This window comes from Rhodococcus sp. 27YEA6, assembly GCF_044908235.1.
In the GTDB taxonomy this organism is placed as follows: Bacteria; Actinomycetota; Actinomycetes; order Mycobacteriales; family Mycobacteriaceae; genus Rhodococcus_F; species Rhodococcus_F qingshengii.
In genome coordinates this window covers 1-55,428 of record NZ_JBIYCY010000006.1, presented here as the reverse complement: position 1 = coordinate 55,428, position 55,428 = coordinate 1, and the positions used below count along the sequence as shown (strand labels likewise).

At 63.0% G+C, this 55,428-nt stretch carries 59 protein-coding genes (1 of these 59 only partly in view); 40 read left to right on the top strand and 19 right to left on the bottom strand.

From position 1 onward, the window contains the following. The 4 genes from ABH939_RS17500 to ABH939_RS17485 form a co-directional block, all read left to right on the top strand. Positions 1-552 carry the 3' end of a DHA2 family efflux MFS transporter permease subunit gene (locus tag ABH939_RS17500; RefSeq protein ID WP_058227496.1) on the top strand. It extends 981 nt beyond the left edge of the window, so the window shows 552 of its 1,533 coding nt (coding positions 982-1,533); its start codon lies off the left edge, out of view; the stop codon is at positions 550-552. 147 nt (positions 553-699) lie between these two features. Further along, entirely contained in the window at positions 700-1,794 is a 1,095-nt protein-coding gene (locus tag ABH939_RS17495) for an LLM class flavin-dependent oxidoreductase (RefSeq protein ID WP_007728412.1), read from the top strand. Beyond that, positions 1,781-2,254, top strand: a complete 474-nt coding sequence (locus tag ABH939_RS17490) for a MarR family winged helix-turn-helix transcriptional regulator (RefSeq protein ID WP_082931433.1) — start codon at positions 1,781-1,783, stop codon at positions 2,252-2,254. Before ABH939_RS17495 ends, ABH939_RS17490 begins: the two co-directional genes overlap by 14 nt. Before the next feature lie 20 nt (positions 2,255-2,274). Further along, positions 2,275-3,261, top strand: a complete 987-nt coding sequence (locus tag ABH939_RS17485) for a pirin family protein (protein WP_039972959.1) — start codon at positions 2,275-2,277, stop codon at positions 3,259-3,261. 40 nt (positions 3,262-3,301) lie between these two features. Here ABH939_RS17485 and ABH939_RS17480 read toward each other — a convergent pair whose 3' ends face one another. From ABH939_RS17480 to ABH939_RS17470, 3 genes are read right to left on the bottom strand one after another with little or no spacing between them, the layout of a single operon-like run. Next, positions 3,302-3,829: a gamma carbonic anhydrase family protein gene (locus ABH939_RS17480; RefSeq protein ID WP_404649890.1), complete on the bottom strand. Its 528-nt coding sequence runs from the start codon at positions 3,827-3,829 to the stop codon at positions 3,302-3,304. A 44-nt stretch (positions 3,830-3,873) separates the two neighbouring features. Beyond that, positions 3,874-4,734 carry a DMT family transporter gene (locus ABH939_RS17475; protein WP_007728407.1) on the bottom strand — a complete coding sequence of 287 codons (861 nt, stop codon included), beginning with the start codon at positions 4,732-4,734 and terminating at the stop codon, positions 3,874-3,876. Beyond that, positions 4,731-5,531, bottom strand: a complete 801-nt coding sequence (locus ABH939_RS17470) for a crotonase/enoyl-CoA hydratase family protein (RefSeq protein ID WP_047268912.1) — start codon at positions 5,529-5,531, stop codon at positions 4,731-4,733. The genes ABH939_RS17475 and ABH939_RS17470 overlap by 4 nt, the downstream gene beginning before the upstream one ends. 109 nt (positions 5,532-5,640) lie before the next feature. Here ABH939_RS17470 and ABH939_RS17465 point away from each other — a divergent pair, with 109 nt between their 5' ends. The 14 genes from ABH939_RS17465 (at position 5,641) to tuf (ending at position 21,592) form a co-directional block, all read left to right on the top strand. Then, positions 5,641-6,462, top strand: a complete 822-nt coding sequence (locus tag ABH939_RS17465; RefSeq protein WP_404649889.1) for a TIGR03084 family metal-binding protein — start codon at positions 5,641-5,643, stop codon at positions 6,460-6,462. Further along, positions 6,459-8,180 carry an acyclic terpene utilization AtuA family protein gene (locus tag ABH939_RS17460; RefSeq protein ID WP_404649888.1) on the top strand — a complete coding sequence of 574 codons (1,722 nt, stop codon included), beginning with the start codon at positions 6,459-6,461 and terminating at the stop codon, positions 8,178-8,180. The genes ABH939_RS17465 and ABH939_RS17460 overlap by 4 nt, the downstream gene beginning before the upstream one ends. Then, positions 8,177-9,325 carry an acyl-CoA dehydrogenase family protein gene (locus tag ABH939_RS17455; RefSeq protein WP_333824343.1) on the top strand — a complete coding sequence of 383 codons (1,149 nt, stop codon included), beginning with the start codon at positions 8,177-8,179 and terminating at the stop codon, positions 9,323-9,325. The genes ABH939_RS17460 and ABH939_RS17455 overlap by 4 nt, the downstream gene beginning before the upstream one ends. After that, positions 9,322-10,920, top strand: a complete 1,599-nt coding sequence (locus tag ABH939_RS17450; protein WP_003941989.1) for an acyl-CoA carboxylase subunit beta — start codon at positions 9,322-9,324, stop codon at positions 10,918-10,920. The genes ABH939_RS17455 and ABH939_RS17450 overlap by 4 nt, the downstream gene beginning before the upstream one ends. 8 nt (positions 10,921-10,928) lie before the next feature. Next, a complete protein-coding gene (locus ABH939_RS17445; RefSeq protein ID WP_404649887.1) occupies positions 10,929-12,914 on the top strand; it encodes an acetyl/propionyl/methylcrotonyl-CoA carboxylase subunit alpha in 1,986 nt (661 codons plus the stop codon). Next, entirely contained in the window at positions 12,914-14,074 is a 1,161-nt protein-coding gene (locus tag ABH939_RS17440; RefSeq protein WP_003942033.1) for an acyl-CoA dehydrogenase family protein, read from the top strand. Before ABH939_RS17445 ends, ABH939_RS17440 begins: the two co-directional genes overlap by 1 nt. A gap of 13 nt (positions 14,075-14,087) precedes the next feature. Then, complete coding sequence (locus tag ABH939_RS17435) at positions 14,088-14,873, top strand: enoyl-CoA hydratase family protein (protein WP_404649886.1); 786 nt, start codon at positions 14,088-14,090, stop codon at positions 14,871-14,873. A gap of 60 nt (positions 14,874-14,933) precedes the next feature. Further along, the gene (locus ABH939_RS17430; protein WP_003942008.1) at positions 14,934-15,545 is read left to right on the top strand and encodes a TetR/AcrR family transcriptional regulator; all 612 of its coding nucleotides are present in this window, start codon (positions 14,934-14,936) and stop codon (positions 15,543-15,545) included. 83 nt (positions 15,546-15,628) lie between these two features. After that, positions 15,629-16,177, top strand: coding sequence for a DUF3558 domain-containing protein (locus ABH939_RS17425; RefSeq protein WP_003941874.1), 549 nt, complete (start codon positions 15,629-15,631; stop codon positions 16,175-16,177). After that, the gene (locus ABH939_RS17420) at positions 16,174-16,719 is read left to right on the top strand and encodes a DUF3558 domain-containing protein (protein ID WP_003942022.1); all 546 of its coding nucleotides are present in this window, start codon (positions 16,174-16,176) and stop codon (positions 16,717-16,719) included. Before ABH939_RS17425 ends, ABH939_RS17420 begins: the two co-directional genes overlap by 4 nt. Before the next feature lie 409 nt (positions 16,720-17,128). Next, positions 17,129-17,503, top strand: a complete 375-nt coding sequence (rpsL, locus tag ABH939_RS17415; RefSeq protein WP_003941908.1) for a 30S ribosomal protein S12 — start codon at positions 17,129-17,131, stop codon at positions 17,501-17,503. Then, positions 17,503-17,973, top strand: a complete 471-nt coding sequence (gene rpsG / locus ABH939_RS17410) for a 30S ribosomal protein S7 (RefSeq protein WP_003941856.1) — start codon at positions 17,503-17,505, stop codon at positions 17,971-17,973. The genes rpsL and rpsG overlap by 1 nt, the downstream gene beginning before the upstream one ends. A gap of 200 nt (positions 17,974-18,173) precedes the next feature. Next, complete coding sequence (fusA, locus tag ABH939_RS17405) at positions 18,174-20,276, top strand: elongation factor G (protein ID WP_007728394.1); 2,103 nt, start codon at positions 18,174-18,176, stop codon at positions 20,274-20,276. A 125-nt stretch (positions 20,277-20,401) separates the two neighbouring features. Beyond that, positions 20,402-21,592: an elongation factor Tu gene (tuf, locus tag ABH939_RS17400; RefSeq protein WP_003941926.1), complete on the top strand. Its 1,191-nt coding sequence runs from the start codon at positions 20,402-20,404 to the stop codon at positions 21,590-21,592. 137 nt (positions 21,593-21,729) lie between these two features. On the opposite strand, the gene ABH939_RS17395 is transcribed toward tuf, so the two are convergent. Genes ABH939_RS17395 through ABH939_RS17375 form a run of 5 tightly spaced genes read right to left on the bottom strand, consistent with a single transcriptional unit; the run spans position 21,730 to position 24,273 of the window. Continuing rightward, entirely contained in the window at positions 21,730-22,293 is a 564-nt protein-coding gene (locus ABH939_RS17395) for a hypothetical protein (protein WP_003942084.1), read from the bottom strand. Then, a complete protein-coding gene (locus tag ABH939_RS17390) occupies positions 22,290-23,264 on the bottom strand; it encodes a DUF6286 domain-containing Asp23/Gls24 family envelope stress response protein (RefSeq protein ID WP_404649885.1) in 975 nt (324 codons plus the stop codon). The genes ABH939_RS17395 and ABH939_RS17390 overlap by 4 nt, the downstream gene beginning before the upstream one ends. Next, entirely contained in the window at positions 23,251-23,430 is a 180-nt protein-coding gene (locus tag ABH939_RS17385; RefSeq protein ID WP_003942043.1) for a hypothetical protein, read from the bottom strand. The genes ABH939_RS17390 and ABH939_RS17385 overlap by 14 nt, the downstream gene beginning before the upstream one ends. A gap of 1 nt (position 23,431) precedes the next feature. Then, positions 23,432-23,809: a hypothetical protein gene (locus ABH939_RS17380; RefSeq protein WP_042453130.1), complete on the bottom strand. Its 378-nt coding sequence runs from the start codon at positions 23,807-23,809 to the stop codon at positions 23,432-23,434. Beyond that, positions 23,806-24,273, bottom strand: coding sequence for an Asp23/Gls24 family envelope stress response protein (locus tag ABH939_RS17375; RefSeq protein WP_003941912.1), 468 nt, complete (start codon positions 24,271-24,273; stop codon positions 23,806-23,808). The genes ABH939_RS17380 and ABH939_RS17375 overlap by 4 nt, the downstream gene beginning before the upstream one ends. A 184-nt stretch (positions 24,274-24,457) precedes the next feature. On the opposite strand from ABH939_RS17375, the gene ABH939_RS17370 reads away from it, so the two are divergent. Then, the gene (locus tag ABH939_RS17370; RefSeq protein ID WP_228232526.1) at positions 24,458-25,636 is read left to right on the top strand and encodes an NAD(P)/FAD-dependent oxidoreductase; all 1,179 of its coding nucleotides are present in this window, start codon (positions 24,458-24,460) and stop codon (positions 25,634-25,636) included. 42 nt (positions 25,637-25,678) lie between these two features. Next, a complete protein-coding gene (locus ABH939_RS17365; RefSeq protein WP_003941981.1) occupies positions 25,679-26,443 on the top strand; it encodes a glutamate racemase in 765 nt (254 codons plus the stop codon). A 71-nt stretch (positions 26,444-26,514) separates the two neighbouring features. On the opposite strand, the gene ABH939_RS17360 is transcribed toward ABH939_RS17365, so the two are convergent. Continuing rightward, positions 26,515-26,883, bottom strand: coding sequence for an SPW repeat protein (locus ABH939_RS17360; RefSeq protein ID WP_003941901.1), 369 nt, complete (start codon positions 26,881-26,883; stop codon positions 26,515-26,517). A gap of 361 nt (positions 26,884-27,244) precedes the next feature. Here ABH939_RS17360 and ABH939_RS17355 point away from each other — a divergent pair, with 361 nt between their 5' ends. Together ABH939_RS17355 and ABH939_RS17350 are read left to right on the top strand one after the other, a co-directional pair. Further along, positions 27,245-27,982, top strand: coding sequence for a DNA alkylation repair protein (locus ABH939_RS17355; protein ID WP_404649883.1), 738 nt, complete (start codon positions 27,245-27,247; stop codon positions 27,980-27,982). A gap of 38 nt (positions 27,983-28,020) precedes the next feature. Further along, positions 28,021-29,325, top strand: a complete 1,305-nt coding sequence (locus ABH939_RS17350; protein ID WP_064689528.1) for a glycosyltransferase 87 family protein — start codon at positions 28,021-28,023, stop codon at positions 29,323-29,325. Here the strand turns inward: ABH939_RS17350 and ABH939_RS17345 are convergent. Continuing rightward, a complete protein-coding gene (locus ABH939_RS17345; protein ID WP_003941851.1) occupies positions 29,297-30,352 on the bottom strand; it encodes a ferredoxin--NADP reductase in 1,056 nt (351 codons plus the stop codon). The genes ABH939_RS17350 and ABH939_RS17345 overlap by 29 nt on opposite strands. Positions 30,353-30,713: 361 nt before the next feature. On the opposite strand from ABH939_RS17345, the gene mdo reads away from it, so the two are divergent. The 4 genes from mdo (at position 30,714) to ABH939_RS17325 (ending at position 35,080) form a co-directional block, all read left to right on the top strand. Further along, a complete protein-coding gene (gene mdo, locus ABH939_RS17340) occupies positions 30,714-31,988 on the top strand; it encodes an NDMA-dependent methanol dehydrogenase (protein WP_003942095.1) in 1,275 nt (424 codons plus the stop codon). A gap of 85 nt (positions 31,989-32,073) precedes the next feature. Beyond that, a complete protein-coding gene (locus ABH939_RS17335) occupies positions 32,074-33,156 on the top strand; it encodes an AAA family ATPase (protein ID WP_404649882.1) in 1,083 nt (360 codons plus the stop codon). Beyond that, positions 33,153-34,676 carry a MadC family VWA domain-containing protein gene (locus ABH939_RS17330; protein ID WP_042453147.1) on the top strand — a complete coding sequence of 508 codons (1,524 nt, stop codon included), beginning with the start codon at positions 33,153-33,155 and terminating at the stop codon, positions 34,674-34,676. The genes ABH939_RS17335 and ABH939_RS17330 overlap by 4 nt, the downstream gene beginning before the upstream one ends. 56 nt (positions 34,677-34,732) lie before the next feature. Next, positions 34,733-35,080, top strand: coding sequence for a hypothetical protein (locus ABH939_RS17325; protein WP_404649881.1), 348 nt, complete (start codon positions 34,733-34,735; stop codon positions 35,078-35,080). Here the strand turns inward: ABH939_RS17325 and ABH939_RS17320 are convergent. Both ABH939_RS17320 and ABH939_RS17315 read right to left on the bottom strand, forming a co-directional pair. After that, entirely contained in the window at positions 35,069-35,488 is a 420-nt protein-coding gene (locus tag ABH939_RS17320; RefSeq protein ID WP_404649880.1) for an RNHCP domain-containing protein, read from the bottom strand. The two genes, ABH939_RS17325 and ABH939_RS17320, sit on opposite strands and share 12 nt — an antisense overlap. An 11-nt stretch (positions 35,489-35,499) precedes the next feature. Beyond that, complete coding sequence (locus ABH939_RS17315) at positions 35,500-35,862, bottom strand: RNHCP domain-containing protein (RefSeq protein WP_003941922.1); 363 nt, start codon at positions 35,860-35,862, stop codon at positions 35,500-35,502. Positions 35,863-36,297: 435 nt separating this feature from the next. Between ABH939_RS17315 and ABH939_RS17310 the strand changes: the two genes are divergently transcribed. Genes ABH939_RS17310 through ABH939_RS17300 form a run of 3 tightly spaced genes read left to right on the top strand, consistent with a single transcriptional unit; the run spans position 36,298 to position 39,615 of the window. Continuing rightward, the gene (locus ABH939_RS17310) at positions 36,298-37,503 is read left to right on the top strand and encodes an iron-containing alcohol dehydrogenase (protein WP_003942060.1); all 1,206 of its coding nucleotides are present in this window, start codon (positions 36,298-36,300) and stop codon (positions 37,501-37,503) included. Between the two features lie 58 nt (positions 37,504-37,561). Continuing rightward, complete coding sequence (locus ABH939_RS17305; protein WP_003941844.1) at positions 37,562-38,935, top strand: MadS family sensor histidine kinase; 1,374 nt, start codon at positions 37,562-37,564, stop codon at positions 38,933-38,935. Continuing rightward, positions 38,932-39,615, top strand: coding sequence for a MadR family response regulator transcription factor (locus ABH939_RS17300; RefSeq protein ID WP_003942005.1), 684 nt, complete (start codon positions 38,932-38,934; stop codon positions 39,613-39,615). Before ABH939_RS17305 ends, ABH939_RS17300 begins: the two co-directional genes overlap by 4 nt. On the opposite strand, the gene ABH939_RS17295 is transcribed toward ABH939_RS17300, so the two are convergent. Together ABH939_RS17295 and ABH939_RS17290 are read right to left on the bottom strand one after the other, a co-directional pair. Next, positions 39,612-40,151: a hypothetical protein gene (locus ABH939_RS17295; RefSeq protein WP_007728324.1), complete on the bottom strand. Its 540-nt coding sequence runs from the start codon at positions 40,149-40,151 to the stop codon at positions 39,612-39,614. The genes ABH939_RS17300 and ABH939_RS17295 overlap by 4 nt on opposite strands. Before the next feature lie 83 nt (positions 40,152-40,234). Then, complete coding sequence (locus tag ABH939_RS17290; RefSeq protein WP_007728322.1) at positions 40,235-40,729, bottom strand: GbsR/MarR family transcriptional regulator; 495 nt, start codon at positions 40,727-40,729, stop codon at positions 40,235-40,237. Between the two features lie 68 nt (positions 40,730-40,797). On the opposite strand from ABH939_RS17290, the gene ABH939_RS17285 reads away from it, so the two are divergent. Both ABH939_RS17285 and ABH939_RS17280 read left to right on the top strand, forming a co-directional pair. Next, the gene (locus tag ABH939_RS17285) at positions 40,798-41,733 is read left to right on the top strand and encodes an ABC transporter ATP-binding protein (protein ID WP_003942009.1); all 936 of its coding nucleotides are present in this window, start codon (positions 40,798-40,800) and stop codon (positions 41,731-41,733) included. Beyond that, positions 41,730-43,400, top strand: coding sequence for an ABC transporter permease (locus tag ABH939_RS17280; protein ID WP_063314736.1), 1,671 nt, complete (start codon positions 41,730-41,732; stop codon positions 43,398-43,400). The genes ABH939_RS17285 and ABH939_RS17280 overlap by 4 nt, the downstream gene beginning before the upstream one ends. A 12-nt stretch (positions 43,401-43,412) precedes the next feature. On the opposite strand, the gene ABH939_RS17275 is transcribed toward ABH939_RS17280, so the two are convergent. Together ABH939_RS17275 and ABH939_RS17270 are read right to left on the bottom strand one after the other, a co-directional pair. Continuing rightward, a complete protein-coding gene (locus ABH939_RS17275; protein ID WP_404649879.1) occupies positions 43,413-44,201 on the bottom strand; it encodes a thioesterase family protein in 789 nt (262 codons plus the stop codon). A gap of 233 nt (positions 44,202-44,434) precedes the next feature. Then, a complete protein-coding gene (locus ABH939_RS17270; RefSeq protein ID WP_007728315.1) occupies positions 44,435-44,911 on the bottom strand; it encodes a MaoC/PaaZ C-terminal domain-containing protein in 477 nt (158 codons plus the stop codon). Positions 44,912-45,021: 110 nt separating this feature from the next. On the opposite strand from ABH939_RS17270, the gene ABH939_RS17265 reads away from it, so the two are divergent. After that, the gene (locus ABH939_RS17265; protein WP_054781287.1) at positions 45,022-45,447 is read left to right on the top strand and encodes a DUF6314 family protein; all 426 of its coding nucleotides are present in this window, start codon (positions 45,022-45,024) and stop codon (positions 45,445-45,447) included. Positions 45,448-45,463: 16 nt separating this feature from the next. Here the strand turns inward: ABH939_RS17265 and ABH939_RS17260 are convergent, their stop codons facing one another. Beyond that, positions 45,464-45,676 carry a molybdopterin-binding protein gene (locus ABH939_RS17260; RefSeq protein ID WP_003942061.1) on the bottom strand — a complete coding sequence of 71 codons (213 nt, stop codon included), beginning with the start codon at positions 45,674-45,676 and terminating at the stop codon, positions 45,464-45,466. Between the two features lie 141 nt (positions 45,677-45,817). Between ABH939_RS17260 and ABH939_RS17255 the strand changes: the two genes are divergently transcribed. Beyond that, a complete protein-coding gene (locus tag ABH939_RS17255; RefSeq protein ID WP_007728313.1) occupies positions 45,818-46,021 on the top strand; it encodes a DUF4287 domain-containing protein in 204 nt (67 codons plus the stop codon). Positions 46,022-46,027: 6 nt separating this feature from the next. On the opposite strand, the gene mftM is transcribed toward ABH939_RS17255, so the two are convergent. Further along, positions 46,028-46,861 (bottom strand): mycofactocin oligosaccharide methyltransferase MftM, encoded by an 834-nt coding sequence (gene mftM / locus ABH939_RS17250; RefSeq protein WP_058038123.1) that lies wholly within the window; start codon positions 46,859-46,861, stop codon positions 46,028-46,030. A gap of 29 nt (positions 46,862-46,890) precedes the next feature. Next, entirely contained in the window at positions 46,891-47,490 is a 600-nt protein-coding gene (gene mftR, locus ABH939_RS17245; protein ID WP_007728311.1) for a mycofactocin system transcriptional regulator, read from the bottom strand. Positions 47,491-47,640: 150 nt separating this feature from the next. On the opposite strand from mftR, the gene mftA reads away from it, so the two are divergent. The 7 genes from mftA (at position 47,641) to ABH939_RS17210 (ending at position 55,267) form a co-directional block, all read left to right on the top strand. Next, the gene (mftA, locus tag ABH939_RS17240) at positions 47,641-47,736 is read left to right on the top strand and encodes a mycofactocin precursor MftA (RefSeq protein ID WP_063836238.1); all 96 of its coding nucleotides are present in this window, start codon (positions 47,641-47,643) and stop codon (positions 47,734-47,736) included. After that, positions 47,721-48,008 (top strand): mycofactocin biosynthesis chaperone MftB, encoded by a 288-nt coding sequence (gene mftB, locus ABH939_RS17235; protein ID WP_007728309.1) that lies wholly within the window; start codon positions 47,721-47,723, stop codon positions 48,006-48,008. The genes mftA and mftB overlap by 16 nt, the downstream gene beginning before the upstream one ends. Positions 48,009-48,084: 76 nt before the next feature. Next, the gene (mftC, locus tag ABH939_RS17230; protein ID WP_003942089.1) at positions 48,085-49,302 is read left to right on the top strand and encodes a mycofactocin radical SAM maturase; all 1,218 of its coding nucleotides are present in this window, start codon (positions 48,085-48,087) and stop codon (positions 49,300-49,302) included. 55 nt (positions 49,303-49,357) lie between these two features. After that, positions 49,358-50,536, top strand: coding sequence for a pre-mycofactocin synthase MftD (mftD, locus tag ABH939_RS17225; RefSeq protein WP_003942047.1), 1,179 nt, complete (start codon positions 49,358-49,360; stop codon positions 50,534-50,536). A 26-nt stretch (positions 50,537-50,562) separates the two neighbouring features. Further along, positions 50,563-52,494 (top strand): mycofactocin system FadH/OYE family oxidoreductase 1, encoded by a 1,932-nt coding sequence (locus tag ABH939_RS17220; RefSeq protein ID WP_404649877.1) that lies wholly within the window; start codon positions 50,563-50,565, stop codon positions 52,492-52,494. After that, positions 52,491-53,318 carry a mycofactocin-coupled SDR family oxidoreductase gene (locus ABH939_RS17215; protein WP_003941966.1) on the top strand — a complete coding sequence of 276 codons (828 nt, stop codon included), beginning with the start codon at positions 52,491-52,493 and terminating at the stop codon, positions 53,316-53,318. Before ABH939_RS17220 ends, ABH939_RS17215 begins: the two co-directional genes overlap by 4 nt. After that, positions 53,318-55,267 carry a mycofactocin system FadH/OYE family oxidoreductase 2 gene (locus tag ABH939_RS17210; RefSeq protein ID WP_404649876.1) on the top strand — a complete coding sequence of 650 codons (1,950 nt, stop codon included), beginning with the start codon at positions 53,318-53,320 and terminating at the stop codon, positions 55,265-55,267. Before ABH939_RS17215 ends, ABH939_RS17210 begins: the two co-directional genes overlap by 1 nt. Positions 55,268-55,428 lie beyond the last annotated feature (161 nt).

Here is a 55,428-nt window from a genome sequence, read left to right as displayed (position 1 = left end):
ATCGCTGGTCGACTGGTCGACAAGATCGGCCCGGGCAAGATCGTCCTGACCGGTTTGCCGCTGATTCTCATCGGTTTGGGTGTGTTCACACAGGTTGCCTCGGATTCCCCGACGTGGCTGCTGATGGGCGCCTTGTTCGTCATGGGCCTCGGTATGGGTTGCACCATGATGCCGCTGATGACCGCAGCTATCGTGACGCTCTCCAACGAGCAGATCGCTCGCGGCTCCACTCTGATGAACATCGTTCAGCAGACCGCAGGTTCGATCGGTACCGCCGTGATGTCGGTGGTCTTGACCAACCAGCTTCTCGATCGTGGCCTCGACACGACGATGGTCGGTGCGGCCTCGCACATTCCGACCGAACCGGGAAGTCCGGAGGAGTCTGCTGCGAATTCGATTCTCAGTGCGGCGTCGGATGCCTTCGGTAACACCTTCCTCGTTGCCACTGTGCTGATCGTCCTGACCCTCATCCCGGCGTTCTTCCTGCCGCGGAGCAAGACCACCAGGCCGGTGGCCGAGGGCGAGACGGCAACGCCGATCGTTATGCACTGACCGCTTTTCGGTAGATCGTTCGTCCAGGTGAGGGCGGCACACATCTTGTGTGCCGCCCTCACCTTTTTGCCGTGGAATACAGCTGGATGGTTGAATGTTTGATCAGTTACATGCAAACGCATGGATCTAGTTCGCGGAGGAGCAACCATGCAGTTCGGAATCTTCACGGTCGGTGACGTCACCACTGATCCCACGACGGGGGCGACCCCGACAGAGCACGAGCGCATCAAGGCCATGACGACCATCGCCAAGCACGCCGAGGAAGTCGGTCTCGACGTCTTCGCGACCGGCGAGCATCACAACAAGCCGTTCGTGCCGTCATCTCCGACCACGATGCTCGGATACATCGCGGCCCAGACCGAGAAGATCACGCTCTCCACGTCCACGACGCTGATCACCACCAATGACCCGGTGAAGATCGCCGAGGATTACGCGATGCTTCAACACCTCGCCGAGGGGCGCGTCGATCTGATGATGGGTCGCGGAAACACCGCGCCTGTGTACCCGTGGTTCGGCAAGGACATTCGCGCCGGTATCCCGTTGGCGCTCGAGAACTATCAACTTCTTCGCCGGCTCTGGGACGAGGAGGTCGTGAACTGGCAAGGGGAGTACCGCACTCCACTCCAGGGATTCACGTCCACACCGCGCCCGCTGGACGGCGTCGCGCCGTTCGTGTGGCACGGCTCGATCCGCAGCCCCGAGATCGCGGAGATCGCGGCGTATCACGGCGACGGATTCTTCGCGAACAACATCTTCTGGCCGAAAGAGCACTACATCGAGCTGATCAATCTTTACCGCCGGCGTTACGAACATTACGGCCACGGGTCCGCGGATCAGGCGATCGTCGGTCTCGGTGGTCAGGTCTTCATGCGCAAGAACAGTCAGGACGCGGTCAAGGAATTCCGTCCGTATTTCGACAATGCTCCGGTGTACGGCCACGGGCCCTCACTCGAAGAGTTCACCGAGCAGACGCCGCTGACCGTCGGTTCCCCTGAACAGGTCATCGAGAAGACGTTGGCGTTTGCCGATTTCTTCGGTGACTACCAGCGCCAGCTGTTCCTGATGGATCACGCCGGACTGCCGCTGAAGACGGTGCTCGAGCAGCTCGATCTGCTCGGTGAGGAAGTTGTTCCGGTTCTGCGCCGTGAGTTCGCGGCCAGGCGGCCAGCACATGTGCCGGACAACCCGCCCACTCACGCGTCGATGAAGGCGGCTCGTGAGGCAAGCAGTGTCACTGCCTGACGAGCAACTGCCTGAGGTTCCGGTCAGCACCACCGAACTCGCCACCGACGCCTGGGAAGCCTTGTTTCGCGCCCAGGTGTCGGTGCTGCGGCGGCTCTCTGCCGATGACGTCTGGGATCAGGTGTCGATGCGCGAGTACGACGTGCTGTTCACGCTGAGTCTTGCGCCGAGTAGTTCCCTTCGCCTGCATGACCTGAATCGGGAGATATTGCTGAGCCAGCCTTCGCTCAGTCGCCTGGTGGAACGGTTGGAGGGCGAAGGTCTGGTAACGAGAAGTGTTGATCCACAGGATCGCCGCGGGACGATCGTGCAACTCACCGAAACGGGTGCAGCGCTGCAGAAATCAGTGGGTCGCCGTCATGCCGCGAGCATCCGCCGCCACGTCGGACCGGCCCTGGACGCTGATGAACTTCGACTGTTGGCCGAATTGTGCACGCGTCTGCGTCTCGCGCAGTCATGACTGGAGGCAGGATGGACGATATGAGCAACCTCGAAGCGCAGCCCGTCGAGCAGGAATGCGAAGGCCATCCGGCGGAGAGCGAGATTCAGATCCTCACCCCGCGCGACGTACCGCTCGGTGGCCCGCGGGCCATGCGAGTGCGACGCACCCTCCCGCAACGCGAGCGTTCGCTGATCGGGGGATGGTGTTTTGCAGATCATTACGGTCCGGATGACGTCGGCTCAGGACCGGGCATGCATGTGCCGCCGCATCCGCATACCGGTTTGCAGACGGTGAGTTGGCTGTTCACCGGAGAGATCGAGCACCGTGACAGCATCGGTTCCCATGCGATGGTACGGCCGGGTGAACTGAATCTGATGACGGCCGGGAGTGGCATCGCGCACTCCGAGGTGTCGACGCCGAATACGAAGGTTCTGCACGGGATGCAGTTGTGGGTGGCGCTGCCGGATGCGGCGCGCGATACCGCACCCGCGTTCGTTCACTATCGACCGGAGCCGGTGACCACCGATGGTGTCACGCTCAGTGTGTTCCTCGGTTCGCTCGCCGGTGAAACGTCTCCGGTGTCTACCTTCACCGAATTACTCGGTGCCGAGGTGATTCTCGATCCTGGGGCCGAGATCGCCCTCGATGTCGATCGTTCACATGAGCACGGCGTGATCGTCGATCAAGGATCGGTTGTTCTGCGTGGTACCACTGTCGGCTGGGCCGAGTTGGGTTATCAAGCACCGGGTTTCGGAAAACTGACTTTGCGCAATCCGGGATCCGAACCGGCTCGACTGCTACTTCTCGGCGGGAAACCATTGGGCGAGCAGGTCATCATGTGGTGGAACTTCATGGGCCGTACACACGAAGAGATCGTCGAGTATCGACGCAAGTGGCAGGCCGAGCTTGCCTCCGGATTCGACGGCAGCGTCCCGGACCGGCGTTTCGGCGTCGTGCCGGGATACGACGGTCCGGCGCTCCCGGCACCCGAGTTGCCGAACAGTACGTTGCGGCCCCGAGGCTAGTCGTTGCTCTTGCTGCTACCGGCCGCGAGCGTCGTTTCGATCAGGCTTGTTCGATGTCCTGGTGAGCCTTCGCGAGCATGATGTAGCCGGCGCCGTTGGCGGTGATACCGGCCTTTTCGCCTTCGGAGAGTTCACGTTTGACTTTGGCGGGCACGCCGGCGACCAGTGATCCAGGCGGGATTTGCATCCCCTGAGACACGACGGCACCGGCTGCAATCAGTGACCCCGAGCCGATGTGTGCGCCGTTGAGCACCACGGCACCCATGCCGACGAGAACGTCGTCTTCGACGGTGCACCCGTGCAGCACTGCGTTGTGGCCGACCGAGATTCGTTCGCCCAGCACTGCGGGGAACGTCGGGTCGGCGTGCACGGTGCAGTTGTCCTGAATGTTGGTGTCAGCGCCGATGGAGATCGATTCTGCGTCGCCGCGGATAACCGCGCCGTACCAGATGCTGGCTCCCGCAGCGATGGTCACCGCGCCGATAACGGTGGCGTTGGGTGCGATGAACGCACTTTCGTCGATCTGCGGGGTGTTACCGATAACGGTGGCGATGATCGGGTTGGTCATGGTTCTCCTGTGCGTTGGAATGACGTGCTCTGACGGTACCTGGACTACTTCGCTGTGGGTTTTCGATTCATGACGACTGTGCCGACGCCCGCGGCCACCACCAGTGCGATGGCCACGAGTGTGAACGCGTCGAGCGTTTGCCCGATCACGAGGACTCCGGCCAGTGCGGCCGCTGCGGGTTCGAGGGCGATGAGGACGGCAAAGACTTTCTTGGCTAGAGAGCGCAGCGCCCACATTTCCAAGCTGTACGGGATGACGGACGAGAGGACGGCGACGGCTGCGCCTGCGGCGAGCATCGTCGGATCCAGCAGTTCACTTCCGCCCGAGACGACGCCGAAGGGCAGCGTCAATACGGCCGCGACGATGCTTGCGCCTGCCAACCCGTCGGCGCTCGGGAGCGTCGCGGCCAGGTGGGAACCGGCCACGATGTATCCGGCCCACGCAGTAGCGGCGATCAACGCGAACATCACCCCGATCGGGTCCAAACCGGATTCGCCGTGATCGCCCAACCCGAGCAGCAACACTCCGCCGAAGGCGAGCAGCACCCATGCTCCGTCGGCCCACCGACGAGACAGAACTGCGGCCAGGGTGAGCGGTCCGAGGAACTCGATGGTGACGGCCGTTCCGATGGGCACCGTGTCGAGGGCGAGGTAGAAGGCGCCGTTCATCACGGCGAGGGCGATGCCCAGCGCGAAGATGCCTTTGCGCTGCCGGTTCGACCATCTGCTCCATCGCGGGCGGACGATGACGCCGAGGATGATCGCGGCGATCGTCAGCCGCAGCGTCGTGGCTCCGGCCGGCCCGATCTGCGAGAACAGTGTCGTCGCGAATGCCGCTCCGAACTGGAGCGACAGTATCGACGTGAGGACTGCTCCGACCGGCAGTAGCTGACTGCCGGCCTTCATTCTCCGGTGAACTCGGGACTTCGACGCTCGAGCATCGCGGCGACGGCTTCGTGGTGATCTCGGGTGTGGTGGGCGATCGACTGCATGGCGGCCGAGAGTTCGAGCAAGCTCTCGAGGCTCTGGTGCTGGCCCTCGCGGAGGAGCTTTTTGGTCATGCGGAGTACCTGCGGGGGATTGGCGGCTACTCGAGCTGCCAAAGCGTGCGCAGCGGAAAGCAATTCCTCGGGCTCGGTCACCTGCGAGACCAGACCCCAGTCGAGTGCCTTCGCAGCATCGATCGGTTCACCGGTGAACGCCATCTCGGCCGCGCGGGCGTTGCCGATCGCGCGGGGGAGCAGCCACGCTCCGCCGTCGCCGGGAATGAGTCCTACCTTGACGAAACTCTCGGCGAAGACTGCGGCGGTCGAGGCGATGCGGAGGTCGCACATGAGTGAGAGGTCGCAGCCCGCTCCGATGGCCGGGCCGTTGACCGCCGCGATGGTCGGCACCTCACACGTGTACAGCGCGAGCGGGATGCGTTGGATGCCGTGCCGGTAGCCCTGGCGGATCTCGCCGGGTGCGCCACCGAACATGCCCTCCTTGTCTCGCATGTGCTTGACGTTGCCGCCGGAGGAGAAGGCCGATCCGGCCCCCGTCAGAATGACCGTGCGCACACTCTGATCTCGGTTGACCGCGGTGACTGCGTCTTCGAGGGCCTCGATCATGTCGATCTCGGAGATCGCATTGCGGGTGTCCGGGCGATTGAGGGTCCACGTGACCACATCGCCGGTTCGCGAGATCAGTACGGCGTCGCTCATGGGTGCTCCTGGTTGTCGATGGCAGTTGAGCTCAGTCTCTCACCACAGGATTTCGCAATAACAATCATTCGTGCTTGATTTTTATGGATGTGAGTGTGATGCTGGTCGCATGGCCGAACTTCAGACGTTCATCGATGACTTGCGGGCCGAAGGCGAGAGCCTCGACGCCCTGGTTGCGGATCTGCCCGAGGAGAAGTGGGCGACAATGACGCCTGCGGAAGGGTGGACCATCGCACATCAGATCGGGCACCTGCACTGGACGGACAGTGCAGTGATCCTGGCGATCACCGACCCGGACGGGTTCGCGGAGCAGTTGAAGGCGGCGTTCGTGAACCCGGCAGGGTTTGTCGACGACGGTGCTGCCGAACAGGCGGCCCGCCAGCCGGCGGAGTTGCTCGCCGATTGGCGAGCGGGGCGCACCGCTCTCGTCGAGGCGCTCACCGCCGCCCCGGCCGGAACCAAGTTCCCCTGGTACGGCCCGCCCATGGGCGGTGTCTCCATGGCTACCGCGCGACTGATGGAGACGTGGGCGCACGGGCAGGACGTTGCCGACGCACTCGGCGTCGAACGCGCTCCGACGGCGCGCATCAAGAACATCGCTCACCTGGGTGTGCGGACGCGAAACTTCGCGTACTCGGTCAACGAGAAAACGCCGCCCGCCGACGATTTCCGGGTTGAGTTGACCGCGCCGGACGGGTCGCTCTGGACCTGGGGGCCGGAAGATGCACCGCAGAAGGTCACCGGGCCGGCGTTGGACTTCTGCCTGCTGGTTACCCAGCGCGCCAATCGCGCCGATCTCGATCTGGTCGCCGTGGGTGCCGACGCGGACGAGTGGCTCGGGTTCGCGCAGGCCTTTGCCGGACCCAGCGGTGAGGGACGAGCCGCCGTCGGATCCAGCGGCGAGGGACGAGCATCGAAGGTGGGCAAATGAGTTCGGTACGGATCGGTAACTGCTCCGGGTTCTACGGCGACCGCGTCTCGGCGATGCGCGAGATGCTCGAGGGCGGCGAACTCGACTACCTGACCGGCGACTACCTGGCCGAACTGACGATGTTGATCCTCGGGCGGGATCGGATGAAGGACCCGTCGCTCGGCTACGCGAAGACGTTCCTGCGGCAGGTGGAGGACACGCTCGGCCTTGCGCTCGACAAGGGGGTGAAGATCGTCGCGAATGCAGGCGGTCTCAATCCCGCCGGACTGGCCGACGCGTTGCGCGAGGTCAACACCACGCTGGGGTTGAACGCAAAGATCGCCCACGTCGAGGGCGACGATTTGATCTCTCGGGCAGACGAACTCGGACTCGGCTCCCCACTGACGGCCAACGCGTACCTCGGCGCCTGGGGCATCGTCGAAGCATTGTCGGCCGACGCCGATGTCGTGGTCACCGGACGGGTCACCGATGCGTCGGTGATCGTCGGTCCGGCCGCTCACCATTTCGGTTGGAAGCGAGATGATTTCGATCAGCTTGCCGGTGCTGTCGCGGCGGGCCACGTCATCGAGTGCGGAACCCAGGCCACCGGCGGCAACTACGCGTTCTTCACAGAGATTCCCAATCTGGGCCGGCCTGGCTTCCCGATCGCCGAGATCAACGCGGACGGAACCTCGGTCATCACCAAGCACGCCGGAACGGACGGCGAGGTGAGCGTCGGCACGGTGACGGCGCAGCTGCTGTACGAGATCACCGGTGGACGCTATGCAGGCCCGGACGTGACGACCCGCATCGACAACGCAGTGCTCACCCAGGAAGGCCCGGATCGGGTGCTGATCAGCGGCGTCACGGGCGAGGCTCCGCCGCCGCAGTACAAGGTCTCGCTGAACACGCTGGCCGGGTTCCGCAACGAGGCCACTTTCATTCTCACCGGTCTCGACATCGAGGCCAAGGCCGATCTGGCGAAGACTCAGCTCGAATCCTGGCTGACGAAGAAGCCCGCCGAACTGGTCTGGACTCTCGCTCGCACGGATCATCCGGATTCCGACACCGAGGAAACCGCGAGTGCGTTGCTGCGCTGCGTGGTTCGCGATTCCGACCCCAAGGTGATCGGTCGTCCTTTCTCCGCGGTTGCGGTGGAAATGGCACTTGCCAGCTACCCCGGCTTCTCGCTGACGGCTCCGCCGAGCAACGGCCAACCGTACGGAGTGTTCACCCCCGGCTACGTCGACGCGGGATCGGTGCCGCACGTGGCCGTACTGCCGGACGGCACGCGCGTGGACATCGCTCCGTCCACGTTGACGCAGGACCTCGAACCCGTCGGCGAACCGGAGCGTCCGGAGCCGTTGCCGCCACAGACGTCGCTTTCAGTACCACTCGGCACGATCGCCGGTGCCCGTAGCGGCGACAAGGGCGGAAATGCCAACGTCGGCGTCTGGGTTCGCACGGACGATCAGTGGAAGTGGTTGGCGCACACACTGACCGTCGAGATGCTCAAGGAACTGCTACCGGAAGCAGCAGACCTGAACGTCACTCGCTACCAGCTTCCGCACCTTCGTGCCGTCAACTTCGTGATCGAGGGAATTCTCGGTCAGGGTGTCGCCTCGCAGGCGCGGTTCGATCCGCAGGCCAAGGGAATTGGTGAATGGCTGCGTTCGCGCCACATCGACATCCCGATTTCGCTACTCCCCGTAACTGACGAGAAAGAGGATTCACGGTGACCGTGTGGACCACACCGGAAAGGCTTGCGCTTCGCGAGACCGTACGCGGATTCGTGAACCAGGAGATTCTGCCGCATCTGACGCAGTGGGAGCGAGATGGCGAGATTCCGCGCGAATTGCACCGCAAGGCAGGCGCTCTCGGACTCCTCGGGGCCAGCGCACCCGAATCGGCCGGTGGTGAGGGCGGCGACGCCGTCGACTCCATCGTGATCTGTGAGGAGATGCATCACGCAGGTGCGTCGGGCGGGCTGTTCGCATCGCTCTTCACCTGCGGCATCGCGGTGCCGCACCTGATCGCGGCCGGCGACGAGGCGCAGATCGAGAAGTGGGTCAAGCCGACCCTGCGCGGCGACAAGATCGGCTCGCTCGCCATCACCGAGCCCGGCGGAGGCAGCGACGTCGGGCACCTGACAACTACAGCCAAGCGCGACGGCGATCATTACGTCGTGAACGGCGCCAAGACGTTCATCACCTCCGGCGTTCGAGCGGACTTCGTCGTTACAGCGGTGCGCACCGGTGGTCCCGGCGCGGGTGGTGTATCACTGCTCGTGATCGAGAAGGGCACACCGGGATTCACCGTCTCGCGCAAACTCGAGAAGATGGGCTGGCGCGCATCCGATACCGCGGAACTCTCCTTTGTCGACGCCCGGGTTCCGGTGGAGAATCTGGTCGGTGCAGAGAACAGCGGCTTCGCGCAGATCGCCCAGGCATTTGTCTCCGAGCGGGTAGCGCTCGCCGCGCAGGCGTATGCCAGTGCAGAACGTTGCCTGGAGCTGACGCTCGAATGGTGCCGCGCCCGTGAGACTTTCGGTCGCCCCCTGATCAGTCGGCAGGCCGTCCAGAACACCGTCACCGAGATGGCCCGCAAGATCGACGTCGCCAAGGTGTACACGCACTCGGTGATCGAGCGGTACATGGCCGGTGACGGCGATCTGATCGCCGAGGTGTGCTTTGCGAAGAACACGGCAGTCGAGACGGGCGAATGGGTTGCGAACCAAGCTGTTCAGCTGTTCGGCGGCCTCGGATACATGCAGGAAAGCGAAGTGGAGAGGCAGTACCGGGACATGCGAATTCTGGGAATCGGTGGCGGAACCACCGAAATCCTCACCGGCCTCGCGGCCAAGCGATTGGGGTATCAGTCATGAGTGTCATCCGGTCAACACTGGACACCAATTCCGAGGTGTACAAGACCGCAACTTCGACCATGAACACCAAGCTCGCCGAGATCGAGGTCGAGCACGCCAAGGCGTTGGCGGGTGGCGGCGAGAAGTACACCGAGCGGCACCACAAGCGGGGAAAGCTCCTGGCACGCGAGCGGATCGAACTCCTGCTCGATCAGGATTCACCGTTCCTCGAACTGTGTCCCCTCGCTGCGTGGGGGAGTGACTTCCCGGTCGGCGCCAGCACCGTGGTCGGTATCGGCGTCGTCGAAGGTGTCGAATGCCTGATCGTCGCCAACGATCCCACCGTGCGCGGCGGCACCAGCAACCCGTGGACGCTGCGTAAGGGTTTCCGCGCCAACGACATCGCCATGCAGAACCGACTCCCGGTGATCTCCCTCGTAGAGTCCGGCGGCGCAGACTTGCCGACGCAGAAAGAGGTGTTCATCCCGGGCGGGCGTATGTTCCGTGACCTCACTCAGCTGTCCGCGGCCGGAATCCCCACCATTGCACTGGTCTTCGGTAACTCGACGGCCGGCGGTGCGTACATCCCGGGCATGTCCGACCACGTCGTGATGATCAAGGAACGCTCCAAGGTGTTCCTCGCAGGCCCGCCGCTGGTCAAGATGGCCACCGGTGAGGAATCCGACGACGAGGCACTCGGCGGCGCCGAAATGCACGCTCGCAAGTCCGGGTTGGCCGACTACTTCGCCGCCGACGAGCAGGACGCGATCCGCATCGGGCGCTCGATCGTCAAGCGGCTCAACTGGACCAAGAAGGGGCCGGCGCCGCGCGCGGAGATCATCGAACCGCTCGAGGATCCGGAAGAGTTGCTCGGCATCGTTCCGGCCGACCTGAAGATCCCGTTCGATCCGCGTGAGGTCATCGCCCGTATCGTCGACGGTTCCGACTTCGACGAGTTCAAGCCGCTCTACGGTTCCTCCCTCGTGACCGGGTGGGCAGAGCTCAACGGCTACCCGATCGGCATCCTGGCGAACGCACGTGGAGTGCTCTTCAGTGAGGAATCACAGAAGGCCACGCAGTTCATCCAGCTCGCCAATCGTTCCAACACGCCGTTGCTGTTCCTGCACAACACCACCGGCTACATGGTGGGTAAGGAATACGAGGAGGGCGGCATGATCAAGCACGGATCGATGATGATCAATGCGGTTGCCAACTCCAAAGTTCCGCACATCTCGATCCTGCTCGGAGCGTCGTACGGCGCCGGTCACTACGGTATGTGCGGACGCGCGTTCGATCCGCGGTTCCTCTTTGCCTGGCCCAGTTCCAAGTCCGCCGTCATGGGCGGTGCGCAGCTCGCCGGCGTCATCTCCATCGTGGGACGCGCTGCTGCCGAGGCCCGCGGCCAGGTCTTCGACGAGCAGGCCGACGCCGGCATGCGCGCGATGATCGAGAACCAGATCGAGGCCGAGTCACTCCCGATGTTCCTGTCGGGTCGTCTGTACGACGACGGCGTCATCGATCCCCGAGACACCCGCACCGTGGTGGGAATGTGCCTGTCGGCCATCGCCACCGCCCCGATCGAAGGCACCGAGAACTTCGGCGTCTTCCGTATGTGAGGCACGCCGTGACAATCACTTCAGTACTGGTCGCCAATCGTGGCGAAATCGCCCGCCGTGTCTTTGCAACCTGCCGCAAGAACGGAATCGGCACGGTCGCGGTATTTTCCGACGCAGATGCCGACAGCCCGCACGTCGCCGAAGCCGATGCTTCGGTTCGCCTGCCGGGTAACACGCCTGCCGAGACCTACTTGCGGGGTGAGCTCGTCATCGCCGCCGCCAAGGCTTCGGGCGCCGACGCGATTCACCCTGGATACGGATTCCTCTCCGAGAACGCGGAGTTCGCGCGCAGCGTCATCGACGCGGGACTGACGTGGATCGGCCCGCCCGTCGAATCCATCGAGCTCATGGGGTCGAAGGTCGAGTCCAAGAAGATCATGGACGCCGCCGGAGTGCCGGTGCTCTCCGAACTCGATCCCGCCGCGGTGACCGAGGCTCATCTGCCGGTGCTGATCAAGGCGTCGGCGGGCGGCGGCGGACGCGGAATGCGTGTCGTTCGTGAATTGTCGGCGCTGGACGGCGAACTGGAAGCGGCGCGGCGTGAGGCGCAGTCCGCTTTCGGCGACCCGACAGTCTTCTGTGAGCGTTACCTCGAGACCGGTCGGCACATCGAGGTTCAGGTCATGGCCGACCGCCACGGTGCGGTGTGGGCGGTGGGGGAGCGCGAGTGCTCGATCCAGCGTCGGCATCAGAAGGTGGTCGAAGAGGCCCCGTCGCCGCTCGTGCAACGCATCCCCGCCATGCGCGACAAGCTGTTCGACGCCTCGCGGCTCGCCGCCAACGCCATCGGTTACGAGGGGGCAGGAACCGTTGAATTCCTGGCTGACGAAAAAGGCGACTTCTTCTTCCTCGAAATGAACACGCGTTTGCAGGTGGAGCATCCGGTCACCGAGTGCACCACTGGACTCGATCTGGTGGAACTGCAATTGCAGGTCGCTTCAGGTGAAGCACTTCCGGACGATCAGCCGGAGATCCGTGGGCATTCGATCGAAGTGCGCCTGTACGCCGAGGACCCCGCCAAGAACTGGCAGCCGCAGAGCGGAACCGTCCACCACATCGAGTTGCCCGGTGACCCGCAAGAATTCAGTGTTCTGCGTGAGCAGGGCGTTCGCCTCGACTCCGGCGTCGTCGACGGCAGTGTTGTCGGCGTCCACTACGACCCGATGTTGGCCAAGGTCATCTCGTACGCGCCGACGCGGACCGCAGCTGCCCGGCTGCTCGCATCGACGCTGGCGCGCACCAGGATTCACGGGCTGCGCACCAACCGCGACCTGCTCGTCAACGTCCTGGCCCACCCCGCCTTCATTGCCGGAGACACCGACACTGCCTTCTTCGAGACTCACGACCTCGAGAAGCTGTCTACGCCCTTGGCCGATACCGCCGCCGAAAGACTCTCGGCGCTGGCGGCGGCACTTGCCGATGCCGCGCACAACCGGGCGTCGGCCCGCGTCATCGGCCGCTTGCCCAGCGGGTGGCGCAACCTCCCGTCGCAGCCGCAGAGCAAGAGCTACTCCACTGCGTCGGGCGAGTACGACGTCCGCTACTCCCTGAGCCGAAGCGGCGTGCTGAGTGCAGAAGGCTTCGACGACGTGCGCCTGGTATCGGCAACTGCGACCCGGGTAGTGCTCGAGCAGAGCGGAGTACAGCGCTCGTTCGACGTTGCGGCCTACGGGAGTGAGATTTTTGTCGACTCCTCGCTCGGACCCGTCGCGTTGACGGCAGCACCGCGCTTCGTGGATCCGTCGGCAGAAGTCGCCGCCGGTTCGTTGCTCGCTCCGATGCCGGGATCGGTCATCCGCCTCGGTGCCGCACTCGGTGACACCGTCACCGCCGGCCAGCCGATTCTGTGGCTGGAGGCCATGAAGATGGAACACACCGTCACCGCGCCGACTGCCGGTGTCCTGGTGGAACTTCCGGTCGCCGTCGGCCAGCAGGTCGAGGTCGGATCGGTACTCGCACGTGTGGAAGAACCCGATACAGAAGAGGAAGCATGATGAGTTTCATCGAAACCGAAGAGCAGAAGGAACTGCGGGCATCCGTTTCCAAACTGGGTGAGCGCTTCAACTACGTCGACTACGTGCTGCCCAAGGCGCGAAAGGGGGAGCCGCTCACCGAATTGTGGAACGAGGCGGGCAAACTCGGATTCCTGGGCGTCAACCTGCCGGAGGAATACGGCGGCGGCGGTGCAGGCATCTACGAACTCGCGCTGGTGCAGGAGGAATTGGCGGCGCAGGGTGCCGGTCTGCTCCTGGTTGTCGTATCCCCGGCCATCTGCGGCACCATCATCGGCAAGTACGGCACGGCGGAGCAGAAGCAGCAGTGGCTACCCAGCCTCGCCGACGGCTCCAAGATCATGGCGTTCGGAATCACCGAGGCCGACGCTGGTTCCAACTCTCATCAGATCACCACGACGGCACGCAGGGATGGCGACGACTGGATCCTGAGCGGCAACAAGATCTACATCTCGGGTGTCGATCAGGCTGACGCGGTCCTCGTCGTTGCGCGGACCGAGGACTCCAAGACGGGCAAGCTCAAGCCCGCTCTGTTCATCGTCCCCACGGATTCTCCCGGATTCGTGAAGACGCAGATGGAGATGGACATCATCGAACCGGACCACCAGTTCATCCTCTTCCTCGACGACGTCCGTCTGCCGGCCGACGCTCTGGTCGGCGAAGCCGATGCCGCCTTGATGCAGTTGTTCGCCGGCCTCAACCCCGAGCGTATCCTGGGTGCGTCGATGGCCATCGGCATGGGCCGTTACGCCCTGAACGCCGCAGTGAAGTTCGCCAACGAGCGCACGGTGTGGAAGACGCCGATCGGTGCGCACCAAGGTATTTCGCATCCACTCGCGCAGGTGAAGATCGAACTCGAGCTCGCCAAGCTGATGATGCAGAAGGCCGCGGTGCTCTACGACAGCGGTGACGATTTCGGTGCTGCCGAAGCCGCGAACATGGCAAAGTACGCCGCCGCCGAAGCCAGCATCAAGGCGCTCGATCAGGCGATCCAGACGCATGGCGGCGCAGGACTGACGAAGGAATACGGACTGGCCGCCATGCTCGGTGCGGCTCGTATCGCCCGCGTCGCGCCGGTGAGCCGCGAGATGATCCTCAACTTCGTCTCACAACATTCCCTCGGTCTGCCACGGTCCTACTAGGAAGAGGCGACTCATGACGGATCAGGACAAGCCATACGTACGGTACGAAGTATCGGGCGGTGCTGCCACGATCACTCTCGACTCACCCCACAACCGCAACGCGATTTCGACGCGGTTGGTCACGGAGTTGCAGGCTGGGTTGACGGCGGCTGCCGCCGATCCGGCAGTTCGAGCGGTGGTACTCACCCACACCGGTGGAACATTCTGTGCGGGAGCCGATCTCAGTGAGGCCTCCGGTTCGTCCGCATCACCGGAGGGCGCCGTCAAGGAGCGAGGACGGGGGATGCTGACACTCTTGCGCAGCATTCTCGAGCTTCCCAAGCCGGTGATCGGGCGGATCGACGGTCACGTCCGGGCCGGAGGCATGGGTCTTGTCGGGGCGTGCGACATCGTCGTCGCCGGACCGGCGAGCACCTTCGCGGTGACGGAATCACGGTTGGGTTTGGCAGCGTCCATCATCTCGCTCACGGTCCTGCCGAGGCTCGACCAGCGATCTGCGAGCCGCTATCTGCTCACCGGAGAGAAGTTCGGCCAGCACGAGGCCGAATCCATCGGACTCGTCACCGCCGCGTCGCAGGACACGGAGGAGTCGATCACCGAACTGCTCGGCACCCTGCGCCAATGTTCACCGCAGGGACTTGCCGAATCGAAGTGGATCACGACGCGTTCGGTCCTGGCCGGATTCGACCGGGACGGCGAGGAGATGATCGCGCAGTCGGCTCGGCTGTTTTCCTCTGACGAGGCTCGTGAGGGCATGATGTCTTTCTTGCAGAAGCGTCCAGCAGCCTGGGCGCAGTAGAAACTGCGCAGCTGGGACACAGAAGCGCTGGAACACAGAAGTAGAAGGGATGGCGGCGCGATGACTCGAGAGCCCAAGCAGGACCGAAGTCGAGTCACGCGCTCCCACCTGCTCGAAGTGACTGTGGAGTGTCTCGCCGAACTCGGGTGGAGCGCAACGACGATGAGCGTCGTCGCGCAGCGTGCCGGGGTGTCCAGAGGCGCCATGCAGCATCACTTCCCGACCCGCGAGGACCTCATCACCGCGGCGCTCGAGGTGATGTTCGACGCCCGGATGGATCAGGCACGAAAGGAATCGACCGACCTTCCGGTGGGTGCCGGACGAACCGAGGCGATCATTTCGCGGTTGGTGGAGTACTACACCGGGACTCTGTTCAAAGCAGCACTGCAGGTGTGGACGGCCGCTGCCTCCGACCCCGACCTGCGTGCCCGCGTACTGCCCCTCGAGGAACGATTCGGGCGCATCGCGCACCGCATGGCCGTCGAGAGTCTGGGTGTCGACGACTCCGACCCGGTGACGCACCGCTTGGTACAGGCGACCCTGGACCTGGCCCGCGGGCTGGGGCTGGCTGATGTCTTGACAGACGACTCGCGCCGACGCACCGAGGTGGTCAAACAGTGGGCGGCGCAATTGGATTCCACACTTGTTCGGGTACCGGTGGCAACTCCCTGAATCGGTAGCGGCGGGGCCGCCACCGATGCGCGCGACGCGCACGTGGCGTGTGTCGGGGGCCACCGAGAAGTACAGTCGGCTCCATGGCCGCACGCACTCTCACTTCGATCGGGACTTCGGTATTGGTCTCGGCTGCCGTGCTCTCGGCCGTGGTCGGCTGCAGCTCCGGCGACGGGTCCGTCGATCAGCCGGGCGACGGTGCGGGTTCGCAGGCACTCGCACCTACGGATCCCGGCCCGATGTTCGCCGAATGCGGCTCGGTGACCGACGAGGAAGTTGTCAACGCCTTCAATCTCGGCGCTTTTGCGACGACGACGCGCAACGGCGTCGGGTGCCAGTGGGAAGTCGCCGGTTCGAACGGTCCGAGCGTCAGTTTCTCCTGGTACCGCGGTAGCCCGATCGGCCGCGAACGGGCCGGGTCCGACCTGCTCGGACGTCCTGCCGACGACATCACGATCGGTGGACACCAGGGCTTCATCGCGTCCACCGCAGGTTCGTTGTGCGAGTTGGGTATCGCGTTCGGCGGAGACTTCGTGCACTGGTCGATCACCTACGGTTTGCTGCCACCGACCGCGGATCCATGCACGGTGGCGCGGGATCTGATGGAAAAAACAGTTTCGAGGGCACAGTGAAGTTCGAGGGCGCCGTGAAGCGCATAAGGATCGGACTCGCCTTGGCGGGGTCGCTGGTTCTGCTGACAGGCTGCGGCTCGGTGGTCACCGGGACTCCTCGTGCGGAGGGCAGCTACGGCGGTAGTGACAGCCAGGAATTCGCGAACGTCCTCCAAGAATGCGAAGCCGTCACCGACGAGCAGATCGCCGGCGCAGTGGGTGCCGACGCCGTCGGGCGTGGGTTCTTCGGCGCTATCTGCCGTTGGGACGGCATCGGAGCCGCGGGTCCGATCAAGATCACCTTCAACTGGTTCGAGACGGGCACCCTCGATCACGAGCGCGCTGCATTCGAGCACCTGGGATACGTGGTGGCGAAAATCGACATCAACGGCAGTGGCGGGTACCAGGTTCGCCAGCCGGCCGATCCGCAGAGCTGCGGGGTGAGCGCGAGCGCACCGGCCGGGGGAGTGTTCGGTTGGTGGGTCACCGAGCCGCAAGGCGGCGCGGATCCGTGCGAGGCTGCGGCAAAGCTCGGCGCGTTGACGTTGAACCGCAGCATCTGATCGCGACCGGTCCGGCTGCGTGGTCTGAGTGTGCAGCCAGAGTGTCTGGTCAGAGCGTGAGGTCACTATCACCGTGGCCTCGCTTTGACCTCGTGGCGCGCCGACAGGTATCGTTATGGGTCGTGTCCGGCATGCCCGGGCCGATCTGTGTGCCTAGCTAGGTATTGCCGTGCGCGCGTTCGAGCAGAAACTGCTGATGAACGAGCATCCGGCTGCCTGTGTGGGGGTATGCGACACGCCCGACCTCGGGGGCAGTGCGCGGCATGAAAGTGCTGAGTACAGACTCTGAGGTGGGTGAGGAGCAGCAGCTCTCTTGCTCCAACTGCTAGATCCCTAATTTCAGAACAGCCACGTTTTCGAACGGCCCGAGTTCGCTCGAGCAGTCTGTTCGTCACAAGAAAGCCGGTAAATGCCAACCATCAACCAGCTGGTCCGCAAGGGTCGCCGCGACAAGACCGCCAAGGTCAAGACGGCAGCCCTCAAGGGCAGCCCGCAGCGTCGTGGCGTGTGCACTCGCGTGTACACCACCACCCCCAAGAAGCCGAACTCCGCGCTCCGTAAGGTCGCACGTGTTCGCCTCACGACTTCGGTCGAGGTCACCGCGTACATCCCCGGTGAAGGTCACAACCTTCAGGAGCACTCCATGGTGCTCGTCCGTGGCGGTCGTGTGAAGGACCTCCCGGGTGTCCGTTACAAGATCATCCGCGGCTCCCTCGACACCCAGGGTGTCAAGGGTCGCAAGCAGGCACGCAGCCGCTACGGCGCCAAGAAGGAGAAGAGCTAATGCCACGTAAGGGCCCCGCTCCGAAGCGCCCGCTCATCAACGACCCGGTTTACGGTTCCCCGTTGGTGACGCAGCTCGTCAACAAGATCCTGCTGGACGGCAAGAAGTCCACCGCAGAGCGAATCGTGTACCAGGCTCTCGAGCAGGCACGCGAGAAGACCGGCACCGATCCGGTCGTCACCCTCAAGCGCGCCCTGGACAACGTCAAGCCTGCACTCGAGGTTCGTAGCCGCCGCGTCGGTGGCGCTACCTACCAGGTGCCGGTCGAGGTTCGCCCCGGTCGTTCCACCACGCTGGCACTGCGCTGGCTGGTCACCTTCTCGCGTGCACGTCGTGAGAAGACCATGGTCGAGCGTCTCGCCAACGAGCTCCTCGATGCCAGCAATGGCCTCGGTGCAGCTGTGAAGCGTCGCGAAGACACTCACAAGATGGCCGAAGCCAACAAGGCATTCGCCCACTACCGCTGGTGATGTAAAGCGTCGGAGCAACTGCCATCGGGTGGGGCTCCGACGCTTGTCGCCGTTGGCGGCCTGATCATCGCGACGGATTCCGGACGCAGGTGGCCAGGTTCGCCTCGGCAGAGACATAATTGAAAGACCATGGCCCTGACGGTGGAACACACCGATAAGGCCGACACCCGAAAACCAAGCAACGAGCGGGGAAGAAACCTGTGGCACAGGAAGTGCTGACTGACCTGAACAAGGTCCGCAACATCGGCATCATGGCGCACATCGATGCCGGCAAGACCACCACCACCGAGCGCATCCTGTTCTACACCGGTGTCAATTACAAGATCGGTGAGACGCACGACGGTGCGTCGACGACGGACTGGATGGAGCAGGAGAAGGAACGCGGCATCACGATCACGTCTGCCGCCGTGACTTGCTTCTGGAACAACAACCAGATCAACATCATCGACACCCCCGGCCACGTCGACTTCACGGTCGAGGTGGAGCGGTCGCTGCGCGTGCTCGACGGCGCAGTTGCTGTCTTCGACGGTAAAGAGGGTGTCGAGCCGCAGTCCGAGCAGGTTTGGCGTCAGGCTGCCAAGTACGACGTTCCGCGCATCTGCTTCGTCAACAAGATGGACAAGATGGGCGCGGACTTCTACTTCACAGTCCAGACCATCATCGACCGCTTGGGCGCGAAGCCGCTCGTTCTCCAGCTGCCCATCGGCGCTGAGGACGACTTCGACGGCGTCGTCGACCTGGTCGAGATGAAGGCCATCACCTGGCGCGGCGTGGTCCCGACGGGAACCGCTCCGACCATCGAGGAGATCCCCGCGGATCTCGTCGAGAAGGCTGCCGAGTACCGCGAGAAGCTGCTCGAGACGGTTGCAGAGTCCGACGAAGCTCTCATGGAGAAGTACTTCGGCGGCGAAGAGCTCACCATCGAGGAGATCAAGGGCGCCATCCGCAAGATGACGGTCGCCTCCGAGCTGTACCCGGTTCTCTGTGGCTCTGCGTTCAAGAACAAGGGCGTTCAGCCCATGCTCGACGCGGTCATCGACTACCTTCCGAACCCGCTGGACATCGGCGAGGTCATCGGCCATAAGCTCGGTGACGAAGAAGTAGAGATCACTCGCAAGCCGAGCAAGGACGAGCCGTTCTCGGCTCTCGCCTTCAAGATCGCTGCTCACCCGTTCTTCGGCAAGCTGACCTTCGTCCGCGTGTACTCGGGTCGTATCGATCCGGGTGCTCAGGTGCTCAACGCAACCAAGGGCAAGAAGGAGCGCATCGGAAAGCTCTTCCAGATGCACGCCAACAAGGAGAACCCGGTAGACGAGGCCGTAGCCGGCCACATCTACGCAATGATCGGCCTCAAGGACACCACCACCGGTGACACCTTGTGCGATCAGGCGAGCCCCATCGTCCTCGAGTCGATGTCGTTCCCCGCGCCGGTCATCCAGGTCTCAATCGAGCCCAAGACCAAGTCCGACCAGGAAAAGCTGGGCGTCGCGATCCAGAAGCTCGCCGAAGAGGACCCGACCTTCTCGGTCGAGCTCGACGAAGAGACCGGTCAGACCGTCATCGGCGGTATGGGCGAGCTCCACCTCGACATCCTCGTCGACCGCATGCGTCGCGAGTTCAAGGTCGAGGCGAACGTCGGTAAGCCGCAGGTTGCGTACCGCGAGACCATCACCAAGAAGGTCGAGAAGCACGACTACACCCACAAGAAGCAGACGGGTGGCTCGGGCCAGTTCGCAAAGGTCATCATCGCTCTGGAGCCTTTCGTGGGCGAAGACGGTGCTACCTACGAGTTCGAGAACAAGGTCTCCGGCGGACGTATCCCGCGCGAGTACATCCCCTCCGTGGATGCCGGTGCGCAGGACGCGATGCAGTACGGTGTTCTCGCCGGCTACCCGCTCGTGAACCTGAAGCTGTCGCTGCTCGATGGTGCTTACCACGACGTCGACTCCTCGGAAATGGCGTTCAAGGTTGCCGGTTCGCAGGCACTGAAGGAAGCCGCCCGCAAGGCCGGCCCCGTCATTCTCGAGCCGCTCATGGCTGTCGAGGTCACAACGCCCGAGGAGTACATGGGCGACGTGATCGGCGACCTCAACTCCCGCCGTGGCCAGATCCAGGCCATGGAGGAACGCAGTGGTGCCCGTGTCGTGAAGGCGCTGGTTCCGCTCTCGGAGATGTTCGGTTACATCGGTGACCTGCGGTCGAAGACCCAGGGCCGAGCGAACTTCTCCATGGTGTTCGATTCCTACGCAGAGGTTCCCGCGAACGTCTCGAAGGAAATCATCGCCAAGGCGACGGGCGAGTAAGCACAGCGAGCTCCCCAGCCCGCGCCGGCAAGTAACCTCGGTTTCTTCCGGCACGAAGCACGACCTAGTAACAACCAACCGCACTGCTGCATACGGCAAGCAACAACAGTCCAGGAGGACACAAAGTGGCGAAGGCGAAGTTCGAGCGGACGAAGCCGCACGTGAACATCGGCACCATTGGTCACGTCGACCACGGCAAGACCACGACGACGGCGGCCATCACCAAGGTTCTCGCGGATGCATTCCCCGACCTGAACGAGGCTTCGGCCTTCGATCAGATCGACAAGGCTCCCGAGGAAAAGGCTCGTGGCATCACGATCAACATCTCGCATGTTGAGTACCAGACGGAAAAGCGCCACTACGCGCACGTCGATGCACCGGGTCACGCCGACTACATCAAGAACATGATCACCGGCGCAGCTCAGATGGACGGCGCTATTCTCGTCGTCGCAGCTACCGACGGCCCGATGCCCCAGACGCGCGAGCATGTCCTGCTCGCTCGCCAGGTTGGCGTTCCTTACATCCTCGTCGCCCTGAACAAGGCCGACATGGTTGACGACGACGAGATCCTCGAGCTCGTCGAGATGGAGGTCCGCGAACTGCTGGCCGCTCAGGAATTCGACGAGGAAGCCCCCGTCATTCCGATCTCGGCACTCAAGGCACTCGAGGGTGACCCGAAGTGGACGCAGTCCATTCTCGACCTGATGGCTGCTGTCGACGAGTCCATCCCGGACCCGATTCGTGAGACCGAGAAGCCCTTCCTCATGCCCGTCGAGGACGTCTTCACGATCACCGGCCGTGGCACCGTTGTCACCGGTCGTATCGAGCGTGGCGTTGTCAACGTCAACGAAGAGGTCGAGATCGTCGGCATCAAGGAAACCTCGACCAAGACCACGGTCACGGGTATCGAGATGTTCCGCAAGCTGCTCGACTCGGGCCAGGCCGGCGACAACGTCGGACTGCTCGTTCGTGGCATCAAGCGCGAAGATGTCGAGCGTGGACAGGTTGTCGTCAAGCCGGGCACCACGACTCCCCACACGGAGTTCGAGGGCCAGGCATACATCCTGTCGAAGGACGAGGGCGGCCGCCACACCCCGTTCTTCAACAACTACCGCCCGCAGTTCTACTTCCGTACCACGGACGTTACGGGCGTCGTGACGCTGCCTGAGGGCACCGAGATGGTCATGCCCGGTGACAACACCGAGATGTCCGTCAAGCTGATCCAGCCTGTCGCCATGGACGAGGGCCTGCGCTTCGCAATTCGCGAAGGCGGCCGTACGGTCGGCGCCGGCAAGGTTGCCAAGATCATCAAGTGAGACTCTTGTCTCGCTAGCTGATTCACAGCACTGAAAAAGGCGCTCATTCCCTTCGGGGAGTGAGCGCCTTTTCTGTGTCTTCCATCGGTTGGCCTGTGATCGAGTGTTCGGTGATCGGGTGCCTGCGTGGTTCTTGCTTACTTGTTGGCTTCCACCCGGTCGAGGTGCAGCAGAACCTGTACTGCGACGGTTGAGCCGTCCAGGCTGCGCCTGGTTGCGCCGGCGATACGTTCGGCCGAAGCGGTGAATCCGGCGACGTCGATCGACGGATCTGCAGTGACGACAATCGACAGCGTCGGCAGTCCGCGATCGACCGTCGCTTTGCTCTTGGTGCTCCGCACGCCGGTCAGCTGAGCGAGTTCGGCCGCTACGCCGTCTGCGACGGGTCCGAGATCCACGCTGACGTCGGTACCGGATTCGTTGTGCCGCAATGTGACTGCGCTTGTACGGCGCCGGCGAAGGTTCAGGTACAACAGCCCGAAACCGGCGAAGACACAGAGGACGAAGGTGCCCGACAGTACCCAGTGCCACCACGGCTCCTCCGGAAGGCCGAAGAGGACCTCCCGATCGAGGCGTGACACCCAGGTTCGAATCAGCGACGCGCCCGCGTCCCACGCGATGGCGTATGCGCCCGCCGCGAGGAGTGCGATTCCGACGATGAGGACGATGATCCGATCGACCGCGGAGATCCAACGGTTCACGAGGCGTCCTTTCGTCGTACTACAGTTTCTCGCACGACAACCGAAAGTTGCAGTGGCCGCTGCAGTATCGCGAGGTGGGGCCGAACCGCCGCGTCGACGGCTGCGGCAAGTTCAACTCGATCGCCTCCGGTCGATTCGATGTGGACCTTGACGTGTTTACGGTCGACGCTGGTGTGAGCCGAGCCGACGCCGGGAACGACCGCTGCGCGGCTACTGCACAGACGTGCAATGTCAGTCGGCCGCATCCACACCGTCGATGCGCTCGGGTTCCCGAGTGGGACATGGGTTTTCGCACGGCGTTTGATCGCCGACATTATCAGGACAACACCCGCGACAACGGCAGCGATCGCCACCGGAAGCAGCCACGGTTGCCAGTGCAGACGAGACGTCCACTCCACGGAGTTTCGGATCCAGGGTGCCGATTCGAAAGTTCCACGGTTGATGAACCATTCGCGCGAGACGACGAAGGCGAGTGCGAGTAGACCACACGCGATGACGACGGCCGAAACCGCGGCCGCCGGGTTCGCAGAGGGGACCCGCGGCGGAATCGGATCCGAGAGTGCCTGCTGTGCCGGGCCCTCCGCGATCTCGACGCCGGAAACACAGGAGTCGTCAGAACCCTCGGTTGCCGCGATCATCACGTTCATGTCGTGGAGTGGAAGCCCGGTCAGCGATTCGACGCTGCGACCGACTTCCGTTCGCACCCGGCCGGTCAACTCGGTGACCGAACACGGCCAGGACACGGCGAGGAAGAGATTGATCGCGACGGCGTCGCTACCCATCGAGATGTCGGCTCGCGGAAGATCGCGTCCGGTCAGGCGGGTCAAGCCACCGGACTGGCGGACCACCCCCGGGACGTTCACCGCTGCGGCCGTGGCGATCTTGGCCATCGCACGGTCCTTGATGACCAAGGAGCCGCGTAGGCCAGGATCGTCCGCTGCGCTGGGATCGGACGGCTCAGCCACGGCCACGGCTTCGGAGGATCGCGCCGAGGTCGAGATGTCCGTCGCGGTGTGCTCCGATCGCCATACCGGCGGCGCCGAGCAGGACTGCGAAGACGAAACCGCTGAACCCACCCATGATTCCGGCGAGTGCGAGGAGCAGACCGACCAGCAGTCCGACGGTGGTGCTGTTCATGTCAGTTCCCTTCTCGAATGTTCGGTGCAATGTCTGTGACGGTGGCAGGCTCGGTGACTGCATTTTCGGCATCAACGGGTAGATATCCCGCTGTCGACAGGTCGCCGACGGTCACGTTCACCGGTACGTCGACCAATCTCGCCACCACCGCTCGTACGCGTTCGGCGACGCTGCGAACGTCTGCCGGATAGTGAACGGAAATGTGTACAGCACAGGAGTTTTCGTCGACGACGACGCCGGTGATGCGGCGTCCGGGGAGGTAGGTTCCCACTTCGCCGAACTGTCCTCCGTGCAGATCTGCCACTTCCGGGATGGCAAGAACCGCGTCGGCGACTACCTCGGCCGCGTCGATCTCGCGGCCGGCGTCGGCGGTACTCACTGAACCCTCGGCTTGGCTTCCGGATCGGTACTGCCGCCGCTCTCTGCATCCTCGAAGAGCATGACGTCGAAGACGGTGATGTTGACCTCGGTGACCTCGAGACCCGTCATGCTTTCCACTGCGGCAATGACGTTGCGGCGGATACCTACCGCCAGTTCGTGGAGTGCGACGCCGTACTCGGCGACAATGCCGATGTCGATGGCGGCTTGTTTCTCGCCTACCTCCACCGCCACGCCCTGGGCATGGTTGACGCGGGCGCCCGGTATGCGGTCGCGAAGTGCCCCCACCGCACGCGCTGTGCCCCCGCCGACGTCGTACACGCCGTTGATCTCGCGGGTCGCGATACCGGCGATCTTGGCGACCACGGCGTCGGCGATGATCGTCTTACCCTGGGTGCTGACTAGTTCCGCGCCACCGTCGGCGCCGAATCGGACGCTGTTCTTTTCACTGGAATCGCTGGTCATGGGGGCTCCCTGCTCATGTGTCAGTGCGTGCGTCTGAAGTACCTCCAACTGTAGTGACTGGTAGGTGACCATGCGGGATGCACCACACCTACTCCGGCATTTGGTATGGCAGAGTCGGAGGCAAATAGTGACGGCGTTCATAGTGAGCGCTGCAAGTGACGTGGGTCGGACAGGGTGGTACGTGGTGGCACGGATAGTGATCGTGGGTGCGGGTTTGTCGGGACTGCGGACCGTCGAGGAACTGCGACGAGCGGGTTTCGAAGGTGAATTGACGCTCGCGGGTGGGGAAACGCATCTGCCCTACGACAGGCCTCCGTTGTCGAAGGAAGTGATCCGCGGCGACAAGGACGAGACGACCTTGCGTCCGGCCGAGTTCTACGTCGAGAACAAGGTCGATCTCAAGCTCGGTTCGCCGGCAACCTCGGTGGACACGGTCGCCAAGTCGGTGGCGTTCGCCGACGGATCCACCCTGGACTACGACGAGTTGGTCATCGCGACCGGACTGACTCCGCGTCGCATCGCCGGCCTTCCGGAGTTGTCCGGAGTGCACGTTCTGCGCTCCATCGAGGAAGCGTTGGCCCTCCGCGCCGACCTTGCTCCCGGTAAGCGTGCGCTGATCGTCGGGGCCGGCTTCATCGGCTGCGAACTGGCCGCGAGCATGAAGTCTCACGGCGTCGACGTCGTGTTGCTCGAACCCCAGCCGACGCCGCTGGCGTCGGTGCTCGGCCCCACCGTCGGCGCCCTCGTCGAACGTCTGCATCGGAACGAGGGCATCGACGTCCGAGTCGGTACGGGCTTGACCTCGTTGTCCGGCGACGGAGCGGTTGCCGCTGCGACCTTGAGCGACGGTTCGGAAATCCCGGTCGACGTGGTCGCGATCGGAGTCGGTTCGGTGCCGGTCACGGAATGGCTCGACGGTTCGGGGATCGAACTCGACAACGGAGTGCTCTGCGACGGTGTCGGCCGCACCAGCACCGAACACGTCTGGGCGGTCGGCGACGTCGCGTCCTGGCAGATCGGAGATCGACGCAAGCGTGTCGAACACTGGACCAATGCTGGGGACCAGGCCAAGATCCTGGCGGGAGCGATCACCGGAACGGGTGATCCGGATGCGCCGGCGCAGGTTCCGTACTTCTGGAGCGATCAGTACGACGTCAAGATCCAGGCATTGGGGACCGTCGCACCCACGGACACCGTTCACATCGTGAAGGACGACGGCCGAAAGTTCGTCGCATACTACGAGCGCGACGGTGTGCTGGCAGCTGTCGTCGGCGGCGGTAGCGCGGGAGCTGTGATGAAGATGCGCGCGAAGATCGCAGCCGGCACGCCCATCTCGGACGTGTTGGAGTCCACACCGGCCTGAACGGATGAGGCAGGACCGGTTCCGAGGCGATAGATTTGTGCGGTGATCGTTGCACTCATCGACTCGGGACTGGGCCTGCTCCCTACCTCTGCGTGGCTCAGACGCCTGCGCCCGGATCTCGATCTTGTGCTGTCCCTCGATCCGGACGGCGCCCCCTGGGGGCCCAAGCCCGAGCCGTGGGTCGTCGACCGGGTACTCGGTGCGGTGCGGCGGAGCCTCGATCGTGGGGCTCAGGTCATCGTTCTTCCATGCAATACCGCGAGCGTCACCGCTCTCCCACACGTCCGCGAACTGGTCGGACCGGGTGTGCCGGTCATCGGAACGGTGCCCGCGATCAAGCCCGCGGCCGCCGCGTGCGATTCAGTGGCGATCTGGGCTACCGCCGCGACGACTGCCAGCCGGTACCAAGCCGATCTGATCGAACAGTTCGGCAACGGCGCCAAGGTCGTCGGGGTGCCGTGCCACGGCCTGGCCGATTCGATAGACCTCGGTGATCGTGCAGCCGCACTTGCAGCCATCGAATCCGCAGTGGCCCGGACGCCGGACGACGTCAACGGCGTTGTCCTCGGCTGCACGCACTACCCACTGCTCGCGGACGAAATCGCAGCGCGGCTACCCGCCGGCGTCACACTCTTCGACAGTGCCGAAGCCGTTGCACGACAGACCCTGCGGCGGATCGACGGGCTCGGTGACGCGGGTGAAGGATCGGGAACCGTCGAGGTTTTCGTGAGTGGACGTCCGGGCGCGCTACCGCCCAGCGCCGAAGCCTTCGACGCCGGGCGGTTGTTGGGCGCGATCAAAGCCTGATCCAGCCTGCAGCCAGCCATTCATCAATGGGCAGCTTCTCCGCTCCGTCAATGGGCGGCTACTCCGCTCCGTCAATGGGCGGCTACTCCGCCGTGACCCCCGTGATGCATCCGCGCACTCATCACCGGCATCGCACTCACCGCGACCACAACGGTCAGGACCCCGACCACCCAGGCCGTCCACGACGCACCGCGTAGAGCGTCGAAGCTCATGACCCAGGGTGAAATGAACATCAAGACGCCGAAAACGCCCATCGCGTAATCCGCCATGGCCATGTCCGGACGTGCCATGTGCGCCAGACCCGACAGTGCAACCAGGACACCCAGGACGACGAGTGACCACATTGCCCGATCGGTGGTGTCGAGCCACATCGGCGAGAGAGCCGCAAAGACGCCGAGAACCACCGCGACGGCATCTTGCATTCGATTCCACGACTTCATGACGAGACCTCCAAAGACGAGAGTGTGTCCACCTGTAGTACACGCCCGCGGCAGATCGAGATCAACTCTCCGCCAATTGCATTCGCGTTGCAGTTAGAGGCGATGTGGAGGCTCGAATATCAAGATTTGTGACTATTCGTCCGGATTGCCACGAGCCCGCGCGGAGCGCTGGCCGCGATATGTCCCGAGAGTGCCATGAGGGTGAGAGTGGTGAATGCGATAGCGGCGGTGATCATGGGTGGTCCTTTCACTGACTGTCCTCGAGTGTCGTCTGCCGACCTGTGGCCGAGCAGGGCACACGGTGTGAGGACGCTGAGAGAATCGAAGAGTCCGCACAGACGACCCGTGAGAAGGTTCTGGGGTGACGCAATCGAGTGCCCAGGACGTGATCGAACAGTTGGCCGACCTCGCGGATCCCGCGGATGCCGCCCAGCTACAGAAGTTCTTCAAGACAGCGCCGGGGGAGTACGGCGAGGGTGACGTCTTCATCGGCGTGCGAGTACCGAAGACGCGTTCGGTGGTGAAGAAGCATGTCGGTCTCGAGTTGTCTCAGGTACGCCTCCTTCTCGACAGCGACGTCCACGAGCATCGCTTGGCCGGTCTGTTGATCCTTGTTGCTCGATTCGAAAAGGTCAGTCGCCCAAAATTTTTCGACGACGAGAGTCGCTCCCGCATCGCCGACTTCTATCTCAGCGCTGTCGAGGACGGGCGGGTGAACAATTGGGATCTCGTGGATTCGTCCGCCGGACAGATCCTCGGCGGCTGGCTGTACGACCGAGATCGCCGGCTGATCTTCGAGCTTTCCGATTCGGGTGACCTGTGGCGACGACGGGTGGCGCTGCTGACGACTTACGGATTCATCACTCGCGGCGACGGGTCGACCACGCTCGAGCTTGCCGCGCAGGTGCTGGGTGATCGACGAGACCTGACCCAGAAAGCGATGGGCTGGATGCTCCGCGAGGTGGGCAAGCGGGTGGACCGGGATTTGTTGACCGGTTTCCTCGCGAAGAATGCAGCAGACATGGGACGCACGGCACTGAGCTACGCGTGCGAACACCTGACCGCAGACGAGCGAGCGCACTTCCGGGCGGCCCGCTAGCGAAGTACCGCTCGGTAGGTTGTGGGACGATTCTCGGTATGCCCGCCACCCGTGTCGAGGCGTCTCGAATTGTGACGATCGGTTCACTGATCGCTGCCGGCGTCGCAGCTCTGTGTTATCTCGTGTACTCCGTTCGAGCCGTCGAACCCGTTGATTTTCTCGTCTACCGCTACGCTGCCCAGGCGTTCGCAGCGGGATCGAACATCTACGAGGGCAATCTGTCCGGCCCGTTGATCGTCGAAGAGGGTATGCCGTTCACCTACACCCCATTCGCGGTGATCTTCCTCTGGCCGACTGTCCTCTTCGGCTGGTGGACTGCCTATCTGCTGTGGTCGGGATTGTGCATCGCGGCGTTGGTGTGGACGGTTGCGAGGTTCACTCCCGCTCGCGTCCCCAAGCGGCCGCTTGTCATGGCGGCATTGGTCCTGGCCGTGTCGGTGACTCCCATCGTCAGTGCGCACATCTCATTCGGCCAGGTGAACTTGGTGCTGATGGCGCTCGTACTGCTCGACGTGACTCGCCGAGAGGATTCGAGATTCGGCCGGTGGTTTCCGCGAGGACTGCTGATCGGCGTCGCGGCCGCGATCAAGCTGACTCCGGCTCTCTTCATCGTCTACTTCGTCGTCACGAAGCAGTGGCGACTCGCGATCTGGAGTTCGATCGGATTTGCCGCGGCGACCGCCGTCGCAGCAGTGGTGGACCCGGCCGTCAGCTGGACCTTCTGGTCGGACGTCGTCTGGAACCTCAGCGACCGGGTGGATTTGAGCGGGCAGGCGATCGCGAGTGCCGGCAACAGTTCGCTGCAGGGCGGACTTGCCGCGCTGGGCCCATGGACAGCGTCTCTGGCGATGCCGTCGACCGTGCTGTGCGCGGGGGTAGCGCTATGGATCGCCCGAGATGTCTATCGCGTCGGGCGAGCGGTCGATGCGGCGTTGGTGATCGGATTGAGCGCGCCGATTCTTTCGCCGATCAGCTGGATTCACCACTGGGTGTATCTCGTGCCTGCTGCCGTCACGGTTCTCTTTCGGCTTCGATCGCCGCTGCAGTTCGGTGCGGCCGCTCTGGGGTTGGCCATCGTCTACTGCGGGCCGAGTATGGGACAGCAGTTCATCGAGACGTCACCGCTCCTGCTGCCGTTCGGGTTGGTCCTTCGTGAGGGTTTCCTGATCGTGACCCTCGTACTGATTCTTGCGCTGTGGCGGTTGCCCACAACGGCGCCTGCGTGGGTTTCGCGGCGGGACTCGGGAGACTCCGAACATGACGAAGCCCCCGATTCCGCAGGGAATCAGGGGCCGTCATGCATCGAAGCAGGGTTCAGAACTCGATCTTCAGGTGATCGGTGATCGGCTTCGCCTGGCAACCGAGGATGTAGCCGTTCGCCACGTCCTCGGCGTCGAGGATTTCGGAGTTGTCCATCTGAACTTCGCCTTCGGTGACGGTGCAGGCACACGACCCGCACTCGCCTTCCTGGCAGGAGTACGGCACGTCGAGGCCCTTGGCGAGCATGATGTCGACGAGCGTCTGCTTGCGCGGCCAGACGAGGGTGTGGGTTTCACCGTCCAGTTCGACCTCGACGGTTGCGGCGTCGGCTGCTTCCTCGTCGGAGACCTCGGCTACCTCGACGTCACGGAACGGGTCGCCCGCGAGTGAATTGAAGACCTCGGCGTGAACCTGCGTGCGGGGCATGCCGGCCTCTGCCAGTGCCTTGTGGACGGCGTCCATGAAGGGTCCTGGACCGCACATGAAGGCCTCGTACGCGACAAATGGCTTGGCCAGTGTCGCCAACTGTGAGACGGCGGGGAGTCCCTGCACGGTTTCGATCCAGTGGACAACGGTGAGGCGGCCGGGGTGTTGCGCTGCCAATTCGCGAAGTTCGGCGCCGAAGATGACGGACTTCTCGTCGCGATTCGCGTAGATCAGCACGACGTTGCCGCTGCCCTGCGTGAGGGCGGACTTGAGGATCGAGATCACCGGAGTGATGCCGCTGCCTGCACCGAAGAGCAGGAAGTCGTGATCGAGCGACTTGGGCGTGAAGACACCTGACGGCGGCAGCACTTCGATGGTGTCGCCGACCTGGAGTTTGTCGCACAACCAGTTGGAGCCGTAGCCGTCGACGGTTCGCTTGACGGTCACCTTGGGGGCGTCGTCGGTGAAGGGTGAACTGGCCAGCGAGTAGCAGCGTGCGACCGAGCCGGTCTGATCACTCGGGATGCGCAGGGTCAGGAATTGACCTGGCTTGTAGTCGAACTTGTCCTTCAGTTCTGCGGGAATCTCGAACACCAGCGACCGGGCGTCGGAAGTCTCTTCGATGACTCCGGACACGGTGAGTACCGCCGATCGCGAGCTGTGCGGTACCTCGACTGTCGTCATCGCGAAGCTAGTCCTCTCGTGAAGCTGGGTAAAGCGCAGGTCAGTGAAGTGCAACATCTAGAACGTGTTCTAGTTCAATGTTAGCAGTGATGAAAAGCTACTGGGGATCGTAGTCGCCGAGCAACACGTTCCCGATCAGCGGGAACCACGGCGGTCTGATCCAGCCGTCCTGGCAGTCCGGGGTGGCGTCGACCTGCCCGAACGGGCGGTTCGTGAGCGGCGTCCGGGCGGTTGAGCTGCCGAAGTCTGTGCACGGGCTGTTTGTCGGTACACAGTGGGAACCAGGTGAGACGCCGGTCACAAAGAATCGGCTCGAATCCCTCCCGCAGTCACATTCGTGCACATCCCTGAGGAGATACCGATGGCTATCGAGCTCAACCAGATCTGGGACTTTCCCATCAAGGAGTTCCACCCCTTCCCTCGCGCCCTGATGGGTGTGGGCGCTCACGACATCATCGGGGTGGAGGCCAAGAACCTCGGCTTCAAGCGCACCCTTCTGATGACGACCGGTCTGCGCGGTTCGGGCATCATCGAGGAACTCGTCGGCAAGATCGAGTACCAGGGTGTCGAGGTCGTGCTCTACGACAAGGTCGAGTCGAATCCCAAGGACTACAACGTCATGGAGGCCGCGGCTCTCTACCAGAAGGAGAAGTGCGACTCGATCATCTCGATCGGCGGTGGTTCGAGCCACGACGCCGCCAAGGGTGCTCGCGTCGTGATCGCACACGACGGTCGCAACATCAACGAGTTCGAGGGCTTCGCCAAGTCCACCAACAAGGAGAACCCGCCCCATATCGCCGTATCCACCACGGCCGGAACGGGTTCCGAGACGTCGTGGGCGTACGTCATCACCGACACGTCGGACATGAACAACCCGCACAAGTGGGTGGGCTTCGACGAGGCGACCATCGTCACCCTGGCGATCGACGATCCGCTGCTCTACTACACCTGCCCTCAGCATTTCACCGCGTACTGCGGCTTCGACGTACTCGCGCACGGCAGTGAGCCTTTCGTGTCTCGTCTCGATTTCGCGCCTTCGCTCGGTAACGCGATCTACTCGGTCGAGTTGGTCGCGAAGAACCTGCGCGAGGCCGTCTTCGAGCCGCGCAACCTCAAGGCCCGCGAGGGAATGATGAACGCGCAGTACATTGCCGGGCAGGCCTTCAACTCCGGTGGCCTCGGCATCGTTCACTCGATCTCGCACGCGGTCAGTGCCTTCTTCGACAGCCACCACGGTCTGAACAACGCCATCGCGTTGCCGCGTGTGTGGGAGTACAACCTGCCTTCGCGCTACGAGCGCTACGCCCAGTTGGCCGGCGCACTCGGTGTCGACACTCGCAACCTCACCACGGTTCAGGCCGCAGATGCTGCCGTCGAGGCTGCCATCCGTCTGGCCAAGGACGTCGGTATCCCCGACAACTTCGGTCAGGTTCGCACCGACTCGTACGCGAAGAACCAGATGAACACCAAGAAGTACGAGGGCCGTGGTGATGTCATCAAGGGTGACGAGAAGACTGTGCGCGCCATCTCCGAGCACATTCAGGACGACTGGTGCACCCCGGGCAATCCCCGTGAGGTCACCGTGGAGTCGATGATCCCGGTTGTCGATCACGCGATCAACAAGTCGTACTTCTAGCAGGGCCTTCGGCCCCGTGCGCCTTTTTGGTAGCCCGCACTACCAAAAAGGCGCACAGGGGCTTGCCCCCCATGAAAGGTATTCCATGTCCGGTCGCAGTTTCTCCAGCGGAATCGAAGTGAAAGATGCTCTGCGAGAGCAGGACTACATTGCCGATGACGAGTTCGCGGTAGTCGTTCATCTGGCGACGGCGTTGGGGCGTCCGCTCCTGCTCGAAGGTCCGGCCGGTGTCGGCAAGACGGAACTGGCGAAGTCTCTGGCTGCGATCGGGGGCCGCAAACTGGTGCGATTGCAGTGCTACGAAGGGCTGGACGACAATCGCGCCCTGTACGAATGGGACTACGCGAAGCAACTCCTGCACGTGCAGATGCTCCGCGACCGGATCAGCGATCAGGTTTCCGAATTCGACAGCGTCGCCGAAGCGTCCAAGTTTCTGGCCGATCAGGATTTCGGTTTGTACTCCGAGAACTTCCTGTCCGTACGACCGCTGCTCGAAGCAATCCTCTCACCCGATCCGGTAGTGCTTCTGGTCGACGAGGTAGACCGCACCGAGGAATCGATGGAAGCACTGCTCCTCGAAATTCTCGCCGAACAGCAGATCACCATTCCCGAGGTCGGTACGTTCGTTGCCCGCTCGCAGCCCTGGGTCATCCTGACGTCCAACGACACCCGCGAGCTCTCACCCGCACTCAAGCGTCGTTGTCTGCATTACCATCTCGGCTATCCGACATCGGAGCGTGAACGCGAGATCGTCACGGCCCGAGCGCCTGAGGTGGATGCGGCCACGGCCACCGAGGTTGTCGAATTGGCTCGCATCCTGCGTGACCTCCCGCTGCGCAAGAGTCCGTCCATCTCGGAGGTCATCGACGCGGCCAGGGCGGCAACAGTGCTCGCGGCCGGCGGATTCGACACCGCTTCCGACGCCAAGGTGCGCGACATCCTGCTCACGGCGTTGCTCAAGTACTCGTCCGATGTGACGCTGGCCAAGGAACGATTCGACGGAAAGCGTCTCGAATCACCGTCGCGTGACGGTGGCGAGCCGATCGAGCGGGCCACGGTGGCAAGCAAACCCGCCAACACGACGACGGCCGTGTTCCGGGGCACGGGTGGACGTGACCCTCATCAACAGGGAATCCGCGGCGGCAGCGGAATCCGTTCGACGCGATGACGACGCTCGGTGGCCTTGCCGTGTGGCAACCGTCGTTTGTTCTCGACGTGGTGTCCGCGAGTTTCGGCCGATTGCTGAGGGCGGCCGGAGTTTCCGCGTCACCGGCCGAGGTCATCGAGGTTCGGCGTGTTCTCGCGATGGTCGGCGCTTCGGATCGTGAGACGTTGCGAGCATGTCTTCGGGCAGTGTGCGCCAAGTACTCTCACGAGCAGGCCGGTTTCGATCGGGCGTTCGACGCGCTGTTTCGGCCGGCCGCAGGCAAAGCGCACGGCGAGCGGATGGGTTCGCGCGCCGAGGTGGCGGACGGTCTGCCTACCGCGCTGGGGATCGACGAGGATCAAGAAGTAGGCCGGTATGCCGAGTACAACGAGCGTGCAGCCGAGGTCGGCGACTACTTCGATACTCCGGAAGCGGAGAAGGGGTTCAACCCGCACAAGGACGACGACGATGTGTCGATGACGTCCAGCGATGCGGAACTGTCGGTGGATACCGGTTCGGAGACCGGTCGACGGGGAGTCAGCTACACGGTCGACGTGGACCGTGCCGCATCGGCAGTGGTCGGCGACTTGAGCACCAGTGTTGCTGCAGCAGTGGTCGGTTCGTTGTCCTGGGACGATCCGACGTCGATCCTCGCCTGGCTGGATGCATACGACCCGAGCAAAGCGTATGCGGACGTCTCCGACGACGGGCCGCTGACGCAGGCGCAACTGAACCGGCTCGTCGAGGCGGTCGAAGCGTTCGTGCAAGCACTCTCGGCCGCTGCACTCGCCGAAAGCGCTCCCGATGCGCCCGACAGCGAATCTGCTGCGGGCGCAACGCACAACGACATCGAACTCGCGTGCCACGAAGTGCTTCGGCGGATGAGAGGACCGTCCAGACCGCGGCCCCGAGAGCGCTCTCGTGGGCATCTCGACATGCGGCGCACGGTGCGTTCGAGCCTGCGCACCGACGGGATACCCTTCCATCTCGTCGTGAAAGCTCCTCGCCCCGATCGTGTTCGACTACTTCTCATCGCCGACGTGTCGCTGTCCGTGCGCCCCATCACCGCGTTCACTCTGCGCTTGGCTCAGGCAATGCATCGCCGAGCAGATCGTTGTGAAGTCCTCGCCTTCGTCGATCGTCCGGTCGACGTGACCGACACCCTTCTCGCCAGTAGTGGTGACGGCGCACTGGCCGCGGTACTCGCGCACCCGGGTCTGGATCTGGAAGCCAGCAGCGATTACGGGCGGGTGCTCACAGAATTGTTGGACGAGCACGGAAACACCTTGAACTCACGGACGTCTGTCATCATCGTGGGCGACGGTCGGTGCAACGGGTTGCCCCCGCAGGCGGACAAGCTCGAGGAACTCCGCCGAAAGGTCCACCGTCTGGCCTGGATTACGCCTGAACCACAGCGTTACTGGAACCAGGCATCGTGCGCGATGCCGGAGTATTCGGAGATCTGCGACGAGGTTGTTGTTGCCCGAGATGCCGCGCAACTGATGGCAAAGGCCGCCGAGCTGGGGCACGCACTTCGCTGATGTCAGTGCACTTCACCGATGTCACTGCGCGATCTGTCGTGAACTAGTTTGATCTCATGTCCGAAATCAGGGGATCGATCTGGCGACCGATCGCGGCGCTGACAGTGCTCGGCGCCGTGTGTGGGGTTGTGGCGCTCGGCGTGTTTCAGTGGTGGTGGAAGTCGTTGGCGTCACCGCACATTCTCACCGGAGGATCCTATCGGGAGCCGTTTTCCGAACCGACATACACCGGACCCGGATTCATGGACCTCTTTCCGGCAGAACCTGCCCCGTGGCTGTACTCGGGACTGGTCCTCGGACCGACGGAGGTGGGCTTGCTCGCCGGGATCGTGTTCGTGGTGTTCGTCCGGTGTAATCGTGCGCAGAACCGCACGATTGCACCGGACGAATCATCAGAGCGCTAGCAACGCGCGCGAGCGCAGGCGAGGGTCTGCCAACGGACGTAGCGCCAAGCGCAGCAGGACCAAGACGTTGTCGTCGCCGGCAATCCTGTTGACTTTCAACGTATTGCACTCGACACACTGGTGAACGAGCATCCATTCACCGTCTTGCCGGACCGACAGGCAGAGCGCCGCCATGGCACCTCGGCACTGTTGTGCTCGGTCGCCCGGAACGCGACCGTCCACGTGGCGGCTGGCCAGACAGTTCGGGCAGTGGTTCCGATGAGCGGTACCCGGCGCCGCAGTGGAGATGTCCAAACGGCATGTGAGACAACGGAAGCTCGATCCCTGTTCTCCGCCGATTCCGTGCAGTACGTGCTTGGCCCGTTGCGGTGCCCGCCGCGCGTGGGTGCTGGGATTCCTACGTGGCATCTGATTCCCTCTCACAAGTCGCCGAAGGCTTCGAGCGGGAAGGGCGGTTGCGCGAGCGGCCGCACTGCCATTCTCATCAACAACAACTGGTTGTCGTCTCGGCTGACGGGGTTGGAGGTGAGCTCGAGGCACTGTGCGCAGCGGTGGATGATCATCCAATCGCCACTGCGCAGTACTGCGATCGAAATGGGAGCCATCCGCATTCCGCAGTCCGACGGTCCACCTTCCACCTGGTCGAACAGGTGTCGGGAATGCAGGCAACTGGGGCAGTGGTTTCGGCGATCACCATCGGGGCCGTACGTCATGACTGTGAGTCCGCACTGAATGCACGAGAAGGTGTCGGTTTTCGAGATGGAATTGTGTGATTGAGGCACTGGAGAACTCCTAGCTGAGTGAACAAAGCAGTAGGAGCAGGCCGAGGGGGCCTCGCGGCTGTCAGTCCGACGTTTCGAGGATCAGCATGTGACCCTCGAGGTTGCCGGCAGTGCAGGGGCGAGAGGCGCGCTCGGCGCGGGCTGGGTCATAAACACCTTCTGAATCGGTTCTACGGGCCACTCTGGCCGCAACCGAAAGTACAGCGGGACCTTCCCGCCGCGCCATTCATTTTCCCGAGACGCCTTACCTGCCCGAACGGGTAGGTAAGCGCCTCTCCTTCGGTGGGTGTGCCCCGACTGCTCTCCGCGTAGGCTCGGGGCCAGCGATTGTAAGGTGGATCACACCAGTTTGTGCACGTGGGAGTTGATGCGCTGAGAGCGACGGATGCGAAATCCCGACCGGAGATCTCAGAGCAGCGAGAGGAGAGTGGGGTCGTGTCCGTGGCATACCCGGATGCTGTGAACCACGGTGTTCATCGCCGCGGCACTGCTGCTCGACTGGTCAAATTTCACGCCCCCGAGATCGTCTTCGGTATCGGTTCCCTGGTCGAGGCAGCACACGCGACTCTGAGGTTCGGCGGGTTCCGACCATTCCTGGTCACCGATCCCGGTCTGATCGACGCGGGATGGGTCAGCGAACTCGAAGACCATCTCACGGAGCAGGGATTGACGGCGACGGTGTGGTCAGGGCTGACGCCCAATCCCAAGGACTTCGAGATCGCGGCCGGTTTCGAGGTGTACCAGGAAGGCGAGTGTGACGTCATCATCGCGCTCGGCGGCGGTTCGGTCATCGATGCGGCTAAAGGTGTAGCCGTCCTCGCTGCCAACGGTGGCAACATACTCGACTACGAGGGGGTAGATCAGGCGACCAAACCGATCCCACCGTTGGTGATGGTTCCCACCACGTCCGGCACGGGCGCGGACGTGTCGCAGTTCTGCATCGTCACGGACACGACCCGCGGCACCAAGATCACCATCATCGGCCGGGCGCTGGTTCCAGATGTGACGGTCATCGATCCGCGGTTGCTCACGACGATGCCCGAGTGGCTCAATGCGGCAACAGGATTGGACGCACTGACGCACGGAATCGAAGCCTTCGTCTCACTGGCGCACAATCCGTTGACCGATCATCACGCGCTCCGCGCTGTCGGCCTCGTGACCGAGAATCTGGTGCACACGATCCAGGACCCGATGGAGATGGAAGCTCGATCGGTGATGGCGCAGGCGAGCCTCGAGGCCGGGTTGGCGTTCACCAACGCGATACTCGGAGCCGCGCACGCCATGAGCCATCAGGTGGGCGGCATGCTCGACCTTCCGCACGGCGTCATCAACGGAATTCTCTTGCCCCACGTCATCCGGTTCAATTCCACCACGGACGCCGCCCCCTTTGTCGCCATCGCTGCGGCACTGAGTCTTCCCGAGCAGCGCGGCACCCCGGAGGAAGCAGCGCTGGCAGTGGCCGACCGTGTCGAACGTCTCGCACGGGAGGTCGGTGTGCCGAAGGGGCTGGGGGAGTTGGGTGTTCGCGAGGAAGACCTGAGTAGGCTCGCCAGCTTCGCGTTGCTCGACGCCTGCATGTCCACCAATCCCAGGGAAGCGACGCAGGAACAGATGGTGGCGTTGTTCCGAGGTGCCTTGTGAAGATGGACGCTGTGAAGATGGACGCTGTGAAGATGGACGCTGTGAATTGGTGCAGGCGATGACCGCGGACCTGTCCCGGCTCACCGGATTACGATCGGGTAAGAGTTCGTTCTACCCGCAGTATCGCGGTGCGGCCGAGCGCCTCGAACGCGTCGTGCATGCCTTGGAGTTGATCTCGCGGGCTTTGGTGCGCACCGTCGAGGGGCCGGAAACCCTCGTCTGCGCGGTCGCGGAAGCTGCCCGTGCGCATCTGAGTGCCAACTGGATAGTCTTCGCCTTGGCTGACGGAACTTTGCCCGACGCCGGACCACGGCGACTGGTTCTCGGCCCGGACGCCACCCCTTTTCTGGTCGACAACGTCGAGGGGCCGCCACTTCCGGAGGATGTCGTCGAATGCCTCGACGACATCCGGTACGGAAGAATCGAATCCAACTCGGTGATCGACGCGCACTACGCGTTTGTGCCGATCGTGCTCGGTGGCGGCGTGGTAGGTGCCTTTGCAGCCTGGACGCCGGCCAACCGAACCCTCGACACGACGGACGGAGCCGTGCTCAGCATTCTGGCCAGCCAGACTGCTGTGGCTCTGCAGAATTCGGCGCTCTATCAGCGCGGACAACTACTGCTCGAGCGTGCCGAAGATGCGTATGCGGAGGCCAATCGTACTGCAGCCGACCTTGCGGTGCGCAACAGCGAATTGGAGTCCACTCAGCGTCAACTCGGAGTGGCGCACCGGCACCAAGTGGTCGACGACGAACGTCACCGGATCGCCCGCGAACTGCACGACAGTGTGACACAGGCGGTGTTGTCGGCGGGCATGCAGATCGAGGTCTGCCGGAGCGACATCCCGGAGGCTGAACGCAGTGAAAGGCTGGACTTGGCAAAGGATTTGACCAGGAGGGCGGTCGAGCAGCTTCGTTCGGCGATCTACGCGCTCAATCATTCGTCGGACGCGGACCGGACGTCGTTGCCCGAGATGCTCGAGCAGCTCGGCGTGGTTCACATGCCGGACGAGTTGGCGGTGAGCGTTCGCGTCGGCGGTACCCCGACCGAACTTCCGGGCGATGCCGAACACGCTCTTCTCCGGATCGCTGGGGAAGCTCTTTTCAATGCAGCGGTCCATGCTCATGCGAATCGGGCGGTGCTACGTCTGACCTATCGGGCGGACTCCGTGTTGCTGTCGGTCTCCGACGACGGTGACGGCGACCCTGCGCGAATGCGTCTGATCCTCAAACTCGCAGCCACCAACGACGTCGACGGCCGCCATCGCGGTCTCGCGAACATGCAGGCGCGAACACTCGAGTTGGGTGGTGCGCTCGAAGTACGGCGCGCGCGGATCGGTGGGATTCAGATTCTCGTGCGACTACCACTGCCGTTCGACTCGGGCATGGAAAACCTTTGCTCCACAACTGAAATCGAGAGCGAGGAATCATGACCACTGCGCGTCCCGTCATCACCCGCGGAGCATCGCCGGTTCAGGGATTGGTTCGAATCGTCCTGGTCGACGACCATGCAATTCTGCGGCAAGGGCTCCGCTCGGTTCTCGAGCGCGAAAGCGATCTCGAGATCGTGGGGGAGGCGTCGTCCCTCGCCGAGGCACTCGCCGTGGTCGACAAGGTCGGCCCGGACATCGTCCTGATGGATCTCAAACTCTCCGCCAGTTCCGACTACGAGGGACTGACCCTGTGTGGCCAGCTGTCCTCGGCGCATCCCGGCCTCGGACTGTTGGTTCTCACCACGTTTCTCGACGATCAACTGGTGGTGCGAGCGGTGCACGCGGGTGCTCGCGGCTATGTCGTCAAAGACGTCGACACCACCGAATTGGTGCGTGCGATCAGGGCGGTCTCGCGGGGTGAGAGTGCGTTCGATTCGCGCAGCGCGTCAGCTGTCGTGCGATCGCTCAACGGGCAGTCGTCGTCGAAAGAACGATTGACCGATCGCGAACTCGAAGTGCTCAGACTCCTCGCAAACGGCTTGTCCAACATCAAGATCGGTGAGAGATTGTTCATCTCACCGACCACCGTCAAGTTTCACGTCAGCAACATCATGCGCAAACTCGAGGTGAGCCGTCGAGCAGAGGCCGTCTACGCCGCGAGTAAGCAAGGTCTGATCTAGCTCTGCTCGGAGACCGTCCAGGCGCGCAGCGCTTGATGCTGTAGGAGGAGCACGCTCGAACGAGTTGTGCGCAGAGTCGACGCGGTCATCTCGGCAGTCAGACCCACTGCGATTCGTAGTACCAGAACCTCACGTTGGTCGTCGGTCAGGCGACGCGGGCGTTTGAATTGTCCGTCGATGTTGCGTGACTGGGGAATTGACGCAATTCGTCGAGAGGCCAACTCGTACGCGAAGGTCTCGATGCGTGTGTCGGCCGAGATCGTGTCGGACATTCGTGTGACGACGTCCAGGGTGCATTGGTGGGCGAGATCGTCGGCGAATGTCGCGACGGGCGTCCCGAGGAGTCTGGCGCGATAGTAGAGAACGACGCGAGGGTGCAACCGGGCCAGTAGTTTCGACAGTGCATGGTGATCACCGGCGAATGCCTCGGCGGCGGTGCGATTCAGGGAAATCGATCGTTCACAGGTTTCGGGTGAAGCGGTACGCGCGAAGGGTGGAGTCGGTGAAGTGTTCGCGCCCCTGATCGACAGCTTCATCAGCAACTCCTCGATTACACCGCACCTGACCATGCTGGAACGAGAATTGAGGTACCCCGCCGAAATTGCGGGTAAACCTGAAGTTACCTGCCAGGTGTCCGGTCTTTTCGCCGGGAGCGCCAGTCCGCGAGCATTCGCGGCATTTCCGCGGCCATGAAGTCGAAGAAGTCGCGCAGATCTGCCATTCGATCGCCGGCTGTTGTTCCTTCACCGAGGACTCGTATGCCCTCGTCCGCAACTGCCGAGACCTGGTAGAGCGAGGACTGTTTCGTGACAAACGCGTCGGCCCACATGTCGACGCTGACGCAGTAGTGCTGACGCCGCGATCCGGGGACGGCCACACGCTCGATCAATCCGACTTGCTGGAGGTATCTGACGGCTCCGGAAATGGCGGCGGGGCTCACTCCCAACCGAGATCCGAGATCTCCTGGCGTGGACGAGGGTGTCTCGCTGGTCATCAACGCGGCCCAGACGCGGGCGGGCATCGGCGGAAAACCCATGTCGCTCAGTACGAGTGAGAGTCGCTCGACATAGTGTCGGCTCTCGTCCGGTGCAACGGTGTGGCTGGTGTCGGTCATCGGAACCCTTCGATCTTTCCGTCTTTTCTATCTTCACACATTTGTGAAATCGGCGTACGGTCAAATTCATGGGTGCGGCAATTTCAGTGAAAAGCCTCGTCAAGACCTTCGGTACCACCCGCGCGCTGGACGGCCTCGACCTCGACGTCTCGACGGGTGAAGTGCACGGATTCCTGGGGCCGAACGGTTCCGGAAAGTCCACCACTATTCGGGTGCTCCTCGGCCTGCTCCGCTCGGACTCCGGAGACGCAACCGTTCTCGGCGGCGATCCGTGGCGAGACGCTGTCACTTTGCATCGACGTCTCGCCTATGTGCCTGGCGACGTGAATCTGTGGCCCAACCTCACCGGCGGTGAGGCTATCGATCTGTTGGCGGGCCTGCGCGGTGGCCTGGACCGAAAACGCCGCAGCGAGTTGCTCGATCGCTTCGAATTGGACCCGACCAAGAAGGCGCGCACGTACTCGAAAGGTAACCGGCAGAAGGTTGCACTCGTGGCCGCGTTCTCGTCCGACGTCGACCTTTACGTCCTCGACGAACCCACATCGGGGCTCGACCCGTTGATGGAGGCGGTATTCCAGGACTGCGTCGAGGAGGTGGCTCACGCCGGAAAGACGGTACTGCTGTCGAGCCATATCCTCGCCGAGGTCGAAGCGCTGTGCGATCGCGTGAGCATCATCCGCGACGGGCGAACGGTGGAAGAGGGAACACTGTCCGAACTCAGGCATCTCACGCGCACGTCCGTCGCGGCGGAGACGCAGCGTCCGATCGGTGGACTCGACGGACTCGGCGGTGTCCACGACGCGGTGATCGACGGTAACCACGTCACCTGCGAAGTCGACAGCGCGCAACTCGGACCACTCATGACGTACTTGGTCGGATTCGGAATCGTGGCGCTCACTTCCACTCCGCCGACTCTCGAAGAACTTTTCTTGCGGCATTACGGTGACGAACGGGCCAGGGAGACTTCGGTACACCTGCGAGCCGAGACCGGAGTACGGCCGTGACCGTTGTTGTCGAGGCCGCTCCACCGGTACCGGCCTCGGCAAGTCAATTCACCGGCACACGCCGACTGGTTCGGCTGGCTTTGCGGCGGGACCGAATTCAGCTCTCCGTGTGGGTTATCTCCATCGTCTTGTTCATGCTGCTGGTTGTCGCCAGTGTGACCGGGCTGTACTCGACACCCGAGGAATTACGAAACATCGCAGTCAGTTCCGCGGTATCGCCGGTCGCGCTGGCGACCAACGGGATCGTGTCCGGTGATTCGCAGGGCGCGATAGTCGCCAGTCAGTCGGTGCTCGTGTTCGCGTTGGTGGCCGCATTGATGAGCACCCTTGCGGTGGTTCGCCATACGCGACAGAACGAGGAGACCGGCCGAGCCGAGATGATCGGTGCAGCGGTGGTAGGTCGACGAGCGCTCCTGACCTCCGCATTGATCGTAACGGTCGGTGCGAACGTCGTTCTTGCACTGGGAATTGCACTGGGATCGATCGCCGTCGGTTTGCCTGTCGTCGGTTCGTTCGCGTTGGGCGCCTCGATAGGTGGGACCGGAATCGCGTTTGCCGGAGTGGCAGCCGTGACGGCGCAGATCACCGACGGTGCTCGTACGGCCAACGGCCTGGCGGGTGCCGCGATCGGCGTTGCGTTCATGCTGCGCGCGATCGGCGACGTGAACAGTACGGTCGTCGACGACGGAACTCGCGTGGTCAGTGGCTGGTTGTCGTGGCTCTCGCCGATCGGATGGGCACAACAGATCAGACCTTTCGACGACGACGCCTGGTGGATCCTGTTGTTGCTGATCGGATTCGCGGCTGTGCACGTGGTGGTGGCTTTTGTTCTCATCGGCCATCGCGATCAGGGAGCGGGACTCGTTCAGCCCCGACCCGGCCCGCCAGTCGCGGCATCGTGGCTACCGTCGGCCTGGGGCCTGGCGTGGCGCATGCAGCGAATGACGATGTTCTGGTGGATCTTTGCCGTTGTCATACTCGGGTTCGCGTACGGCGCTGTGGGCAACGAGATCGACGCGATGGTGGGATCGTCGCAGCAGACCGCGGAGATGTTCGAGAAACTTGGCGGCGGCGGATCGGATCTGGTGGATTCCTACTTGGCCACTGCTCTGGGGCTCACGTCGATAGTCATCGCGGCGTATTCGGTCCAGAGTCTTCTCCGGATGCGGGGCGAGGAAACATCGGGACGGCTCGAACCGTTGCTGGCAACGTCTTTGTCGCGGTGGAGGTGGATGCTTTCCCACCTGGGTGTGGTTGTGGGCGGCGTGATCCTCGCGCACGTCTTGATGGGTGCCTTCACCGGTTTTGCCTTCGGGCTCGTCACGGACGACATCGGCGGCAACACACTTCGTATGACTGGCGCCGCGTTGGCCTATCTGCCTGCGGTGCTCGTAGTCGTGGGGTTGGTGTCGTTGGCTTTCGGACTGTTTCCGACGTACGCGTCGGCGCTCTCCTGGGGAATCTTGGCGGCATGCATCGTGCTCGGGCAACTCGGCACGTTGCTGAAGCTTCCGCAGGTAGTGCTGGATCTGTCGCCCTACACTCACGTGCCGGGTGCCCCTGCCGAGCCAGTGACAGTTCTGCCACTGCTGGCAATGATCGTTGTGGCAGTGGTGCTTTCGACAGCATCGCTTGTTGCGTTCCGTCGTCGCGACCTCCAGGTGTAGGAGAGCTGAAACTCAACTCAGAATTCGACGAAGCTGGCGAGCCCGAGCAGCAAGTCGTCCGGTCGAGTCGAATAGTTCGGATTCGTCAACACAGAGAGTGTCCGTCGCCCAGGCAGTCCCGTGGCGTAGGCGATACCACGGTGACAGCGTTCGGGGATCTGCCGTGAGGTGCTCCGGGGTGAAATGCGCGGTGAACTCGATGGTCGGTATGGCCACGGGCATCGTCAGTGTCGCGAACAGTCCGGGCGGAAGCGCGTCGAGAAGGACCGCGGCGCGCTCTTGGGCCGTGAAATCGAGGTCTGTGAGCAGGCGGATCCAGACGTCGAATTCAGGGGAGTCGCCACCGGCGAACGGCCTCGCGGAATTGATCGGCCGGATGTCGAGGTGCTGGGCGAACGGCACAAAATCCACCGGGATCTCCAGCGGCGGCAGGGTTGACGGGTCGGCCGGAGCCGGTTCGGCGACAGGGGCGGACATTGTTGTAGCTCCTATGTCGCGGGCCAACCGAACGAGAGCGGATCCCGAACCGGTCAGCGTGACGTGGCAACTGACGGTCCGCCCGCCCCGCATCTCGCCGACAGTCAACTCGGCCGGCCCAGGAGGAACGGGGCGGTCCAGATGCGCCGTGACTGTCAGCGGTTCGGCTCCGGACGCGTCGGCCGCCACCCGCAGCATCCGTGCAATTGCGAGTCCGCCCTGGATGCCGTCGAAACTCCGCCAACTGGAGTCGAATTCGGTGTGATGACGCGCTGCGTCGGTCGACGGCGCGGCCGCCACTGATGCCTGACTAGTAATTGCCATAGTCAGCACCCTAGGTGCTGACTATGGCTATGGCAAGCTAGGTTCTATTCGGGAGTGCTGGACGACCCACCGAAGAGCATGTAGATGAGGATCTGAAGAATGCCGAGAGGATTGATCTCGCCGAGGCTGCTCATGTGTGAGGAACTCCTGATTGCAGGGATGGGTATTGTTGCGTCGCAACGTCACTGAAAGTACGGCAATTCGGACAGTGTGGTGCGAAATTTACCGATAATTCACTGTCCGCGAGTCGAGCGGCAGTGCAGGTAGGCGTCAGTGACCACGTCGAGAACGCGATTGCCGTGTGCATCGACCAATTTCGCTGTGATGGTCACCAATCCTCGCGCGCGATTGTCGAACACGACGTTGTCGACGGTGACCTTTCCGCTCAGGGTGTCACCGGGGCGAAGCGGACGGAGGAAGCTCACGTCGCGCATGGTTTTCCCGGCGATCACGTTCCACTGGTCGTAGAGACTGGCGACCACCAACTTCTGGCAGATCGACAGGGTGTGCAGCCCGCTGGCGATCAACCCGCCGAAGACGCCGGACTCGGCGGCTTCCTTGTCGACGTGAAACCACTGGGGATCCCACTGTGTTGCGAACTCGACGATTTCCTCTTCGGTCACCGAATACGAACCCAATGGGATCACTTGGCCGATCTCGAGATCCTCGGCGAACACTGCGCGTTTGTGAAGGGCGGCCGAATCGTTCATGGTTGTGAAAATCTCCTGCGTGTTCCGGGTGTACTCGGAACATACTCTCGCAGTGTGTTCGAGTCGGTCTCCGGTGTCGTCGGGCAATGCAGGGTCACTAGAATCGCCACATGGTCGACGACGCGAAAATCGAGCCGAGGGCGCTGGTAGGAAAGTGGCACTTCGAGCGGGACATCGTCGACCGCCTTTCCGGTTCCACCAAGCTTGTATTCGGCGAGACCACTATCACCGACGCCGGTGACGGTCGGATGCGCTGGTACGAGAGCGGCACGCTGCGTGACGGCGACCTGGAATTACCCGTGTTCCGAACTCTGTTCGTTGCCGAGCGCGGCCTCGAGTGGGCCGTGACATTCGAAGACGGCAGAGAGTTCCACGACTGGGCGCCGGGGGAGGAAGTCGAGCACCTGTGCGGTGCGGATACCTACCGCGGGCGAATCGACGTCACTGCCGGAGATCGATCGACCTGGACTGTCGTCTGGACCGTGACGGGGCCGAGCAAGGACTACACGATGACCACGCATCTCACCCGGCCCTGATCACATCGCTCGCCAGTTACTCGACGCCGATCGTCACCTCGGTGGACTTCACGAATACCGTTGCGGCTTGGCCTGGTTCAAGATCGAGATCCAGTGCGGCATCGCGGGTGATCGACGAGGTCACAATCTGATTCCCGCCGTCCAACTTCACCTTGACCGTCGCCATGACGGTGCCGAGGTTGACCTCGGTGATGGTGCCGGTGAGTTGATTTCGTGTGGACAGTCGCATCGCTGAACTCCTGTGCTCTCGGGTGGGTGTTCTTCGACCATAATGCGATGGTCGCGTGTCTACCCAGTGATTCCGCAGGTGCGGACATGCGGGCGCCGCCGGTGCGCGAATATTGTCGGGCGGTGGAGGTAGATTCCGGTCATGACTGAACCCGTGAAAGGCCCGGCGTCGTATTTTCCGTCGATCGAGAAGAAGTACGGTCGGCCGATCGGTGAATGGCAAGAGCTGATCAGAAGCTCAGACCTCACGAAGCACATGGAATTGGTCAACTGGTTGAAGTCGGAGCACGGTATGGGTCATGGGCACGCGAATGCGCTTGTCGCCCATACGCTGAAAGAAGGCTAGTTCTTTTCAGGCGGCCGATGCGTCCAGCACCAACCAGCCGCCGTGATGCTCGAATACCTCGAACGGCACACGGCTCTGCCGGCCGACCGCACGCAGTGACTCGAGATCGAAAGTGCGGATGTGGCCGTGGCACGCGGTGGCTTCGTCTTCGAAGGGGACGGCAATGACGACCCGTTGACGCGCGATCCGGAGTGCTTGCGCGATCACGGCCTCGCCGACTGCGTCGTCGACGTGTTCGAGGAGATGAATCGCGGTGACGGTGTCGGCGCTGTTGTCCGGTGCCGGTACTTCACCCGCGTCGCAGATCACCGTGTCGATCGTGATGCCGAGTTCGGGGGCAACCGCGTCGAGCAGGATCATCGTTCCGGGCAGGATGTCCGTGGCGGTCACGTCCATTCCGGCGCGCGCGAGCCGCAGGGGCAGGAAACCGAAGCAGGAACCCAGATCGAGCACGGAACCGCGGACCAACTCTTCGGCTTTGTCGTGAATCGGCGCGAAATCTGCAGTGCCGTCCAGTAGTTCGGCAAGGGAGTTCCGGTAGTAGGTGGTCCAGGATTCGAGAGCGCCGTCCACGGTGGAGCGAACCAGGCCGACCATCGTCAACTCGAATTCGTCCTGACCGAACTCCGCGTCCTGGATCGACGAGGTGACTCCGGCGACGAGTCGCTCACTCAGATCGGCGGGAGTGAGGGAGTGCCTGACGTGGAGGCGACCGCCTCGGCGATCGAGCGAGATCGGACCGGACTCGACGCGTTCGACGGTGACATGTCCGAACGACCACAAGCCCGGCGTCGACGGCGCCAGGGAATCCAGGACGGGTTCGTTCGTGATGGTGGACATGATCGCCTTTCTCAGGTGGTGATGCTTTCTCAGGTGCTGATACCGGTCCGCAGGGACTGCGTACCTGTTTTCAAGAGTTCCGGTAGCTCGAGTGAATCGTCGGTGAGCCACTGCTCGTACGCCGACATCGCGACCCCGAGCAGAAGATAGCCGACCGTGCGTGGGCCGTGATCGGTCGGCTCGAGATTCATTCGGCGTGCGACGTAGTCGGCGACCACCTGCCGCCAACCTTCGTACATCACCACAGAGTATGCCTGAAGCGTCGGAACTTCGAGGATCAATTCCATCCGTTTGCGATGTACCGCAGTCTCTTCCGGTGGGAAGGTGTTGAACGTCAACAATGCGGATTCGAGTGCGTCGACCAACGGAATATCAGCGGGCAGTGAATCCAGGTGCTCGCGCATCTCGTCGAGATGTCCGTCGAAGTCTCCCCAGGGGACGGCGTTCTTGGACGGGAAGTAGCGAAAGAAGGTCCGACGCGCGATGCCGGCGGCGTCGGCTATCTGGTCGACGCTCACCTCGTTGAAGCCGACTGTCGAAAACAGTTCGATCCCGATCGTGCTGATTCCCTCCTTCGTTGTGGAGGGGCGACGACCTATCCGAGCGGACGGTTTCTTGCGGCTACGCATACTTTTTTCGCTCCATGTGTGTCATTCTGCACTCGATGCCATTACAGTGGTGAACCGAGTCACAGTGAAGTCCCACTAGTGACCACCAACTCCCAGGTTGGAAGTCTGATCTACAGACTTCCAGACGGAGTGCGACCGCAGGAGGAATCCATGTCAGATCGTGACAACAAGGCGCTCGAGAACGACCTCGTCGAGGAGTCCCTCGTGGAGGAAGTTTCCATCGACGGCATGTGCGGCGTGTACTGACCGTGTCTGCTTTGGATCTCGATGCGGGGTGGAAACTCCACCCGCAGGTAGCGCTTCGCCCCGAACCTTTCGGGGCGTTGCTCTACCACTTCGGAACACGCAAGCTGTCGTTCCTGAAGAACACGACCATCGTTGCGGTGGTCAAGGCGTTGCCAGACCATCCTGATGTCCGGTCCGCACTACGTGCGCAAGGCATCGAAGATGACGCGGCTCCCCAATATGCCCGCGCGCTGAGCACTCTCGCCGACTCGCACATGATCGTGCCTGTCTGAGCCAGACGCTCGCCCCCACGTGCGGAACAGCCCTTCCGCACGTTCGCCCGCTTCATTTCTTCGCGAGGACACAGCCATGACCTCAGTTCTTGAACAGCCCTCCCCGCCCGCCAAGGTGGGTCGCCTCGTCGATCAGTTCGAACTCGGACTCGACGCCCCCATCTGCCTGACGTGGGAACTCACCTACGCCTGCAACCTGTCCTGCGTGCACTGCCTTTCGTCGTCGGGTCGTCGTGACCCCAACGAGCTGAGCACCGAACAGTGCAAGTCCATCATCGACGAGCTGCAGCGTATGCAGGTTTTCTACGTCAACATCGGTGGCGGCGAGCCGACGGTACGCTCCGACTTCTGGGAGCTCGTCGACTACGCGACCGACCACCAAGTTGGTGTGAAGTTCTCCACCAACGGCGTGAAGATCGACAAGAAGGTCGCGGCGCGCCTCGCAGCCAGTGACTACGTCGACGTGCAGATTTCCATCGACGGTGCCACCGCTGAGGTCAATGACGCTGTGCGCGGGCCTGGTTCGTTCGCGATGGCCGAGCGCGCTCTCGCGAACCTGAAGGAAGCCGGCTTCAAGGACGCCAAGATTTCGGTGGTCGTCACCCGGCACAACGTCAGTCAGCTCGACGAGTTCAAGGCTCTCGCGGACAAGTACGACGCGACCCTGCGCATCACTCGACTGCGTCCTTCGGGCCGCGGCGCCGACGTGTGGGACGACCTGCACCCGCGTCCGGAGCAGCAGCGTGAGCTCTACAACTGGCTGGTCGCCAATGGCGAAGGCGTCCTGACGGGCGACTCGTTCTTCCACCTCTCCGCCTTCGGCGATGCACTGCCCGGTCTCAATCTCTGTGGCGCGGGCCGCGTCGTGTGCCTGATCGACCCGGTCGGTGACGTGTACGCATGCCCCTTCGCGATTCACGAGCAGTTCCTCGCCGGAAACATCGTGAAAGACGGTGGATTCCAGGAAGTCTGGCAGCACTCGGACCTGTTCGAGGAGCTGCGATCGCCCCAAACCGGTGGCGCCTGCAGCAAGTGCAACCACTACGACTCCTGCCGCGGCGGCTGCATGGCGGCCAAGTTCTTCACCGGACTGCCGATGGACGGACCTGACCCCGAGTGCGTCATCGGCAACGGTGAAATGGCACTGGCGTCGGCGGGAGAGGTCCCGAAGTCCAGTGTCGACCACTCCCGTTCCGGTCAACGTAAGACCCCACGTGCATCGGTGCCACTGACACTGATGATGCGTCCGCCCGCCAAGATTTGTGACGAAAACCCGCTTGCGGGAATGCAGTAACTACTGCGCGATACCGACAGTGCGGCGAAAGCTGCACCCCAGAGAGGTCAGTTCAATGGCTAAGAATGCTTTCTTCGAGACGGTGGCAGAAGCACAGCGCCGCGCGAAGAAGAGGTTGCCCAAGTCCGTGTACGCGGCGTTGGTAGCGGGATCCGAGAAAGGGCTGACGGTCGACGACAACGTCGCGGCATTCAGCGAATTGGGTTTCGCTCCCCACGCTGCCGGGCTGTCGGACAAGCGCGAGATGTCCACCACCATTATGGGCCAGGACATTTCGTTGCCCGTCATGATTTCACCGACCGGTGTGCAGGCAGTGCACCCCGACGGTGAAGTAGCGGTAGCCCGTGCGGCTGCAGCACGGGGAACAGCCATCGGACTGAGTTCTTTTGCCAGCAAGTCCATCGAAGAAGTTGCCGCGGCCAACCCGCAGGTCTTCTTCCAGATGTATTGGGTCGGCAGCCGCGACGTGCTCCTGCAGCGTATGGAGCGCGCTCGCGCTGCCGGTGCCAAGGGCCTGATCATCACCACCGACTGGTCCTTCTCGTACGGTCGCGACTGGGGCAGCCCGTCCATCCCCGAAAAGATGGACCTCAAGGCGATGTTCCAGTTCGCACCCGAGGGAATCATGCGCCCGAAGTGGTTGCTCGAGTTCGCCAAGACCGGCAAGATCCCGGACCTGACCACCCCCAACCTCGCGGCTCCCGGCCAGCCTGCACCGACGTTCTTCGGCGCATACGGCGAGTGGATGCAGACTCCGCTTCCGACGTGGGAAGACATCGCCTGGCTTCGTGAGCAGTGGGGTGGACCGTTCATGCTCAAGGGCATCATGCGCATCGACGACGCCAAGCGAGCTGTCGACGCCGGTGTCTCCGCTATCTCGGTCTCCAACCACGGTGGTAACAACCTCGACGGCACCCCGGCGCCGATCCGTGTGCTCCCGGGCATTGCCGAGGCCGTGGGCGATCAGGTGGAAGTTGTTCTCGACGGCGGCATTCGACGCGGCGGCGACGTCGTCAAGGCGCTCGCACTCGGAGCCAAGGCCGTCATGCTCGGGCGCGCCTACCTGTGGGGCCTCTCGGCCAACGGCCAGGCCGGTGTCGAGAACGTGCTCGACCTCATGCGGATGGGCATCGACTCGGGGCTGATGGGCCTCGGCCACTCGTCCATCACCGAACTGAGCCCGGCGGACCTGGTGATTCCGGAAGGCTTCACACGCACATTGGGTGCCAGCTGAGATTACGGCTCCGATAGAGCTGTGAGTTGACACTCGACGAACACACGACCCTGGCCGGACGCCTCGTCCGGTCCAGGGTTGTTTTCGGTCCGCACGAGACCAATCTTGCTGTGGGACGCTCGCTTTCCGATCGGCACCGTGCGTACTACCAGCGCCGCGCCGAGGGCGGAACCGGGATCGTCGTCACCGAAGTGGCCTCGGTATCGGAGAACGACTGGCCGTACGAGCGGGCGCCGTTGGCGTCGCAATGTGGCCCGGGGTGGCAGTCGATCGCGGCTGCATGTGCTCCGTACGGAACGCTGGTTCTGGCCGGGCTCGGTCATACCGGCATGCAGGGATCGAGCGCATACTCCCAGTCGGTGCTGTGGGGACCGTCAAGAGTGGCCGACCCGGCGACGCGTGAGTTGCCGATGGCAATGGGGCAGCCGGAAATCGACCAGCTGATAGTCGGCTTCCGTGAGGCGTCGGCGCTGGCCGTCGCTTCGGGAATGGACGGAGTGGAACTCGATGCCGGTCCTCGAAGCATTCTGCGACAATTCCTTTCGGGTCTGACCAACACTCGGCAAGACCGATACGGTAGCGATCGCGTTGCTCTTGTTCGCGAGGTCATCTCGGCAGTGCGCGAGGAAGTCGGGTCGGATCACGTTGTCTCCCTGCGGTTGTCCTGTGACGAGGAAGCTCCATGGGCGGGCCTGACGCCCGATCTTGCCATCGGTATCGCGCGTGAAGTGTCTCCGTTCCTCGATCTCCTTGTCGTCGTTCGTGGCGGACTCTATTCGTCCGACCGGTACCGCCCCGATTTTCACTGCCCGCCGAACTTCAACCTCGATCTGTGCCGTGAGATCAAGGCCGCTCTGTCGATTCCTGTTGTCGTGCAGGGGAGCGTCGTGGACATCGCCGACGCTCACGCGGCGCTGGAAGTAGGTGAGTTCGTCGAGATGACCCGGGCCCAGATCGCAGACCCGGACCTGGTCGTGAAAGCCGCGCGCGGCGATCGTCCCCGGCCGTGTGTGCTCTGCAATCAGACGTGCCTCGTGCGTGATCCTCGCAATCCTGTCGTGACGTGCGTCGGGAATCCGAGCGCGGGTTTCGAGACGGTGGACCCCGATGAGCGAGAGCAGATTTCGACACCGGGAGCCGTGCTGGTCGTGGGGGGTGGCCCCGCTGGGATGGAAGCCGCACGGATCTCGGCGGTGGCGGGGCACTCGGTCACACTCGTCGAGAGTTCATCGCAGTTCGGCGGCATGATCCGAACTTTTGCGCGAGGTGACGGCCGTAGCCGGTTCGCACTCCTCGCGCAGTGGTTGGAGGACGAATGCCGTCGTAGCGGCGTGACGATGCGGACCGGGGCGGCGCTCGACGCCCAAGACCTGGGTGACGCACGCAGCCGGGGCGAGTTTGTTGTCGTTGCCTCCGGCAGTGCTGCGAGGCCGCCGACGTATCCGGTCGACGATTCGGTTCGATGGTTGGATGCGTCGGAAGCCTTCGAGAAGTTGAGCACCGTGGGGCCGGGTCCGGTCGCGCTGATCGATCCCCTCGGTGGACCGATCGCGGTGGCGCTCGCAGAAGCACTCGCGGCCCATGGCATCTCCGTCTCGATTGTGACTCCCGACAGCATCGTCGGTTCGAGGCTCGGTGCGAGTGGGGATCTGGTCGGCGCCAACACGCGCATCCAGCAGGCCGGGGTCACCAGGGTGCTCGCGTCACGTGTCACCGAAATCGCTCGAGGGGCCGTCTGCGTCGAACACATTCATACCGGCGAGCGGTCACAGCTCGAGTGCGAGGTGGTGATCGACTGCTCGCCTCGTCTGCCGAACGAAACGCTGAAGGAAGAGGCCGACATTCAGGTGGGCGACTCGGTTGCCCCGAGAACTGTTCTCGAATCCATCCGCGAAGGGCGCTTTGCAGGGTTTACTACTAGAACGAGTTTCAATTCTGCAGAGAGGGCTATCTCATGACACAGGGTTCAGTTCGTTCGCTCGAAGGTCGCGTTGCTTTCATCACCGGCGCAGCGCGCGGTCAAGGACGTGCGCACGCGGTCAAGATGGCGCGCGAGGGAGCAGCGATCATCGCGGTCGACGTATGCGCGTCGGTGGCGTCGGACAATTCCTACGACGCAGCAACTTCCGAGGACTTTGCCGAGACGATACGTCTGGTGGAAGCGGAGGGCGGGAAGATCCTCGCCCGTGAGGTCGATGTCCGTGACGGCGCAGCGCTCACCGCGGTGGTCAAGGACGGCGTCGAACAGTTCGGACGTCTCGACATCGTGGTCGCCAACGCCGGGGTCTGCAACTGGAATCGATTCTGGGAAATGTCGGACGAGCAGTGGGAAACCCTGATCGACATCAACCTGACCGGAGTCTGGAAAACCCTCAAGGCCTCGGTGCCGGCGATCATCGAGGGTGGGCGCGGTGGATCGATCATCGTGGTCAGTTCGGTGGCCGGACTCAAGGCGCTGCCCGGACAGGCGCACTACGCGAGCGCCAAGTTCGGTCTCGTCGGTCTGACGCAGGCCGCAGCAAAGGAACTGGGGGAGTACAAGATCAGGGTCAATTCGATCCATCCTTACGGAGTGAATACGCCGATGGGGGTCGACCAGGGCGCTCTCGAGGTATTTGCAAAGTTTCCGCAGTACCTTCCCAACTTCACTCCGATCCTCTCGGACATCGCTTTCGCCGAACCTGACGAGATCGCCGATACCGTCCTGTGGCTCGCCGGTGACGGTTCCCGCACCGTCACGGCAAGTCATATCGCGCTCGATCAAGGAAACTCCAAGGTCTGATGACGCCGTACCCGCGCCTCTTCGCGCCACTGCGCCTGGGCAACCTGACACTCCGCAATCGGGTCGTGTTCTCCGCACACCTGACCAATTACGCGGAGAACGGGTTGCCGACGGAGCAGCACGCGAGCTACTACGAGGCGCGGGCACGCGGCGGTGCGGGTCTGATCATCACCGAGGAGCACTCGACGCATCCTTCGGATCGACCGTACGAGAAGATGATTGCGGGCTATCGGCCGGAAGCGATCGAGGGATACCGGCGGATCACCGACGCCGTTCATGCGCATGGTTCGTCGATTCTCGCGCAGATCAACCACAATGGGGGTCAGGGCGCTGGAACCTATTCGCGATCGCCGCTGTTGGCGCCGAGCGCCGTTGCGGATCCGTTGTTCCGCGAGGTGCCCAAGGCTGTCGACGACGCGGACATCGCCGAGATTCTCGCAGGGTTCGCCCTTGTTGCGCGCAACTGCGTTGCCGGTGGCTTCGACGGGGTGGAATTGCAGGCGTCGCAGTCGTCCATCGTGCGCGCGTTTCTCGCACCCTCGACCAACCTGCGCACTGATCGCTACGGCGGGGGCGTGGCGAATCGTGCGCGTTTCCTTCTCGAAGTGCTCGGGGTACTGCGTAAGGCCATCGGCCCGGATCGTGTGCTCGGTGTGCGCCTGAGTGGATACGAAGGAACGCGGGGTGGCATCGAACTGTCCGACGCGGTAACCACCGCCCAACTCATCGAAGCTGACGGTCACGTCGACTACATCAACACCACCGTCGGAATGGCCACGGAAACACTGCATCTGGTCGAAGCATCGATGGCTGTACCCACCGGCTACGCCAACTTCGTCCCGTCTGCGATCAGGGAGGTCATCGATCTTCCAGTCGTCGGAGTCGGCCGTTTCAAGACGCCGGAGCAAGCCGAAGCTGCACTCGAGGACGGTGTATGCGATCTGGTGGGCGTAGTTCGCGGGCAGATCGCCGATCCGGATTTTGTGAACAAGGCGCGTGCTGGTCAATCGGTACAGGTGCGAACCTGCCTGTCGTGCAACCAGGAATGCGTCGGGCGGATGGGTCTGGGACGTTGGTTGGGGTGCACCGCAAATCCGCGCGCCGGTCGGGAATCGGTACCGCTGCCGATGCCGCGGCGACGGGGCCGCACGGTGGTGGTGGTCGGTGGTGGCCCGGCCGGCCTGCAAGCTGCGGCTACAGCGGCCCAGCGAGGTCATGCGGTGACGCTGTTCGAGCGTGAACGAAGACTTGGGGGACAGATTCTTACCGCCTCGGTGGTACCGGCTCGCCGTGAGCTCGCCGACCTCGTCCGGAATCTCGAATCTGAGTGTCGCCGAAGCGGTGTGACGATCGAGTTGGATGCTGGAGCTGATCTCGCGATCATGAAGGAGCGCGCGCCCGAGGTGGTCGTGATTGCAACCGGAGCGCGGCCTGTGCGACCGGCGTGGGCGGGTGGATCAGAGCGTGTGGTGGGTGTTCGAGACGTTCTCGACGGCAAGATTCTGCCGAGTGGAACGGTGCTCGTCTACGACGAACTGGGATTCCATCAAGGTACGTCGGTGGCGGAGTTCCTCGCTGATCGAGGCTGTGCCGTCACGATCGCGACCAACGGCATGGTGGTCGCGCAGGACCTGAGCATCACCCTGGATTTCGAGGGGTGGAACCGCCGGGCGTTCGAGAAGTCGATCGGTCAACGGGCAGATCTGATGGTGACTTCGGTGAGCGCTGGGGCCTCGCCGCTCGTGAGCTTGGTTCACCTTCCGACGGGTGTGACCGAGGAAGTTGCAGTCGACTGGGTGGTCTTCGCGACACAGCAGGAACCTGTCGACGAGTTGTGGAACACCTTGCAGGGAAGCTGTTTCGAGAAATTTCGCATCGGTGACGCCTTGTCTCCGAGGCGTTCGCACGCGGCCGTCATCGAGGGGCATCGGGCCGCGTTGGCGATATAAGTCGTCCGTTTTGTCTCTGGTTCTCGAAAGTATGTTTTGAGCATGGACAGTCGGGAAGCGTGGCAACTGGATGGCGAGGACCTCAAGGGTGAGGTTCTGGATCTGGTGCGCGCCCGACACGAGTTGCAGTCGCGGATGGTGTTGCTGATCGTGGAGATGTT

What these genes read in the sequence shown, in the direction of transcription:
- ABH939_RS17300 (WP_003942005.1), top strand. Translation starts at nt 38,932, where the DNA reads ATGACCACTGCGCGTCCCGTCATCACCCGCGGAGCATCGCCGGTTCAG.
- ABH939_RS17470 (WP_047268912.1), bottom strand. Translation starts at nt 5,531, where the DNA reads ATGAGCGACGCCGTACTGATCTCGCGAACCGGCGATGTGGTCACGTGG.
- mftR (WP_007728311.1), bottom strand. Translation starts at nt 47,490, where the DNA reads ATGCGTAGCCGCAAGAAACCGTCCGCTCGGATAGGTCGTCGCCCCTCC.
- ABH939_RS17270 (WP_007728315.1), bottom strand. Translation starts at nt 44,911, where the DNA reads ATGAACGATTCGGCCGCCCTTCACAAACGCGCAGTGTTCGCCGAGGAT.
- ABH939_RS17460 (WP_404649888.1), top strand. Translation starts at nt 6,459, where the DNA reads ATGAGTTCGGTACGGATCGGTAACTGCTCCGGGTTCTACGGCGACCGC.
- ABH939_RS17320 (WP_404649880.1), bottom strand. Translation starts at nt 35,488, where the DNA reads ATGCCACGTAGGAATCCCAGCACCCACGCGCGGCGGGCACCGCAACGG.
- rpsL (WP_003941908.1), top strand. Translation starts at nt 17,129, where the DNA reads ATGCCAACCATCAACCAGCTGGTCCGCAAGGGTCGCCGCGACAAGACC.
- ABH939_RS17440 (WP_003942033.1), top strand. Translation starts at nt 12,914, where the DNA reads ATGAGTTTCATCGAAACCGAAGAGCAGAAGGAACTGCGGGCATCCGTT.
- mftC (WP_003942089.1), top strand. Translation starts at nt 48,085, where the DNA reads ATGACCTCAGTTCTTGAACAGCCCTCCCCGCCCGCCAAGGTGGGTCGC.
- ABH939_RS17255 (WP_007728313.1), top strand. Translation starts at nt 45,818, where the DNA reads ATGACTGAACCCGTGAAAGGCCCGGCGTCGTATTTTCCGTCGATCGAG.
- ABH939_RS17285 (WP_003942009.1), top strand. Translation starts at nt 40,798, where the DNA reads ATGGGTGCGGCAATTTCAGTGAAAAGCCTCGTCAAGACCTTCGGTACC.
- ABH939_RS17330 (WP_042453147.1), top strand. Translation starts at nt 33,153, where the DNA reads ATGACGACGCTCGGTGGCCTTGCCGTGTGGCAACCGTCGTTTGTTCTC.
- rpsG (WP_003941856.1), top strand. Translation starts at nt 17,503, where the DNA reads ATGCCACGTAAGGGCCCCGCTCCGAAGCGCCCGCTCATCAACGACCCG.
- ABH939_RS17290 (WP_007728322.1), bottom strand. Translation starts at nt 40,729, where the DNA reads ATGACCGACACCAGCCACACCGTTGCACCGGACGAGAGCCGACACTAT.
- ABH939_RS17360 (WP_003941901.1), bottom strand. Translation starts at nt 26,883, where the DNA reads ATGAAGTCGTGGAATCGAATGCAAGATGCCGTCGCGGTGGTTCTCGGC.
- ABH939_RS17215 (WP_003941966.1), top strand. Translation starts at nt 52,491, where the DNA reads ATGACACAGGGTTCAGTTCGTTCGCTCGAAGGTCGCGTTGCTTTCATC.
- ABH939_RS17375 (WP_003941912.1), bottom strand. Translation starts at nt 24,273, where the DNA reads ATGACCAGCGATTCCAGTGAAAAGAACAGCGTCCGATTCGGCGCCGAC.
- ABH939_RS17485 (WP_039972959.1), top strand. Translation starts at nt 2,275, where the DNA reads ATGAGCAACCTCGAAGCGCAGCCCGTCGAGCAGGAATGCGAAGGCCAT.
- ABH939_RS17260 (WP_003942061.1), bottom strand. Translation starts at nt 45,676, where the DNA reads ATGCGACTGTCCACACGAAATCAACTCACCGGCACCATCACCGAGGTC.
- ABH939_RS17345 (WP_003941851.1), bottom strand. Translation starts at nt 30,352, where the DNA reads ATGACGACAGTCGAGGTACCGCACAGCTCGCGATCGGCGGTACTCACC.
- ABH939_RS17495 (WP_007728412.1), top strand. Translation starts at nt 700, where the DNA reads ATGCAGTTCGGAATCTTCACGGTCGGTGACGTCACCACTGATCCCACG.
- ABH939_RS17480 (WP_404649890.1), bottom strand. Translation starts at nt 3,829, where the DNA reads ATGACCAACCCGATCATCGCCACCGTTATCGGTAACACCCCGCAGATC.
- ABH939_RS17210 (WP_404649876.1), top strand. Translation starts at nt 53,318, where the DNA reads ATGACGCCGTACCCGCGCCTCTTCGCGCCACTGCGCCTGGGCAACCTG.
- ABH939_RS17430 (WP_003942008.1), top strand. Translation starts at nt 14,934, where the DNA reads ATGACTCGAGAGCCCAAGCAGGACCGAAGTCGAGTCACGCGCTCCCAC.
- ABH939_RS17450 (WP_003941989.1), top strand. Translation starts at nt 9,322, where the DNA reads ATGAGTGTCATCCGGTCAACACTGGACACCAATTCCGAGGTGTACAAG.
- mftD (WP_003942047.1), top strand. Translation starts at nt 49,358, where the DNA reads ATGGCTAAGAATGCTTTCTTCGAGACGGTGGCAGAAGCACAGCGCCGC.
- ABH939_RS17385 (WP_003942043.1), bottom strand. Translation starts at nt 23,430, where the DNA reads ATGAACAGCACCACCGTCGGACTGCTGGTCGGTCTGCTCCTCGCACTC.
- ABH939_RS17335 (WP_404649882.1), top strand. Translation starts at nt 32,074, where the DNA reads ATGTCCGGTCGCAGTTTCTCCAGCGGAATCGAAGTGAAAGATGCTCTG.
- mftM (WP_058038123.1), bottom strand. Translation starts at nt 46,861, where the DNA reads ATGTCCACCATCACGAACGAACCCGTCCTGGATTCCCTGGCGCCGTCG.
- ABH939_RS17305 (WP_003941844.1), top strand. Translation starts at nt 37,562, where the DNA reads ATGACCGCGGACCTGTCCCGGCTCACCGGATTACGATCGGGTAAGAGT.
- ABH939_RS17350 (WP_064689528.1), top strand. Translation starts at nt 28,021, where the DNA reads ATGCCCGCCACCCGTGTCGAGGCGTCTCGAATTGTGACGATCGGTTCA.
- ABH939_RS17275 (WP_404649879.1), bottom strand. Translation starts at nt 44,201, where the DNA reads ATGGCAATTACTAGTCAGGCATCAGTGGCGGCCGCGCCGTCGACCGAC.
- ABH939_RS17475 (WP_007728407.1), bottom strand. Translation starts at nt 4,734, where the DNA reads ATGAAGGCCGGCAGTCAGCTACTGCCGGTCGGAGCAGTCCTCACGTCG.
- ABH939_RS17295 (WP_007728324.1), bottom strand. Translation starts at nt 40,151, where the DNA reads ATGAAGCTGTCGATCAGGGGCGCGAACACTTCACCGACTCCACCCTTC.
- mdo (WP_003942095.1), top strand. Translation starts at nt 30,714, where the DNA reads ATGGCTATCGAGCTCAACCAGATCTGGGACTTTCCCATCAAGGAGTTC.
- ABH939_RS17435 (WP_404649886.1), top strand. Translation starts at nt 14,088, where the DNA reads ATGACGGATCAGGACAAGCCATACGTACGGTACGAAGTATCGGGCGGT.
- ABH939_RS17465 (WP_404649889.1), top strand. Translation starts at nt 5,641, where the DNA reads ATGGCCGAACTTCAGACGTTCATCGATGACTTGCGGGCCGAAGGCGAG.
- ABH939_RS17325 (WP_404649881.1), top strand. Translation starts at nt 34,733, where the DNA reads ATGTCCGAAATCAGGGGATCGATCTGGCGACCGATCGCGGCGCTGACA.
- mftA (WP_063836238.1), top strand. Translation starts at nt 47,641, where the DNA reads ATGTCAGATCGTGACAACAAGGCGCTCGAGAACGACCTCGTCGAGGAG.
- ABH939_RS17265 (WP_054781287.1), top strand. Translation starts at nt 45,022, where the DNA reads ATGGTCGACGACGCGAAAATCGAGCCGAGGGCGCTGGTAGGAAAGTGG.
- ABH939_RS17425 (WP_003941874.1), top strand. Translation starts at nt 15,629, where the DNA reads ATGGCCGCACGCACTCTCACTTCGATCGGGACTTCGGTATTGGTCTCG.